The 55,575-nt window shown below is 69.8% G+C and carries 54 protein-coding genes and 1 tRNA gene (2 of these 55 only partly in view); 33 read left to right on the top strand and 22 right to left on the bottom strand.

Going from position 1 to position 55,575, the window contains the following annotated elements; translation table 11 throughout:
• The 4 genes from ABTX24_RS17850 to ABTX24_RS17835 form a co-directional block, all read right to left on the bottom strand.
• Positions 1-474 carry the 5' portion of a hypothetical protein gene (locus ABTX24_RS17850; protein ID WP_350841415.1) on the bottom strand. It extends 186 nt beyond the left edge of the window, so only the first 474 of its 660 coding nucleotides appear in the window; it begins with the start codon at positions 472-474; its stop codon lies beyond the left edge, outside the window.
• Positions 475-743: 269 nt separating this feature from the next.
• A complete protein-coding gene (locus tag ABTX24_RS17845; RefSeq protein WP_350841413.1) occupies positions 744-1,985 on the bottom strand; it encodes an HNH endonuclease signature motif containing protein in 1,242 nt (413 codons plus the stop codon).
• 573 nt (positions 1,986-2,558) lie between these two features.
• Positions 2,559-3,635 (bottom strand): acyl-CoA dehydrogenase family protein, encoded by a 1,077-nt coding sequence (locus tag ABTX24_RS17840; protein WP_350841411.1) that lies wholly within the window; start codon positions 3,633-3,635, stop codon positions 2,559-2,561.
• 89 nt (positions 3,636-3,724) lie between these two features.
• Positions 3,725-4,927 (bottom strand): acyl-CoA dehydrogenase family protein, encoded by a 1,203-nt coding sequence (locus ABTX24_RS17835; RefSeq protein ID WP_350841409.1) that lies wholly within the window; start codon positions 4,925-4,927, stop codon positions 3,725-3,727.
• Between the two features lie 84 nt (positions 4,928-5,011).
• Between ABTX24_RS17835 and ABTX24_RS17830 the strand changes: the two genes are divergently transcribed.
• From ABTX24_RS17830 to ABTX24_RS17800, 7 genes are all read left to right on the top strand, one after another.
• Positions 5,012-6,181 (top strand): 3-ketosteroid-9-alpha-monooxygenase, oxygenase component, encoded by a 1,170-nt coding sequence (locus ABTX24_RS17830; RefSeq protein WP_350841407.1) that lies wholly within the window; start codon positions 5,012-5,014, stop codon positions 6,179-6,181.
• Positions 6,181-6,486, top strand: coding sequence for a hypothetical protein (locus ABTX24_RS17825; RefSeq protein ID WP_160023359.1), 306 nt, complete (start codon positions 6,181-6,183; stop codon positions 6,484-6,486). Before ABTX24_RS17830 ends, ABTX24_RS17825 begins: the two co-directional genes overlap by 1 nt.
• Positions 6,476-7,525, top strand: coding sequence for a 2Fe-2S iron-sulfur cluster-binding protein (locus ABTX24_RS17820; RefSeq protein ID WP_350841405.1), 1,050 nt, complete (start codon positions 6,476-6,478; stop codon positions 7,523-7,525). The genes ABTX24_RS17825 and ABTX24_RS17820 overlap by 11 nt, the downstream gene beginning before the upstream one ends.
• Before the next feature lie 149 nt (positions 7,526-7,674).
• Positions 7,675-8,256, top strand: coding sequence for a hypothetical protein (locus ABTX24_RS17815; protein ID WP_160023363.1), 582 nt, complete (start codon positions 7,675-7,677; stop codon positions 8,254-8,256).
• A gap of 94 nt (positions 8,257-8,350) precedes the next feature.
• Complete coding sequence (gene pcaD, locus ABTX24_RS17810) at positions 8,351-9,133, top strand: 3-oxoadipate enol-lactonase (protein ID WP_350841403.1); 783 nt, start codon at positions 8,351-8,353, stop codon at positions 9,131-9,133.
• 61 nt (positions 9,134-9,194) lie between these two features.
• Positions 9,195-9,359: a hypothetical protein gene (locus ABTX24_RS17805; protein ID WP_350841401.1), complete on the top strand. Its 165-nt coding sequence runs from the start codon at positions 9,195-9,197 to the stop codon at positions 9,357-9,359.
• Positions 9,360-9,420: 61 nt separating this feature from the next.
• Positions 9,421-9,942, top strand: coding sequence for a hypothetical protein (locus tag ABTX24_RS17800; RefSeq protein ID WP_350841399.1), 522 nt, complete (start codon positions 9,421-9,423; stop codon positions 9,940-9,942).
• A gap of 121 nt (positions 9,943-10,063) precedes the next feature.
• On the opposite strand, the gene ABTX24_RS17795 is transcribed toward ABTX24_RS17800, so the two are convergent.
• Complete coding sequence (locus ABTX24_RS17795) at positions 10,064-10,807, bottom strand: SDR family NAD(P)-dependent oxidoreductase (protein WP_350841397.1); 744 nt, start codon at positions 10,805-10,807, stop codon at positions 10,064-10,066.
• A 63-nt stretch (positions 10,808-10,870) separates the two neighbouring features.
• On the opposite strand from ABTX24_RS17795, the gene ABTX24_RS17790 reads away from it, so the two are divergent.
• Complete coding sequence (locus ABTX24_RS17790; RefSeq protein ID WP_350841395.1) at positions 10,871-11,260, top strand: winged helix-turn-helix transcriptional regulator; 390 nt, start codon at positions 10,871-10,873, stop codon at positions 11,258-11,260.
• Positions 11,261-11,263: 3 nt separating this feature from the next.
• Here ABTX24_RS17790 and ABTX24_RS17785 read toward each other — a convergent pair whose 3' ends face one another.
• Both ABTX24_RS17785 and ABTX24_RS17780 read right to left on the bottom strand, forming a co-directional pair.
• Positions 11,264-11,719, bottom strand: a complete 456-nt coding sequence (locus ABTX24_RS17785) for a nuclear transport factor 2 family protein (protein ID WP_350841393.1) — start codon at positions 11,717-11,719, stop codon at positions 11,264-11,266.
• 14 nt (positions 11,720-11,733) lie between these two features.
• The gene (locus ABTX24_RS17780; RefSeq protein WP_350841391.1) at positions 11,734-12,219 is read right to left on the bottom strand and encodes a nitroreductase/quinone reductase family protein; all 486 of its coding nucleotides are present in this window, start codon (positions 12,217-12,219) and stop codon (positions 11,734-11,736) included.
• 46 nt (positions 12,220-12,265) lie between these two features.
• On the opposite strand from ABTX24_RS17780, the gene ABTX24_RS17775 reads away from it, so the two are divergent.
• From ABTX24_RS17775 to ABTX24_RS17720, 12 genes are all read left to right on the top strand, one after another.
• The gene (locus ABTX24_RS17775) at positions 12,266-13,150 is read left to right on the top strand and encodes a TIGR03619 family F420-dependent LLM class oxidoreductase (RefSeq protein WP_350841389.1); all 885 of its coding nucleotides are present in this window, start codon (positions 12,266-12,268) and stop codon (positions 13,148-13,150) included.
• Complete coding sequence (locus ABTX24_RS17770) at positions 13,147-14,313, top strand: hypothetical protein (protein WP_350841387.1); 1,167 nt, start codon at positions 13,147-13,149, stop codon at positions 14,311-14,313. The genes ABTX24_RS17775 and ABTX24_RS17770 overlap by 4 nt, the downstream gene beginning before the upstream one ends.
• A gap of 45 nt (positions 14,314-14,358) precedes the next feature.
• Positions 14,359-16,752, top strand: coding sequence for a serine/threonine protein kinase (locus ABTX24_RS17765; RefSeq protein WP_350841385.1), 2,394 nt, complete (start codon positions 14,359-14,361; stop codon positions 16,750-16,752).
• A 45-nt stretch (positions 16,753-16,797) separates the two neighbouring features.
• Entirely contained in the window at positions 16,798-17,592 is a 795-nt protein-coding gene (locus tag ABTX24_RS17760) for an SDR family oxidoreductase (protein ID WP_350841383.1), read from the top strand.
• Positions 17,585-18,751 (top strand): sulfotransferase family protein, encoded by a 1,167-nt coding sequence (locus ABTX24_RS17755; protein ID WP_350841381.1) that lies wholly within the window; start codon positions 17,585-17,587, stop codon positions 18,749-18,751. Before ABTX24_RS17760 ends, ABTX24_RS17755 begins: the two co-directional genes overlap by 8 nt.
• A 72-nt stretch (positions 18,752-18,823) precedes the next feature.
• Positions 18,824-20,455: a glycosyltransferase family protein gene (locus tag ABTX24_RS17750; protein ID WP_350841379.1), complete on the top strand. Its 1,632-nt coding sequence runs from the start codon at positions 18,824-18,826 to the stop codon at positions 20,453-20,455.
• A gap of 8 nt (positions 20,456-20,463) precedes the next feature.
• Positions 20,464-20,886: a hypothetical protein gene (locus ABTX24_RS17745; RefSeq protein ID WP_350841377.1), complete on the top strand. Its 423-nt coding sequence runs from the start codon at positions 20,464-20,466 to the stop codon at positions 20,884-20,886.
• Between the two features lie 64 nt (positions 20,887-20,950).
• Complete coding sequence (gene uvrB / locus ABTX24_RS17740) at positions 20,951-23,092, top strand: excinuclease ABC subunit UvrB (RefSeq protein ID WP_160023374.1); 2,142 nt, start codon at positions 20,951-20,953, stop codon at positions 23,090-23,092.
• Between the two features lie 355 nt (positions 23,093-23,447).
• Positions 23,448-25,094, top strand: coding sequence for an ArnT family glycosyltransferase (locus ABTX24_RS17735; protein ID WP_201451015.1), 1,647 nt, complete (start codon positions 23,448-23,450; stop codon positions 25,092-25,094).
• A gap of 9 nt (positions 25,095-25,103) precedes the next feature.
• On the top strand, positions 25,104-26,402 hold the full coding sequence (locus ABTX24_RS17730) for an MFS transporter (RefSeq protein WP_350841375.1): 1,299 nt from the start codon (positions 25,104-25,106) through the stop codon (positions 26,400-26,402).
• Between the two features lie 100 nt (positions 26,403-26,502).
• Entirely contained in the window at positions 26,503-28,062 is a 1,560-nt protein-coding gene (locus ABTX24_RS17725) for an ArnT family glycosyltransferase (RefSeq protein WP_350841373.1), read from the top strand.
• 44 nt (positions 28,063-28,106) lie between these two features.
• On the top strand, positions 28,107-30,092 hold the full coding sequence (locus tag ABTX24_RS17720; protein ID WP_350841371.1) for a phosphocholine-specific phospholipase C: 1,986 nt from the start codon (positions 28,107-28,109) through the stop codon (positions 30,090-30,092).
• Here the strand turns inward: ABTX24_RS17720 and ABTX24_RS17715 are convergent.
• Positions 30,089-30,706 (bottom strand): DUF1707 SHOCT-like domain-containing protein, encoded by a 618-nt coding sequence (locus tag ABTX24_RS17715; protein ID WP_350841369.1) that lies wholly within the window; start codon positions 30,704-30,706, stop codon positions 30,089-30,091. The genes ABTX24_RS17720 and ABTX24_RS17715 overlap by 4 nt on opposite strands.
• Before the next feature lie 129 nt (positions 30,707-30,835).
• Here ABTX24_RS17715 and ABTX24_RS17710 point away from each other — a divergent pair, with 129 nt between their 5' ends.
• From ABTX24_RS17710 to ABTX24_RS17700, 3 genes are read left to right on the top strand one after another with little or no spacing between them, the layout of a single operon-like run.
• Entirely contained in the window at positions 30,836-32,092 is a 1,257-nt protein-coding gene (locus ABTX24_RS17710; RefSeq protein WP_160023379.1) for a glycosyltransferase family 4 protein, read from the top strand.
• A gap of 3 nt (positions 32,093-32,095) precedes the next feature.
• On the top strand, positions 32,096-32,863 hold the full coding sequence (locus ABTX24_RS17705; RefSeq protein WP_350841367.1) for a class I SAM-dependent methyltransferase: 768 nt from the start codon (positions 32,096-32,098) through the stop codon (positions 32,861-32,863).
• Positions 32,864-32,870: 7 nt separating this feature from the next.
• Positions 32,871-33,977 carry a prenyltransferase gene (locus ABTX24_RS17700; RefSeq protein ID WP_350841365.1) on the top strand — a complete coding sequence of 369 codons (1,107 nt, stop codon included), beginning with the start codon at positions 32,871-32,873 and terminating at the stop codon, positions 33,975-33,977.
• 86 nt (positions 33,978-34,063) lie between these two features.
• Here the strand turns inward: ABTX24_RS17700 and ABTX24_RS17695 are convergent, their stop codons facing one another.
• On the bottom strand, positions 34,064-34,702 hold the full coding sequence (locus ABTX24_RS17695; protein WP_350841363.1) for a class I SAM-dependent methyltransferase: 639 nt from the start codon (positions 34,700-34,702) through the stop codon (positions 34,064-34,066).
• Between the two features lie 75 nt (positions 34,703-34,777).
• Between ABTX24_RS17695 and ABTX24_RS17690 the strand changes: the two genes are divergently transcribed.
• Complete coding sequence (locus tag ABTX24_RS17690; RefSeq protein ID WP_350841361.1) at positions 34,778-35,350, top strand: 2'-5' RNA ligase family protein; 573 nt, start codon at positions 34,778-34,780, stop codon at positions 35,348-35,350.
• Here the strand turns inward: ABTX24_RS17690 and ABTX24_RS17685 are convergent.
• From ABTX24_RS17685 to ABTX24_RS17675, 3 genes are all read right to left on the bottom strand, one after another.
• Positions 35,314-36,198 carry a DnaJ domain-containing protein gene (locus ABTX24_RS17685; protein ID WP_350841359.1) on the bottom strand — a complete coding sequence of 295 codons (885 nt, stop codon included), beginning with the start codon at positions 36,196-36,198 and terminating at the stop codon, positions 35,314-35,316. The genes ABTX24_RS17690 and ABTX24_RS17685 overlap by 37 nt on opposite strands.
• Before the next feature lie 168 nt (positions 36,199-36,366).
• Positions 36,367-36,442 (bottom strand) — tRNA-Gly (locus tag ABTX24_RS17680).
• Positions 36,443-36,499: 57 nt separating this feature from the next.
• A complete protein-coding gene (locus ABTX24_RS17675; RefSeq protein ID WP_350841357.1) occupies positions 36,500-37,594 on the bottom strand; it encodes a coiled-coil domain-containing protein in 1,095 nt (364 codons plus the stop codon).
• Between the two features lie 149 nt (positions 37,595-37,743).
• Here ABTX24_RS17675 and ABTX24_RS17670 point away from each other — a divergent pair, with 149 nt between their 5' ends.
• From ABTX24_RS17670 to ABTX24_RS17660, 3 genes are all read left to right on the top strand, one after another.
• Entirely contained in the window at positions 37,744-38,658 is a 915-nt protein-coding gene (locus ABTX24_RS17670; RefSeq protein ID WP_350841355.1) for a tyrosine-type recombinase/integrase, read from the top strand.
• Positions 38,659-38,733: 75 nt separating this feature from the next.
• Positions 38,734-40,317, top strand: coding sequence for a GMC family oxidoreductase (locus tag ABTX24_RS17665; RefSeq protein WP_160023387.1), 1,584 nt, complete (start codon positions 38,734-38,736; stop codon positions 40,315-40,317).
• A gap of 53 nt (positions 40,318-40,370) precedes the next feature.
• Positions 40,371-42,005, top strand: coding sequence for an AMP-binding protein (locus tag ABTX24_RS17660; RefSeq protein WP_160023388.1), 1,635 nt, complete (start codon positions 40,371-40,373; stop codon positions 42,003-42,005).
• 4 nt (positions 42,006-42,009) lie between these two features.
• Here the strand turns inward: ABTX24_RS17660 and ABTX24_RS17655 are convergent, their stop codons facing one another.
• Genes ABTX24_RS17655 through ABTX24_RS17645 form a run of 3 tightly spaced genes read right to left on the bottom strand, consistent with a single transcriptional unit; the run spans position 42,010 to position 43,985 of the window.
• A complete protein-coding gene (locus ABTX24_RS17655; RefSeq protein WP_350841353.1) occupies positions 42,010-42,783 on the bottom strand; it encodes an anti-sigma factor family protein in 774 nt (257 codons plus the stop codon).
• Entirely contained in the window at positions 42,780-43,283 is a 504-nt protein-coding gene (locus tag ABTX24_RS17650; protein ID WP_350841351.1) for a sigma-70 family RNA polymerase sigma factor, read from the bottom strand. Before ABTX24_RS17650 ends, ABTX24_RS17655 begins: the two co-directional genes overlap by 4 nt.
• A 39-nt stretch (positions 43,284-43,322) precedes the next feature.
• Positions 43,323-43,985 (bottom strand): YceI family protein, encoded by a 663-nt coding sequence (locus tag ABTX24_RS17645; RefSeq protein ID WP_350841349.1) that lies wholly within the window; start codon positions 43,983-43,985, stop codon positions 43,323-43,325.
• 138 nt (positions 43,986-44,123) lie between these two features.
• Here ABTX24_RS17645 and ABTX24_RS17640 point away from each other — a divergent pair, with 138 nt between their 5' ends.
• Together ABTX24_RS17640 and ABTX24_RS17635 are read left to right on the top strand one after the other, a co-directional pair.
• The gene (locus ABTX24_RS17640; RefSeq protein ID WP_350714176.1) at positions 44,124-45,308 is read left to right on the top strand and encodes an acyl-CoA dehydrogenase family protein; all 1,185 of its coding nucleotides are present in this window, start codon (positions 44,124-44,126) and stop codon (positions 45,306-45,308) included.
• 60 nt (positions 45,309-45,368) lie between these two features.
• Positions 45,369-45,947: a TetR/AcrR family transcriptional regulator gene (locus ABTX24_RS17635; RefSeq protein ID WP_350841347.1), complete on the top strand. Its 579-nt coding sequence runs from the start codon at positions 45,369-45,371 to the stop codon at positions 45,945-45,947.
• A 9-nt stretch (positions 45,948-45,956) separates the two neighbouring features.
• Here ABTX24_RS17635 and ABTX24_RS17630 read toward each other — a convergent pair whose 3' ends face one another.
• On the bottom strand, positions 45,957-46,844 hold the full coding sequence (locus ABTX24_RS17630) for an AurF N-oxygenase family protein (protein ID WP_350841345.1): 888 nt from the start codon (positions 46,842-46,844) through the stop codon (positions 45,957-45,959).
• A gap of 69 nt (positions 46,845-46,913) precedes the next feature.
• Between ABTX24_RS17630 and ABTX24_RS17625 the strand changes: the two genes are divergently transcribed.
• Positions 46,914-47,594: a TetR/AcrR family transcriptional regulator gene (locus ABTX24_RS17625; protein ID WP_350841343.1), complete on the top strand. Its 681-nt coding sequence runs from the start codon at positions 46,914-46,916 to the stop codon at positions 47,592-47,594.
• A 79-nt stretch (positions 47,595-47,673) separates the two neighbouring features.
• The gene (locus tag ABTX24_RS17620) at positions 47,674-47,949 is read left to right on the top strand and encodes a DUF4873 domain-containing protein (protein WP_350841342.1); all 276 of its coding nucleotides are present in this window, start codon (positions 47,674-47,676) and stop codon (positions 47,947-47,949) included.
• A gap of 12 nt (positions 47,950-47,961) precedes the next feature.
• Here the strand turns inward: ABTX24_RS17620 and ABTX24_RS17615 are convergent, their stop codons facing one another.
• Together ABTX24_RS17615 and ABTX24_RS17610 are read right to left on the bottom strand one after the other, a co-directional pair.
• Complete coding sequence (locus ABTX24_RS17615; RefSeq protein ID WP_350841341.1) at positions 47,962-48,723, bottom strand: sulfite exporter TauE/SafE family protein; 762 nt, start codon at positions 48,721-48,723, stop codon at positions 47,962-47,964.
• Positions 48,720-49,421: a FadR/GntR family transcriptional regulator gene (locus ABTX24_RS17610; RefSeq protein WP_160023409.1), complete on the bottom strand. Its 702-nt coding sequence runs from the start codon at positions 49,419-49,421 to the stop codon at positions 48,720-48,722. The genes ABTX24_RS17615 and ABTX24_RS17610 overlap by 4 nt, the downstream gene beginning before the upstream one ends.
• A gap of 110 nt (positions 49,422-49,531) precedes the next feature.
• On the opposite strand from ABTX24_RS17610, the gene ABTX24_RS17605 reads away from it, so the two are divergent.
• Together ABTX24_RS17605 and ABTX24_RS17600 are read left to right on the top strand one after the other, a co-directional pair.
• On the top strand, positions 49,532-50,860 hold the full coding sequence (locus ABTX24_RS17605; RefSeq protein WP_350841339.1) for an SLC13 family permease: 1,329 nt from the start codon (positions 49,532-49,534) through the stop codon (positions 50,858-50,860).
• Between the two features lie 5 nt (positions 50,861-50,865).
• Positions 50,866-52,047 carry a CaiB/BaiF CoA transferase family protein gene (locus ABTX24_RS17600; protein WP_350841337.1) on the top strand — a complete coding sequence of 394 codons (1,182 nt, stop codon included), beginning with the start codon at positions 50,866-50,868 and terminating at the stop codon, positions 52,045-52,047.
• Positions 52,048-52,057: 10 nt separating this feature from the next.
• On the opposite strand, the gene ABTX24_RS17595 is transcribed toward ABTX24_RS17600, so the two are convergent.
• From ABTX24_RS17595 to ABTX24_RS17580, 4 genes are all read right to left on the bottom strand, one after another.
• Positions 52,058-52,714 (bottom strand): response regulator transcription factor, encoded by a 657-nt coding sequence (locus tag ABTX24_RS17595; protein WP_350841335.1) that lies wholly within the window; start codon positions 52,712-52,714, stop codon positions 52,058-52,060.
• Positions 52,715-52,836: 122 nt separating this feature from the next.
• Positions 52,837-53,748, bottom strand: a complete 912-nt coding sequence (locus ABTX24_RS17590; RefSeq protein ID WP_350841333.1) for a type II secretion system F family protein — start codon at positions 53,746-53,748, stop codon at positions 52,837-52,839.
• Positions 53,745-55,376 carry a type II secretion system F family protein gene (locus ABTX24_RS17585; RefSeq protein WP_350841331.1) on the bottom strand — a complete coding sequence of 544 codons (1,632 nt, stop codon included), beginning with the start codon at positions 55,374-55,376 and terminating at the stop codon, positions 53,745-53,747. Before ABTX24_RS17585 ends, ABTX24_RS17590 begins: the two co-directional genes overlap by 4 nt.
• On the bottom strand, positions 55,373-55,575 hold the final stretch of the coding sequence (locus ABTX24_RS17580; RefSeq protein ID WP_350841329.1) for a TadA family conjugal transfer-associated ATPase. The gene runs 1,195 nt beyond the window's last position; only the last 203 of its 1,398 coding nucleotides appear in the window; its start codon lies off the right edge, out of view; it ends in the stop codon at positions 55,373-55,375. Before ABTX24_RS17580 ends, ABTX24_RS17585 begins: the two co-directional genes overlap by 4 nt.

Raw genomic sequence — 55,575 nt, 5'->3', positions numbered from 1 at the left:
CGCGACGAGCACGGCAGCGACGGCGACGAACACCAGTCCGATCAAGAAGATGGTCATCGCGGTCGGATCGAGGCGAAAGTCGTTGCCCACGTCGGTCAAGCTGGGGTCGCCGTCGGCCACTGCACGCTCGCCGATGGCCTTGAGCCCGTAGACCTCGGCGCCGTAGTAGGAGACGGTCAGTCCGGAGCCGATGGAGCCGATGACTGTGGCGAGGTGCGCGGTCCCCTCCTGCGGCGTCCCGTCGAGAAAGCCACGAATCGCGCCATAGCCGAGCGGGATGAGAATGAGGCCGACAATGGCACTGATGTGCGCGATGCTCCAGCCGGCGGAGGCCCACGCCGCCGCTCCGTCGAGCGTGCTCTCGTCGGCGCGTGGGGCAACGATCTCGTAGACGGCAAAGAGGACGCCGGCGATCGCGAACGCGATGGCGCCCATCCGGACGCGACGGTCAGGGTAGGTGTGGGGGACGGTCACTGTGGAACTCCTCGGTGGGTGTGCGAGAGCAGTGCTCTCAATTGTGAGCGATGATGACACGCATCGGCGCGCACCGCACGCGATTTGATCGGCATTCGTCCGAGACCGATCGGGTGGCCACCGGCAGTCGGCTGATAGGCCGTAGCGCTATCGCACACAATCGCGATTTGGCGCGATACAGCACAGACCGCCGCGATGACGGAGCGCGATCGCGTCCAGGCGCGTGTCCATGGGCAGGCGGGGATGCGGCAGTGCTGATCCTGGGATCTCTACGTGCGTCGAGTGAAGCGGATGGCGCCGTTGGGCAAGCGTTCGTGGAGGTAGGTGGCGTCGTGGGCGCGGTGGTGGTGATGGGAGCAGAGCAGGGCGGCGTTGTCGAGGTCGGTGGCACCGCCCTGGGCCCAGGCGATCCAGTGGTGGGCCTCGGCCCAGGTGCCGGGGATGTCGCAGCCTTCGGCCTCGCAGGTCGCTGACCTGAGCAGGAGGGCTCGGCGTTGGGCGGCGGTGAAGAAGCGTTCCTTGCGGCCCAGGTCGAGGACCTCGGAGGTGCCGCCGAGGACGGCGGGGATAATGTTCGCGGTGCAGGCCAGGCGCCGGGCTTCGGCGGCGGTGATCGGGCTGCCACCGAGGATCTGGGCGATGCCGGCTTCCTTGCGGAGCTGGTCGATGTCGATGGTCACGATCACCGTGGTCGCGTCGCCGCCGTGGATGGGCAGCCGCGATGGGTCAATCGTCTCGAGGAGCTGGCAGAACGCGCGTCCGAGGCGGCGGTCGTAGGGCAGGTAGTCGCCGGTCTCGGTGCGGGTGCCGTCATCGCGGCGGGGTGAGGCGAAGGCCTCCAGGTTGGTGGCCAGCCGGTCCGCGGCTGCATCCGGAACCACCGCCGAGATCCGGGTGGTGCCGTCTCCGAGGCGCCGCATCGCGAGTCGGGTCTTCTTGCGGGCGTGGGCTTCCTCGGCGGCGAGGCGTCGGGCTTCTTCGGCTTCGGCGATCTCGGGCGCGATGACGTCGAGGATCCGGCGGCCCAGGCGTCGGAGTTGGGTGGGGTCGAACCGGGTCGCGTAGGCGACCAGGGCTTCTTCGGCCTTGACGCGGATCTCGGGGTCGAGGTCGGTCGGCAGGTCGTCGAGGGCGTTGACGATGACGTGGGCTTGGGCCGGGTTGCAGGCACCACGGCGCATGGCTTCGGCGACCTGGTGATACGTGCGGTCCAGATCCTGGGCCAGCCGGAGGTCGGCGCGGAGGGTCTCGGGGCGTTGGTGGGTGTGGTGATGCAGCCACGCCGCGACATCCCGGGCCGCGGACTCGGCGGCCACGTCATCGGCGGTGGCGAGCACCCGCAGTTCGAGCTCGGCCAGCTGGGCCTTCGCTCGGGCGATCTCGAGCAGGGTGGTGGCCTTCTGGTCGGTGGCCATGAACGAGGGGTTCGCCTGAGCAACACCGTCCAGGGCGCCGGTGACCGCGACCACCGCCGCCAACACAGGGTGCTGAGGTTGCTGCAGTGTGGTCATCGAACCGGCCACCTCCCGACGTACGAACTCAAGGGTTTCTGCCTGTGCAGAATCCCGGTTGGTTCGCTGGTCTCGGAGGCCCGGAGTACGGGCTATTACTTACCCTCGCAGCTCAGCGTGCACGCCCCTGGTTCCCCTGGATTACCCCACACCCGTTGTGTCTCGGGCAGATGGGGCACGCCTCTTTCGAGGTGGTCGGCCTTCACGTTTACGCCTGCGCCGAGCCTACCACACAAGACAAAACCAAGCCACGGAAAAGCGGACAAACGCAATCAGGGACAGGTATCCCAAACCCAAATCCAGACCGCTGCTGGAAGCCCGCAAGACAGTTAAATGGCACCCAACCCAGACCCCTGCTTCTAAATCTCCCAACCCAATCCCGGTATTGGCCCCACCCGTGCTGGAACCCAAGCACGAGACCAAACAGGCACAGATCCAAATGAAGACCCGGACCAGTCAATAAGCCAAAGCGCTATCGCACACCAAAGTCGCTTGCCGCGACACAGCACAGACACCAGCCACAAAAGAGAGACCCCGGCAGCCGCCGGAGCCTCTCGAGACGTCGATGAAGAGTCAGGATGCAGCGATCGATCGTCCGATCCGCAGCGCCTGCTCGGATGCTCCGCCGAAGACGAACTCGAAGCGCTTGGCCGTCGTGAAGTAGCGATGCGCTTCGCCGTCGAGGTCGATGCCGACACCGCCGTGAACGTGGACGGTGGTGTGTGCGAGTCGGTGGGCGGCGTCGGCGGCCCAGAGCTTGGCGACGGCGACCTGGTCGGCGGCAGGTAGGCCGGAGGCGACCCGCCATACCGCTTGCCAGAGGGTGAGCCGCTGGGCGAGTACGTCGATGAACCCATCGGCGAGACGCTGGGAGACGGCCTGGAAGGTGCCGATGGCTCGGCCGAACTGCTCCCGGGTCTTGGCGTACGACGAGGTGAGCGAGAGGGCTCCTGCGGTGACGCCCAACAGTTCGGCGGCCGCCGCCACGGTCAACAGCGAGCCGAGCCGGGCAGCGGTCGAGGAGTCGCCGATCCGACGGGCGGGGGCCGAGGCGAACGAGACCAGGGCGGTGACGTCGCCGTCGCTGGTGTGCTGCGCACGGCGGTCGACGCCTTCGGCGGATGCCTCGACCAGGAAGACCCCGACGGTGCCGTCCGCGGATGCTGCGGTCACCAGGAACGCATCCGCGATCATCCCGGCCCTGACCAGCGTCTTCACGCCGGTGATCGTGTCCCCGGTGGCGACGACCATCGGGACGTCGGGCAGGTGGGAGTGCTCCTCGGCGACCGCGGCCGTCAGCACCCGCGATCCGTCGGCGATGCCGGTCAGAGCGTCCGCCGCGGTCTCGGCAAGCAGCAGGCCGCACGGCCCATGCACCGCGAGCGGCACCGGCGCGACCCGCCGCCCGGCCTCGACCAGCACCCGGCACAGCTCGATGAGCCCGAGCCCGGCGCCGTCGTACGTCTCGGGCAGATGCAGCCCGAGCAGGCCGGCCTCGCCGAGGGCGGACCAGAGGGAGGCGTCGAAGCGGCCGCGGTCGCCGGCGGCCGCCTCGACAGTACGCAGCCGCTCGACCGAGGTCGCGTCGCCGATGATCTTGGCCGCGAGCTCGGCGGCGTCGTCGGATTCGGTGGTGAAGGAGAAGTCCATGGTGTTCTCGCAATCGACTGTGTTGGTCTCGGCACGCTCGCTCGCCCGAAGGTCTGAACGAAGTGGCCTTCGACCGACGGGTGGTTGGTTCAGCGCTTGGCGGCGGGGAGGCCGAGGCCCACGTAGCCGATGATGTCTCGCTGGATCTCGTTGGTGCCGCCGCCGAAGGTCATGACCAGCGAGGAGCGGTGGAACCGCTCGAGGCGGCCGGCGAGCACGGCGCCGGGGGAGTCGGCGGTGATCCCCGCGTGCGGTCCGACGATCTCCATCAGCGTCCGGTAGACCTCGGTCGCGAGCTCGGAGCCGTAGACCTTGGTCGCCGACGCCTCGGCCGGCGAGAGCGCGACCCCGTGGTCGGCGTCCGAGGCGAGCTTCCAGTTGATCAGCGAGAGCGCCTCGATGCGTGCATGCGCTCGTCCGAGAGCCAGCTGGACCCACTCGGCGTCGACCACCCGGCTGCCGTCAGGGAGCACGGTGGTCAGCGCCCACTCCTTCACCAGCCCGAGCGAGTGGACCAGTGGTGCCGCCGAGGTCAGTGCGACCCGCTCGTGGTTGAGCTGGTTGGTCATCAATGCCCAGCCCCCGCCGCGCGAGGAGACGAGGTTCGACGCCGGCACGCGCACGTCGGAGTAGTAGGTAGCCGAGGTGCCGACCCCGGCGACGGTCTGGACGGGCGTATAGGAGAACCCCTCCGAAGATGTGGGCACCAGGATCATCGACAGCCCCTTGTGGCGCGACGCCTCCGGCTCTGTCCGGCAGGCGAGCCAGATCCAGTCCGCATACTGGATCAGCGACGTCCACATCTTCTGGCCGTTGATCACCCACTCGCCGGTGCCTTCGTCGAGCACCGCGCGAGTCTGCAGCGAGGCGAGGTCCGTCCCGGAGCCCGGCTCGGAGTAGCCGATCGAGAAGTGCAGCTCGCCGGCGAGGATCTTGGGCAGGAAGTACTCCTTCTGCTCCGAGGTCCCGAACCGCATGATCGTCGGGCCGACCGTGTTGAGCGTGAGATAGGGGATCGGCACCCCGGCCACGGCCGCGGCGTCGGTGAAGATCAGCTGCTCCACCATGGAGCGGTCCTGGCCGCCGTACTCCTTCGGCCAGCCGATGCCGAGCCAGCCGTCCGCGCCGATCTGCCGGATGGTCGAGAGGTAGACCTCTTTGTCGGCCTCGTCCCCGAATTCGCCCGATGCCCGCGCGAGCGCAGTACGACGCTCGGGCGTGACCAACTGGGCGAAATAGGAGTTGAGCTCTGAGCGAAGTTGCTCCTGGGCGGGTGTCAAGGCCACATGCATGTGATAAAACTAGAACAGGTTCTACCCATTTGAACAGGGTCTAGCGAATAGGGCCCAGCGAACAGACCAGCGGAAGGTACGACGATGGCCGACCCCACCACCCAGACCCGCACGCTCGACCACGGCTCCCAGCCGGAGCGCTTCGCGCGCGGTTGGCACTGCCTGGGCCTGGCCAGCCAGTTCAAGGACGGCAAGCCCCACGCCGTCGAGGCGTTCGGCGGCAAGCTGGTCGTCTGGGAGAACACCAAGGGCGAGCTGGGCGTGCTCGAGGGTTACTGCCGCCACATGGGCGGCGACCTGACCCAAGGCACCGTGAAGGGCGACGAGGTCGGCTGTCCGTTCCACGACTGGCGCTGGGGCGCCGACGGCCGCTGCAAGCAGATCCCCTACGCCCGCCGGGTTCCGCTGCGAGCAAGAACCAAGGCGTACGAGACCGTGATCCGCAACGACTCGTTGCTGATCTGGCACGACCCCGAGGGTTCGAAGCCCGACTACGACATCCTGCCGCCGGAGCTGCCCGACGTCAGCAACCGCGAGGTCTACACCGACTGGATCTGGAACACCGTCCCGATCAAGGGCAGCCACTGCCGCGAGCTGATCGACAACGTGGTCGACATGGCGCACTTCTACTACGTGCACTTCGCCTTCCCGACCGACTTCCGCAACGTCTTCGAGGACCACATGGCCACGCAGTACATGGCCTCTCGAGGACGTCCGGACGTCTCCGGCGGCTACGGTGACGCCGAGATGTTCCTCAAGTCCGAGGCGACCTACTACGGCCCGGCGTACATGATCAACTGGCTCGAGGTCGACTACAAGGGCTTCGTGACCGAGGTGATCCTGATCAACTGCCACATCCCGACGGGCCCGGACTCGTTCCTCCTGCAGTACGGCATCACCGTCAAGAAGCCCGAGGGCCTCGACGACAAGACCGCCAACTTCATCGGCAAGAAGTACGCCGACATGTTCGGCGACGGCTTCCTCCAGGACGTGGCGATCTGGGAGAACAAGGCGCCGGTGCAGAACCCGCTGCTGTGCGAGGAGGACGGCCCGGTCTACCAGCTGCGCCGCTGGTATGAGCAGTTCTACGTCGACGTCGCCGACATCGAGCCCGAGATGCGCGCTCGCTTCGAGTTCGAGGTCGACACCACCAAGGCCAACGAGTTCTGGCACGAGGAGGTCGCCGAGAACCTGCGCCGGATCGAGGCCGAGAAGGCTGAGAACCCGGAGTCGAGCGACGCAGGGGTCAGTTGATGGCCTCGTTCGTCCCGACGTCGCAGGACACCGTCGAGGACCAGCGGCTCTACACCCAGGCCCGCCTGGTCGAGGTGGAGTGCCTCGACTGCCTCGCCCGGGTTGGGGTGAAGAAGAACAGCGAGCACCAGACCTCCGTCCAGTGGACGGCCGAGGCGCAGGCGCAGTGTCCGGATCTCGTACGCCGCAAGTCCGCCGCCGACGGCGCGCGGCTCGTCCACGCCCGCTGCCCTCGCCTGGCCGCGTCCATCGAAGCAGCCGTCGCCGACGGCCGGATCCAGATCGGAGCCGAGGATGGCTACTGACTCTTTCCTGCTGCCCGTCAGCGACGTGGTCAAGGAGACCGACGACGCCCACTCGATCGTCTTCGAGCTGCCCGACGATGTGAGGCACGCGTTCCAGCCGAAGCCGGGGCAGTTCCTCACCGTCGCCGTGCCGAGCGACCGTGACGGACTGGCCGCACGGTGCTACTCGCTCTCGAGCGCCCCGGGCGACCCTCTCACGGTCACCGTCAAGCGCACCGTTGACGGCTATGCGTCCAACTGGATCTGCGACAACCTCCGGCCCGGCGACACGCTCCGCGTGCTGCCGCCGAGCGGGATCTTCACCCCTGCCGACATCGACGCCGACTTCCTGCTCTTCGCCGGCGGTTCGGGCGTGACGCCGATCATCTCGATCGCCCGTACGGCCCTGCGCGAGGGCACCGGACGGATCGTGGTCTTCTACGCCAACCGCGATGAGCGCTCGGTGATCTTCGCCGAGGAATGGGCGAGACTGGCCGCCGAGCACCCAGACCGTCTCCAGGTGGTCCACTGGCTCGAGTCGGTCCAGGGGCTGCCCACCGGTGAGCAGCTCAAGGCGTTCGCGGCCGACCGCCTGACGTACGACGCCTTCGTCTGCGGGCCGGCGCCGTTCATGAAGGCGACGATCGCGGCGCTCAAGGAGCTCGAGTTCCCGCGGGCGCGGCGGCACCAGGAGAAGTTCGCCTCGCTGGGCGGCAACCCGTTCGGCGAGGTCGCCCCGGTCAAGGAGGCGGAGACCGAGGTCGTCGACGACGGACCCAAGCAGCCTGCCACGCTCGAGATCGAGCTCGACGGCACCACCACGACGTACGACGACTGGGACCCGGGCACTCCGATGCTCGAGTTCCTCGAGGCGAAGGGTGTGAAGGCGCCCTACTCGTGTCGCGAGGGTGAGTGCTCGGCGTGCGCGTTCCGGCTGCTCGAGGGTGAGGTGAAGATGGTGCGCAACGACGTGCTCGAGCAGGAGGATCTCGACGACGGGATCCGGCTCGGCTGCCAGTCGCTGCCGACCACCGACACCGTCCGCGGCACCTACTCCTGAGGGACTCGCCCGAGACACAGATCACCAACCGGTTGCCAGGTCGAGGCGCGCGGCGCGATAGTGTCGCGCTGCCCGAACCACATCCCACCGAGTCACCCCGAGGAACGTCGTCGGCTGACCGGTAGGGCTCAAGCGAGGTTTCCCCCAACGTGTTCAATCGCAACTTCTACGCCGCCCAGGACGATCGGCGCTTCGTCGTCGGCTATGCCCTCGACCTCGGCTTCCGAGTCTTCGATGCCTACTCGGCACCTGGCCAGCCGTTGACCGAGATCACCACGACGGCATCGGCTTCGCTGCTCGCCGCGAGGCCCGCGTTCAAGCTGTACGCCCCCAACACCGGCCCCGAGCCGGTGATCACCAGGGTCGAGCTGGAGGAGTCGGAGTTCGGTCCCTCGGCCTTCGAGTACCGGTGCAACGGCTGGGGCCTGATCGGGCTCAACTTCGGCGGCGTCGTCGGTCTCGGCGGCCTCGGCTGGAGCACGCTCAACACGATGGCCGAGGCCCGCGCGGCTCGCTGGCACGCGGTGGAGCCGATCGGCGCCGCTCCCTCGGAGTGGAACTGGCCGGCCGTCGACGACGCGGCGATCAAGATGTTCGAGGCGATCGCCTCGATGGCCGGCTCCGCCGTGGGCGACAGCCCGATCCTGGCCGCCGCGGGCCAGCTCATCAAGGACAAGGGCCTGCTCTACGAGTCCGGTGGCGGGCTGCACGCGCGTCCGGGTCTCGGCTGACCAAGCCGGGTGCGGAGCTTGATACGCCAGGCGTATCAATCGGCCGCGAATCGATACTTCCCAACAACAGGTCGGCGATCCTAGATTCTCGGGCATGGACGCCACCTACGAGCCCATCCGAGTGCACCACGTCGTCTCGGGCCGGCCGGACGGTCCGGTGGTGGTGCTGTCCAACTCGCTGGGTGCGACCCATGCGATGTGGGACCAGAACCTGCCCGACCTCGAGCGGCACTTCCGCGTGGTGCGATACGACACCCGGGGGCACGGGCGCTCGCCGGTACGTCCCGGCCCCTACCTGATCGACGACCTGGTCGACGACGTCGTCGCACTCCTCGACCGCCTCGGCGTCGAGCGGGCTCACTTCGTGGGGCTCTCGCTCGGCGGCATGACCGGGATGCGCCTCGCCGCCCGCCACCCCGAGCGCGTCGACCGGCTCGTCCTGCTGTGCACCGGCGCTCAGCTGACGCCCTCCTCCGCCTGGCACGACCGGGCGGCCACGGTGCGAGCCGACGGCACTCGAGCCGTCGCCGAGGCGGTCGTGGCCCGCTGGTTCACGCCGGGATTCCTCGAGACGAACCCCGAGGTGAAGGCGACCTGTGAGGCCATGGTCGCCGCCACCCCGGACGAGGGCTACGCCGGATGCTGCGAGGTCATCGCCGCCATGGACCTCCGCGCCGACCTCCCCGCGATCAGCGCCCCGACCCTGGCCATCGCCGGTGCCGACGACCCGGCGACCCCGCCGCCCCATCTGGAGCAGATCGCCGATGCCGTGAAGGACGGCCAGCTGCTGGTCGTCCCCGACTCGGCCCATCTGGCCAACGCTCAGCAACCGGAGATCATCACGCCCGCGATCATCGACCACCTTCTGTCAGGGTGACGGGAGACCAGGTGCGAAGGGGCGCGTGCATAGGTGGCTCCGGCGATGCTGTGAGAACCAGATGCCGCGTCTCGCGGACCCGCGTCAGGCCGTGCACGACGTCTTCGACCATCACCGCTCCGACCTGGACGCCCACGTCGCGATCGCCCTGGAGGTCGGGGCTCGTCGCGTCATCGACCTCTGCCGCGGCACGGACTCGCTCGCCGTTGTCGCCCGGGACGCTTGAAGGCGAGGACTTGCCGCTGCGGTCCGCAGCTGGCCGTGTCTCTCCGGTTTAACGTTGCGAGGTGGAGAACACGAGCAAACCGGACAACCGCACCGAGCGCACCCTGGTGGAGTTGGACCAACGCCTTCGCACGACCCAGGCCGTCGGCGCGTTGATTCTGCTGGTCGTATCCCTGACCGCCCCCGTGCTGGTCAGCATCGACGACTCGACTGGGAACGACCGGCGCGAGGTCAAGGCGATCTGGTCGGCGCTGTCGTACGCGAAGGTCCTCGTCAGCAATCCGGATGCAGATTTCGGGAGCCACACGTCACATGTCGTCGTGTTCGCAGGGCTGATCGTCACGGTTGTGCTCTGTCTGTTGATGTTGCTGGGCGTGCTGTCGGTGCTGATCCCGCTTTCAGGGAAACCGCGGAGGTTCTGGTCGGTCGTGTCCATCGCGACCGCGGTCGTGCCGGTGGTGACGCTCGTCGGTCTCGGCCTTTCCTCGGGCGATTCCGAGCTGGGAGCGACCTGGACGACCTTGGCACCCACGGGCCTTGGCCTATGGGTCCTCGCCGCGACCACTTCGCACGCAGCCTCGTGAGTCAGCTGCTCGTACGTGCAGTGCGGCTAGCGTGCCCCGACCGACCCGGCAGACGAACAGAAGATCGGGCCGGACGCCCTCCACCTACGCAGGCTTCCTGAGCAGTTCCTCGTCGACCGGTTCACGCCGGCTCGTGGGTGAGCACGTCGAAGACCACCTCGTCCTCGAGCCCGGAGGCGAGCCGCCAGACCGCGTCCGCGATCTCGTCGGGGTCGAGCGTGGCGTACGGGGCGGGGGTGCCTGGCTCGGTGAGCATCTGGTGGATGTCGCCGCGCTCGATCAGGCCTCCGACTACGAGCGAGCCGATGCGTACGCCGTCATCGCCATCCTCGGCCAGAGCGGCAGCAAGGGTGCGGGCGTAGGTCCTGAGCGCGGCGGAGGCGGGCCCGTAGGGGCCGAGGAACGGCAGCGGGACGAGCGCGCTGAGCCCTGAGACGTAGACGATGGAGCCGCTGCCGCGCGACCGCATCGTGGGAAGCACCAGGGAGGCGACCTCGGCGGCTGGCTCGACGGTCTCGCCCACCGCGCGGTGGATGTCCGCCGGGCCGGTCTCCAAGATCCCGATGGTGGGTGCGGTCAGGTCATGGGCGCCGGGGCCGTGGTAGACGACGTCGATCGGGCCCAGCTCTGCGGTGATCTCGTCAAGTGCACGGGCGACGGCACCGGGCGCCCGCAGGTCAGCTGCGACCGCGATGGCGCGGACACCGCTCGACGCCAGCGACTCCAGATAGCCCGGGTGCCGGTCGGCGCTGCGTGAGACCAGCCCGACGGCGTACCCCTCCTTGGCGAACCTCCTCGCCACCGAGATGCCGAGGCCGGGGCCGGCGCCGAGGACCGCGATCGTGCTCATCTTCTTCTCCCTCATGGATAGGTTGCTGATGTCAGCAACCCTCGCCGCCCGGCGGCGTTCGCGGAAGAAGGCACTTCAATGTCAGATGGGAACACCGATGTGCCCCGGCACATCGTGAGCGCGGCGCTCGGGCGCGGACTGCCGCAGAAGGTTCCGGCGGGGGAGTACGAGACCTGCCCGGTGACGCAGGCGGTGCAGATGCTCGGTGACAAGTGGACGCTGCTGATCGTGATGATGCTGGCCGAGCGCCCGCATCGCTACAACGAGCTGCGGCGCCGGGTCGAGGGGATCAGCCAGCGCATGCTCACCCGGACGCTGCGCGTCCTGGAGCAGGAGGGGATCGTGACACGTACGGTCTTCCCGACGGTGCCCCCGGGGGTGGAGTACGGACTCAGCGCCCGCGGCCGGGAGCTGCTGGTGCCACTCAGCGAGCTCGCGGACTGGGTGATCCGGGGCCGCGCGGCCTGAGGCTCAGAAGCCGCGGGTCCAGAAGACCTCCTCGTGGAGGTGGCGCGAGCGCCAACCCTCCGGCGTACGCACGAAGCTGTGCCGGTAGCGACCGCCCACCTCGACGACGCGCTCGCCGCCGGACCCGTCGGAGATGACCATCGGGTTGTCGAAGTACGCCACGACCTCTGCCGAAGCGAAGCCCGAGGCATTCGGTGCCGCGCCATCGTCGGTGAACGTGATGCCGACCTGGCCGATGGTGTGCAGGCGCTTCTGGGAGAACGCGGGCAGCATCTCGGCGAGCCACTTCTTGACCTCGGCGAGCTCGCCGACCGTACCGCCGGACTCCGAGTAGTCGATCGTCGCGTCGGCGGCGAAGACCGTGTCGAGCGCGTCCCAGTCGCCGTCGTCGACGGCCAGGGTGTAGCGGGTGAGCGCGTCGGTGATCTCGGCGCGGTCGATCAGCTCTTGAACGTCCATGGCAAGGGTCTCCTTCAGCGGGGCGAGAGGACGATGACCGGGATCTCCCGGTCGGTCCAGGTCTGGTAGGTCTCGAAGTCGGCGTACGTCTCGAGCAGCCGCGGCCACAGCGCGACCCGCTCCTCGGAGTCGGCGATGCGTGCCCGGACGAGCCTCCGCCCGCGACGGGGGACGCGGACCGCGACGTCGGGCTGGGCGCGCAGGTTGGCGACCCACTGCGGGTCCTTCGGAAGCCCGCCCTGGGAGCCGACGACGACGAGATCGTCGCCCGAGCGCATGAACAGCAGGGGAGTGGTGAAGGTGCGGCCCGACTTGCGGCCGATGTGCTCGAGCAGCAGGACCGGAGCGGGTTTGCGCCAGCCGGCCATCACCCGCCAGGTGCCGCCGACCCGGCCGTTGGTCAGCTTGAACAGCGCCGTGTTGGTGCGGGCGCCGTACTTGATGATTCTCGCCGTCAGCGGCGAGTCGAGGCCTGCGGGACGTTCGAGAGGAGGCGACATGACGAACACTCTGGCAGAAACTTAGAACACGTTCTAGTGTTGGCACATGCGCTTCACCTATGCCGAGGCAATGACGCAGGCCGACTACTACGCACCGCTGGCCCAGGCGGCCGAGGCCGCCGGCTACACCAGCATGACGGTGGCCGACAGCCTGATCTATCCAGAAGAGTCCGACTCCACCTATCCCTACACCGACACCGGCGACCGGGAGTTCCTGCAGGGCAAGGAGTTCATCGAGGCGTTCATCCTGTGCGCCCACCTCTTCGCGGTGACCACGACGCTGCGCCTGACGCCGTTCGTGGTGAAGCTGCCGGTTCGCCCGCCGGTGCTGGCCGCCAAGCAGGCCTCGAGCCTCGCCTTCCTCTCCGGCAACCGGCTCGGACTCGGCGTCGGCCTGTCCCCGTGGCCCGAGGACTTCGCCGCCCTCGGCGTCGACTGGAAGCGCCGCGGCAAGCGGATGGACGAGTGCATGGACATCCTGCGCGGCCTGACCGATCCCTCCGGCGACTTCTTCGGCTATGAGGGCGAGTTCTACGAGTTCGCGCCGCTCCAGCAGCGTCCCGCGCCGACCGAGAAGATCCCGCTCCTCGTCGGTGGCCACGCCGACGCCGCCCTGCGCCGCGCGGTGCTCAAGGGTGACGGCTGGATGCACGCCGGCGGCGACGGTGAGGAGCTCGACCGCCTCCTGGTCCGCCTCGCCGAGATCAGGCGGGAGGAGGGCGACACCCGGGACGACTTCGAGGTCCACGTGATCAGCTACGACGCGTACGACCTCGACGGGATCAAGCGGCTCGAGGACAAGGGCGTCACCGACTGCATCGTCGGGTTCCGTGACCCATATGTGAAGGGCGCTGACCCCGAGCCGCTGGAGAAGAAGATCAAGCATCTGGAGTGGTACGGGGAGAACATCATCGCGAAGGCTGGGCAGTGACCGGGCAGAGCGCGGCGTACGGCCTGACCGAGCCGCTGCAGCGGGCGATCGCGGAGGCGGAGGAGCTGATCGCGAACGCGCCCTTCATCCGGACCGAAGCCGATCGGCTCGAGGGATATGAGTACCTCTCCGGACGGATCCGGATGGCGATGCAGACGGCGTTCGACTTCGACCTCGAGCAGCCGCTCTTCGTGAACCCGACCCACCAGTTCTCCAAGCAGGGCCTGGACAACCCCGACGCGATCTACTTCAACGCCTACCTGCGAGAAGGCGTCGAGTACGTCGTCCGCGGCCGTCGCGGGACCAGTGCCGACCTCTCCTTCCAGGTGATGGGCGGCGCCTACACCGCGGACTCCGCCGCGACCAGCCTGATGGCCTTCGACGACCGCAAGCTGCAGTTGGACGCCAACGGCGAATTCGAGTTCACCTACACCGCCGAGCCTGGCGCGAAGACCCTGATCGTGCGCGAGGTCTTCAACGACTGGGAGACCGAGACCCGCGGCACGATCACCATCGAGCGCCCCGACACCCTCGGCCGGCCGCGCCGCCCGCTCACCCAGGACCTGCTCCGGAAGAAGTACGAGGTCGCCGCCCGGTCGCTGACCGGCTCGATCCAGACCTGGTTCGCCTTCCCCCAGTTCTTCCAGTACAAGGAGCCGGTCAACACGCTCACCGTTCCGGCCCGGACCCCGGGCGGGCTGGAGTCGCAGTTCTCCTCGATCGGTCACTACGAGCTGGCCGAGGACGAGGCGCTCGTGGTGGAGGTGCCGCGCTGTGACGACTGCAGCTACCAGGGCATCCAGGTCGGCTCGGACTGGTACGCCTCGACCGACTACGAGACCCACCAGACCAGTCTCACCAAGGCCCAGGCCGTCACCGACCCCGACGGCGTGATGCGCTTCGTGATCTCCGAGCGCCCACCCCTGGACGGCAGGCCGATCGCGAACTGGCTCGAGACCACCGGTCACCGCACCGGCTCGCTGATGCTGCGCTGGCAGCGGCTCGAGCGCGACCTCACCGCCGCCGACGGACCGGTGGTGCACAAGGTGGGTCTGGCCGACGTACGAGACCTGCTGCCGCACACCGAGACCCTGAGCCCCGGGGGGTATGCGGAGCGGATCGCCGCACGTCAGCGGGCAGTTGCGCGCAGGATGCTCAGCTGAGAGTGGGCGCGACGCGAAGGCGTAGGACGCCTATGATTGCCGCCCATGGCCAGTCCCCACCACGAGCCACCGACGATCCCGGGCTTCCGTCACCGCCGGCTGATCGGCACAGGCGGCTCCTCCGAGGTCTTCCTCTACGAGTGGCCGCAGGAGAAGGTCGACGTCGTCGTCAAGGTCTGGAACGACCGGCTCAGCGGCGAGACCCAGGACGCGCTCGCCAAGGAGACCAAGGAGGTCGCCGAGCTCGCCGCCCACCCCCATGTGTTGCCGCTGCACGCTGTCGGCGTCAGTGACGACGACCGCTGCTTCGTGGTGATGGACCATCGCACCGGCGGCGACCTGCAGACCCGCTGGCAGCGCGAGCGTCTCTCCGTCGCGGAGGCGCTGAGCATCACGATCAAGGTGGCGGGCGCGCTCGACGTCGCCGCCCGGCACGGGATCCTGCACGGCGACGTCAAGCCCGCCAACATCCTGCTGACCAGTGCCGGTGAGCCGCAGCTGGTCGGCTTCGGCGGCCTCTCCTCGACCGGGCGCCCCGGCGGTGCCGATTCGACCTCGCTGCCGTGGATGGCTCCGGAGATGCTCTCCGATCCGCCCGAGCCGAGCGGCTGGGCGGACATCTGGAGCCTGGCCGCGACCTGCTACACGCTGCTGGCGGGACGTACGCCGTTCGAGGGGCCGGGCGGTGGCAACGCACCTGCGGCGCTGTCGGAGCGGATCCGGGAGTACGACCCGCTGCCCATCGAGCGCGACGACGTCCCTGCGTCGTTCGACGAGGCGCTGCGCAAGGCGATGTTCAAGCGCCGGGCCGGGCGGCACTGGAGCGCCGCCGACTTCGCCAAGGCCCTGCAGGCAGTCGAGGAGGAGCTCGGGCTGCCGGTCACGCCGCTCGCGGACATGCGCGAGCCTCGGGACCAGGTCGCCGAGGTCGCCGAGGTCCCCGAGGTCCCCGCGGTCGCGAAGGTGGCCGAGGCGCCCCCGATCGAGGTAGCTCCGGACCCGGTCCCGCCGTCGGCCGAGTCGCCGGGTGCGGGGGACACGGCAGAGGTGCCGGTCGTCACCGGCCCCGTGATCGAGCCGGTGGCGGAACCCGTGATCGCCGCCGCGCCGGTGCTCGAGCAGGCCGACGACGATGTCCTCGGCCACCGGGTCGACGTCGACCGGCTGGCCCGCCTGCTCGCCTCCGTACGCACCCAGCTCCCGATCTCGGTCGCCGTGCAGGGACTGCCCGGCAGCGGCCGGTCGACCTTCCTGCGGAAGGTCCAGGAGCGCATCGAGTGGCTCACCGAGAACGACGAGACCTACTCCGCCCGCACCACCCACGTACGCATCGACGCCCGCCAGTACGCCGAGGGAGACGTGGCGGGCGCCGTGCTCGAGAGCGTGCGGAGCGCTGGGAAGAGCGAGCCGCCGCCGCTGGTGGCGAGGCATCAGGCCGCACAGCGGCGGACCGCCGAGCTGCGGGCCGCGCTCGCGGGCGTGCCCGAGGACGACGGCCCCCGCGGCAAGCGCCGCGCGCAGCCGATGAGCACGACGATGGCGCTGGCGGCCATGGATCGAGAGGTCGCGGCCTACGAGGCGGCGCTGCGGGCAGCCCCGCCCGGACCACCGCCGCGCCCGCCGGCCGGCGCGCTGAGAGGACCACAGGCGAGCCGCACCATCGTCTACGTCGACGACCTGGACAGGTGCGACCCGGCCACCGCGGCTGGCGTGCTGCAGGCGATCGACGAGCTGGGCAGCCAGGAGAGTGTCGCGGTCGTGGCGGCGGTGGACGCCCAGACACTGCGGCGGGCGATCGCGGGCCGCGTGGCGGAGCCCGCGGCGTACCTCTCACGCGTCTTCGACGTGCCGTTCGGGCTGCGGGCGTTCGCGGGTGACCCCGCGGTGCGGTTCATGCGGTCGCTGATGCGTCAGGCGGTACCGTCGTGGCCGGCAGCGCTGGCCACCGGCAACGGCGACCGGACGGGTCGTACGAGCCAGGTCGAGAGCTTCGAGATGACCCCGGGCGAGGCGCTGTTCACGAGCGAGCTGGCCAGGTTCTGCCCGACGCCCGGAGCTGCCCGGAAGCTGCTCGCGGTCTATCGGCTGGCGCGCACGGCCCCGGTGGCGGGCAGGAACGCCGACCCGGCCGGCCAGCAGGCCCTCGGGATCCTGATGGCGATCCTGGTCGGGGCGCCGGCGCAGGCCGTCCAGGTGCTCGGAGCCGTGGTCGAGTCGCTGGCGGCGGGCGAGGACGGTGCGACCTTCAGGAAGCTGCTCGAGAAGGTCGCACGCGAGCACACCGCGGGCTGTGGGCGGGCCACCTGTGGCTCGTGCGCCGACTGGTCCCGGGTGCTCCGTGCCCACGCCGACCTCGTCCGGGCGCAGCAGGTGCCGCAGGACGTCGGCGCGTACGCCGCCTGGGTGGACGAGGTGGCCCGGTTCAGCTTCCCGACCTGACCTGCCCCCTTCCGCAAAAGTGAAACACGTTCTACTCTAGGCGCCATGACTGGACTCCTGGATGGCAAGGTCGTCGTGCTCTCGGGGGTCGGCCCCGGCCTCGGCCGCTCGCTGGGCGAGCAGGCCGCGCTGATGGGCGCCGACCTGGTGCTCGCCAGCCGCACCGAGAAGCGGCTGCAGAAGATGGCCGGCGTCATCGAGGAGCACGGACGACGTGCGCTGGTGGTGCCGACCGACATCACCGACGAGGACGCGCGCCGGCACCTGGTCGATGCCGCGCTGGAGGAGTTCGGCCGCGTCGACGTACTCCTCAACAACGCCTTCGGCATCCCGCCGATGGACCCGCTCACCCAGATCCCGCTCGACGCGCTCCGGCTGGCCCAGGAGTCCAACGTGTACGCCCCGCTACGGCTCTCGGCGCTCTTCGCCGACGCGCTCGCGGCCACCCCGGACAAGCCCGGCGGCGCGATCGTGATGATCAACTCCGCGGTGCTCTACCAGAGCCAGCCGGAGTTCGCGGGCTACAAGCTCTCCAAGGGCGCGCTCGCCCACCTGGCCTCCTCGCTGGCCACCGAGCTCGGCCCGCGCGGCATCCGGGTCAACTCCATAGCGCCGTCCTACATCTACGAGGACGTCAACAAGGCCTACTTCGACTGGATGGCGTCGGAGTCGGGGCGCACCCACGAGGAGGTGTACGCCGAGAAGGCCGCCCCCACCGACCTGAAGCGGCTCGCCACCCCCGAGGAGGTCGCCCGGGCGGCGCTGTTCCTGGGCAGCGACCTGGCCTCCGCGGTCACCGGGACGGTGCTCAACGTGGACTGCGGGGAGTTCCATGACTGACTCCGCGACAGAGACCGCACCGCGCGAACGGGCCGACGTCGGGACGTACGAGGACATCTGCGCAGCCGCCACCCGCACCACCGGGCTGAGCGCCTTCGGCGGGACCGACCACGAGGAAGGGCTGCGGCTGCTCGTCGAGGATCTGGCGAGCCCCGAGGCCGGGCTGACCCCGATCGGCAACTACTTCCACCGGGCCCAGGTGAAGTCGGCCCTCGTCGGCCGGCTGATGACGCAGGCCCGGCTCGCGGAGTTCCCCCAGCACCAGGACGTACGCATCGAGCGGCCGATCTTCGTCACCGGGCTCGTCCGCACCGGCACCACCGCCCTGCACCGCCTCCTGGCCGCCGACCCGGCGCACCAGGGTCTGGAGACCTGGCTGACCGAGTTCCCCCAGCCGCGGCCGCCGCGCGAGACCTGGGAGCACGACCCGGTCTTCAACGCGCTGCAGGGCGCCTACCGGCAGCACCATGTCGCCAACCCTGAGTTCATGGGGATCCACTACATGGACGCCACCAGCGTCGAGGAGTGCTGGCGGGTGCTGCGGCAGAGCGGCAAGTCGATCTCGTTCGAGTCGCTGGCCCACGTCCCGCGCTACTCGGCCTGGCTGGCGAAGCAGGACTGGCGCGATGCGTACGAGCTGCACCGCCGTACCCTCCAGCTCATCGGGCTCAACGACACCGACAAGCGCTGGGTCCTCAAGAACCCCTCGCACCTGGTCGCTCTCGAGGCGCTGATGGAGGTCTACCCGGACGCCCTCGTGGTGGTCACCCACCGCGACCCGGTCGTCTCGGTTGCCTCCGGCTGCTCGCTCTCCGCCGAGGCGACCGCGGGCATGTCGACCACGTTCGTCGGGGAGACCATCGGGAAGACCCAGCTGGAGATGCTCTCCCGCTCGTGGCGCTCGTTCGGTGAGACCCGGAAGAGGTACGACCCGGCGCAGTTCCTCGACATCGACTACCGCGGGTTCGTCAAGGACCCGGTGGGCACCGTCGAGAACATCTACGCCCACTTCGACATCCCCTGGAGCGACGCCGCCCGCGCCGAGGTCTCCCGCATCGACGCCGAGTCGCGTTCGGGCAGCGCCCGGCCCAAGCACGACTACAGCCTGGCCGACTACGGGCTGACCGAGGACGAGGTTCGCCAGGCGTTCACCTTCTGATTCCGTACGTCCTCCACCACTGCTCCATCGAGGTGCCCTACGGTTCCACGCGAGCTCACGGGTGTGCGGCTCATGACGCCGTCCGACCTCGGGAGCCATGTGATGAGCCATGCCGCTGCGGTGCTGAGCGCCGAGCCGACGGACGCGCCCGCGAGGCCGTCGGCCAGGCTGGTCACGGTGCTCGCCCTGCTGGCCGCCTTCGCGGCCGCGATGAGCCTCTACGTCGCCGCCACCCAGGCGCTGTCGTACCACGCGCGGGACGAGGGCCCGAACGCGTCGTACGCCATCGCGCTCCACGGCGGCGACCTGCCGACGATCGACACGCCGGTGGCGCAGGACCCGGAGCGCTTCCCGCAGATCACCCGGGGCGCGAACCGGGAGGAGTTCGATCGCCACCGGATGATCTGGACCGCCAACCATCCGCCGCTCTACTACCTCCTCGGCGTGCCCTGGGTCGCCCTGGCCGACGCGCTCGACAGCCCGCAGGTGCTGATCGCCGGAATGCGGGCGGTGAGCGCCCTGGCGTACGGGGCGCTGGTGTTCCTGGTCGGTCTGATCGCCTTCGAGGTCACCCCACGGCGCCCGGCCGCCGCGATGCTCGCCACCGCGATCACGGCCTCGCCGGCGGTGCTGGCGATCGCGGCGGGGTTCATCATGAACGACAGCCTGTCGGTGGCGGCCTCGTCGCTGACCGTGCTCGCGACGCTACGCATCCTCCGCCTCGGGGTGACCCGGAACCGGATGCTCGTGATGGCGGTCGCCGGCACCCTGGCGGCCGCGACGAAGGCGCCCGGCGTGATCACGGTGATCATGTGCGGCGCCGCGCTCGGGGTGACGCTGCTGCTTCGCGACCGCACCTGGAAGGGCTTCGTCCGGGCGACCTGGCTGACCGCGATCGCCACCGGAGTCCCGGGCCTGGCGATCGGCTGGTTCTACGTACGCAACATCGTGCTCTACGGCGACGCGACCGCGAGCTCGGCGCTGCTGTCGCGCTACCAGCGGGTGCAGGTCGACACCTGGTTCGAGGTGATGACCGCGCCCCGCTTCTGGCACGGCTGGTACGACCATCTGTGGGTGCCGCTCCAGCTGCGCGGCACGTCGCTGCACTGGGTGATCGACGCCATCACCTTCGTCGCGCTGCTCGGACTGGCCCTGGGGGTCGTCGCTCGTCTGCGGGACCACGGTCGCGAGCGGGGTCTCGTCGTCAGCGCTCCCCGGGTCCCCTCGGTGGCGACCGTCGGTCTGCTCGTGCTGATCGCGCACGCGTTCGTGATCGTCGTCAACCTCGCCCAGTTCCGCTCCGGCGGCGGCAACCCGCACGAGCGCTACCTGATGACGGTCATGCCGCTGATCGCGATCGTGCTCTCCGTGGGCCTGCTGGCGATCGTCGACGCGGTGCCGTGGGGCGAGATCCGCCGACGCGAGGAGATCGCAGCGGCCGTCGTCTCGGCGTTCCTGGTCGGGCTGGCGGCCGCGACCTTCGCCGTGTGGGTGCAGACCCAGATCAGGCTCGGTCGCGACCCGATGCTTCCGGAGATCCGGCCAGCGGCGTACGTCATCCTGCTCATCGGCGCTCTCTGCGCGCTCGCCGCGGTGGCACTGCCGCTCGTCTGGCGGCCGCGTGGTGATCCTTCGGGAGCCGGCATGCGCTCGTCCGAGACAGGTAGCGCAGTACTCGCTCTCCGGGGCGCCGGGCGCGGTTGAGTGTCGGCATGACCGCCAACGTCCTCCCTGACTCCGACCGCGCGGCATCGACGGTCTGGAGCAGGACCGCCGCACTGCTGTCCGGCCTGCTGGCCATCGGCTTCGGCATCCCGGCCGCGTACGGCACCTACTACTTCGCGACGCACGACGAGGTGTGGACCTTCATGGGCTTCCCGACGTACGGCCACGGTCCGTTCGTCGACGTCGGCATCCCGACGAGCGTCCTGCTGGCCGGGTTCACCGCGGTGTGCGCGGCTGAGGCAGTGGTCGGCTTCCTGCTGTGGACGCGCCCGCGTCTCGGCGGGTGGCTCTCGTTCGCGTTGCTCCCGTTCGAGCCCGCCTACTGGTGGGGCTTCGCGTTGCCAGTCGGGCCGATCGTCGGCCTGGTCCGGACGGCTGCGGTGGTCACGGGACTTCGTCGCCGCGAGTAGCCGCAGCATCGGCGTGGACGTTGGGGCGCCAAGACTGTCGGTGGTCCCGAGTAGCCTGGACCTCATGCGTCCAGTCACCGATCTCGAGCGTCGTGTCGCCCCGTTCAAGGTGGTCTCCGACTACCAGCCCTCGGGTGACCAACCGACCGCGATCGCGGAGATCACCAAGCGGATCCAGGGCGGCGTCAAGGACGTCGTCCTGCTCGGCGCGACCGGCACCGGAAAGACGGCGACCGTTGCCTGGACCGCCGAGCAGCTGCAGCGTCCGATGCTGGTGCTGCAGCCCAACAAGACCCTCGCCGCCCAGTTCGCCAACGAGCTGCGCCAGCTCTTCCCGGAGAACGCGGTCGAATACTTCGTCTCCTACTACGACTACTACCAGCCTGAGGCGTACGTCCCTCAGACCGACACCTACATCGAGAAGGACTCCTCGATCAACGAGGAGGTCGAGCGGCTGCGCCACTCGGCCACCAACTCGCTGCTGACCAGGCGCGACGTCATCGTGGTCTCGACCGTCTCCTGCATCTACGGTCTCGGCACCCCGCAGGAGTACGTCGACCGGATGATCCGGCTGCGGGTGGGGGAGGAGCACGACCGCGACTCGATCCTGCGGCGGCTGGTGGAGATCCAGTACACCCGCAACGACCTCTCCTTCACCCGAGGCACGTTCCGGGTGCGCGGCGACACCCTGGAGATCTTCCCGGTCTACGAGGAGCATGCGGTCCGGATCGAGTTCTTCGGTGACGAGATCGAGCGGCTGATGACGCTGCACGCGGTCACCGGCGAGGTCCTCACCGAGGACCAGGAGCTCTACGTCTTCCCCGCGACCCACTACGTCGCCGGCCCCGAGCGCATGGAGCGCGCGATCAACGGCATCGAGGCCGAGCTCGACCAGCAGCTGAACACCTTCGAGAAGCAGGGCAAGATGCTCGAGGCGCAGCGGCTGCGGATGCGTACGACCTACGACATCGAGATGATGCGCCAGGTCGGGTCCTGCTCCGGGATCGAGAACTACTCGATGCACATCGACGGCCGCGAGCGCGGCTCGGCGCCCAACTGTCTGCTCGACTACTTCCCGGAGGACTTCGTCCTCGTCGTCGACGAGTCCCACGTCGCGGTCCCGCAGGTCGGCGGGATGTACGAGGGCGACATGTCCCGCAAGCGCAACCTGGTCGAGCACGGCTTCCGGCTGCCCAGCGCCCAGGACAACCGGCCGCTGAAGTGGGAGGAGTTCCTGGAGCGGATCGGCCAGACGATCTACCTCTCCGCGACCCCGGGCAACTACGAGCTGGACCTGGTCAGCCGCGACGGCGGCGAACCCGATGTGGTCGAGCAGATCATCCGCCCGACCGGCCTGATCGACCCCGAGGTGATCATCAAGCAGACCAAGGGCCAGATCGACGACCTGATCGGCGAGATCAACGACCGGGTCGCCAAGAACGAGCGCGTCCTGGTCACCACGCTCACCAAGAAGATGTCCGAGGACCTCACCGACTATCTCCTCGACGCCGGGATCCGCACGCGTTATCTCCACTCCGAGGTCGACACGCTCAAGCGGATCGAGCTCCTTCGCGACCTGCGGCTGGGGGAGTACGACGTCCTGGTCGGCATCAACCTGCTCCGTGAGGGTCTCGACCTCCCCGAGGTGTCGCTGGTCTCGATCCTCGACGCCGACAAGGAGGGCTTCCTGCGCTCGGACAAGTCGCTGATCCAGACCATCGGCCGTGCGGCCCGAAACGTCTCCGGCCAGGTGCACATGTACGCCGACAAGATCACCCCCTCTATGGAGTCGGCGATCGAGGAGACCAATCGCCGCCGCGCGATCCAGATGGCCTACAACGAGGCCAACGGCATCGACCCGCAGCCGCTGCGCAAGAAGATCGCCGACATCACCGACATGCTCGCCCGCGAGGAGGAGAGCACCCAGGAACTGCTCAACACCTGGGCCGGCACCGAGGCCAAGGGCCGCGCGGGCAAGACCACGGCCAAGTCGCCGACCCCGATGCTCGGCGACGCCGCCCGCGAGGCCCGCGAGCGCGGCCTCGTCGGCCTCCCCTCCTCCGACCTGGCTCAGCTCATCGGCGACCTCACCGACCAGATGAAGGGTGCCGCCGCCGAGCTCCAGTTCGAGGTCGCCGCCCGTCTCCGCGACGAGATCTCCGACCTCAAGAAGGAGCTGCGGCAGATGATGGAAGCGACGAAGTGAGGAGGGAGCGGGCGTAAGCCCCCTTCGCGCCGAAGGCGCCTTCTAGGGTTTACGCCCGTTCCCGACGAACGAGGAGCTGCGCGCGAGCGAAGCGAGCGCGCTGGCGACGAAGTAGCCTGCGCCGCTGGTCGAGCCGCCGGAGCCGCTAGGCGGAGGCGTGTCGAGACCAACACGGTCCTATCGAGCGCCGCCGGGACTGTGTTGGTCTCGACACGGATTCGTTCGTCCCTCACGAATCCGGCTCGACCAGCGGGGAGTTGCGTCAACCGTCGGCTACCGGCCCGTCGCGCGCTGTTCACCGACCGTGAGCCCTGGCTCGTGTGTCTCGTCAGTTTCGCCCGTTAACGTCGTGAATGTGACTGTTCCACGGGTCTCGATGTCCCAATCCACGATCTGCGTCCTGCTGCTGGGTGTGCTCGGCTTCGCGATGAGCGCCCAGGTGGCGATCGCGATGCCAGCCCTGTTCAAGGCCGACGAGCGGGCGCACGCGGCGTACGCGGTGGCGCTGTCCCAGGGGACGTTGCCGACGATCGACACCGACATCCCCGACGACCCGGCGCGCTACCCGCAGCTGGCCGAGAGCCTCTTCGGGGCCGATGAGGCCCACCGCGACATCTGGGTCGCCAACCACCCGCCGCTCTTCTATGCGATGAGCCTGCCGCTCGTCTGGCTCGGCGACGCGGTCGGCTCGCCAGGGCTGACGCTCCTCGGCATGCGTCTGCTGAACGCTCTCGGGTTCGCCCTGACCACGATCATGGTCGGCCTGCTGGCGCGCGAGCTGGTGCCGCGACGCCCGGCGGTGCCGGTGATCGCCTCGGCGATGTGCATCGGCTGCGGCGCGATGACTTTCGTGGGCGGCGGGATCTACAACGACGGCTGGTCCTCTGCGGCGGCGTTCATGACGCTCTACCTCGGGTTCCGGATGATCCGCCAGGGCGTGACCCGTGAGCGCCTGATCGCCGCGGCCGCGGTCGGCGTCGCGGCCGCCGGGTTCCGCTCGACCGGCCTGGTCGCGGTCCTCTTCCTCGGCGCCTGCGTGCTGGTGGCCATGTGGCTGCGAGAGCCGTCGCTGCGTACGTTCCTGCGCGGTACGTTCTGGCGAGCCGTCGGGATCGCGGCGTGCATCGGCATGGCGCCGGTGGTCGTGTTCGGATGGTTCTACGTGCGCAACATCCAGCTCTACGGTGACCCGACCGCGTCGGGCTCGCTCTTCGAGAAGTTCGGGCGCGAGCCCAACGGCACCACACTGTTCCAGCTGGTCAACCCCGAGTTCTACGGCCACCTGCTCGGCAGCCTGTGGACCGACGGCAACATCGCCAACACCTGGAGCCAGGCAGCCGTCATCGTGCTCACGCTCACCCTGGTCGGGCTCGTGCTTGACGCCGCCGCGAAGGCCAACCCGCGTCGTACGGGAGTCCTGCGGCGCATCCGCCTCGCCCCGCAGAGCACGATGCAGCACCGCCAGGACCTGGCCATCTGGGCGCTGCTGGGAGGCTACTGCCTGCTGATCCTGATCAACGTCGCCGGGTTCATCGCCGGCGGTGGCTGGATCCACGCTCGCTACGCGGTCCCGTTCCTGCCCTTCCTCGCCGCCGGTGCCGGGATCGCCGCACTCCGGCTGGGGCGGCTCCTGCCGCTGCGGGTCCCGACCGGCTCGCGAACCGGCGTGACCGCGCTCGACGAGGCACGCGACCTGCGCATCGGCCTGGGCGTCTCGCTGGCCTTCATGGTGGTCGGCCTGGTCTGCCACCTCGACACCGAGCAGTACGTCGACGGGCCGGTCAGCAGCACGTTCGCGCTCGTCGCCCTGGTGGCCGCCGACCTGGTGATGTTCGCGGTCGCGGCGTACGTCGCCACGGAGCTGCGCCGGCGGATGCGCCCCGGCACCTTCGACACTCCGCGCACCCTCGCCGCGCACGTGGCGAGCGGGCCTGTGACCGAGGTCGCCTCCGGCCGTCCACGAGAGACCACCGGCATCTCGACGAGCTCGAAGGCGCCGTAACCTCTCTCTGTGAGCCACGAAGACCCCCAGTCGTCCGCACGCTCATGGCTCGTGTGGGGTATCGCCCTCGCGGTCTACGGCCTGGCGGTCTTCCACCGCAGCAGCCTCGCGGTCGCCGGTCTGGTCGCCACCGAGCGCTTCGGGATCGGCGCCAGCCAGCTGGCGACCTTCGTCATGCTGCAGCTGCTCGTCTATGCCCTCATGCAGGTGCCGGTCGGGCTGCTGGTCGACCGGTTCGGCTCGCGTACGGTCCTCTCCGCGGGCGCACTGATCCTGGCGCTCGCTCAGGCGGGGTTCGCGTTCGCGGACTCCTACCCGCTGGCGCTGCTCGCGCGCACGTTCGTGGGGATGGGCGACGCGATGACGTTCATCTGCGTGCTGCGGCTGGTGCCGTCGTGGTTCCCGGCCCGCAAGGTGCCGCTGGTCAGCCAGCTCACCGGCACCGTCGGACAGCTGGGCGCGATCGCGGCAGCGGTCCCGATGACGTGGGCGCTCGGCCAGCTCGGCTGGACCAGGGCCTACCTCACGGCCGCGCTGATCGGCCCGGTGCTTCTCGTGCTGCTGCGCCTCTTCGTCCACGACGGACCCGGTGACCGACACCGCCGAGGCACCTCCCTCAAACCGCGTGAGCTCGGCCGGAGCCTGAAGGCGTCCTGGTACCAGCCGGGCACGCGCCTGGGCTTCTGGATCCACTTCTCCACCCCGTTCAGCTCTCACCTGATGGGGCTGCTGTGGGGATTCCCGTTCCTGGTGACCGCAGAAGGGCTCTCCGACACCCTCGCCGGCACCCTGCTCTCGGTCACCGTCGTCGCCGCCCTGGCCGCGGGCCCGGTGATGGGCGTGCTCGCCGGACGTCACCCGTGGCACCGCTCGACGGTGGCGCTGACGATGATCGCCGCCCTGGTGTCGGTGTGGACGCTCGTGCTCGCCTGGCCGGGTGAGGCGCCGCTGCCCGTGCTGCTGCTCCTGATGGCCGTGGTCGGCTTCGGCGGACCGGCCTCGATGATCGGCTTCGACGTCGGCCGCACCAGCAACCCGCCGGCGCGGATGGCGAGCGCCAGCGGGATCATCAACCAGGGCGGCTTCGTCGCCGCGCTGCTGGTGATCGTGCTGGTCGGCTGGATCCTCGACTGGCGTACACCGGGGGACTCGACCGCCTACACGCCGGAGGCGTTCCGCTGGGCGATGTCGGTGCAGTACCTGTTCTGGGGCCTCGGAGTGGTGCAGATCTGGCGTCACCGGCGCGACGTGCGGCGGCGTACGACCCGGGAGCAGGTCGCGGCCGGGTCCTCGATGGTCGTCGACTGAGCGGGGCCGCCGCAGGCACCACGCACAGTTCGCCGACTCGTCACCTGACCGCAAACCGCGGTGGCGGCTGAACAACATCCCGGCCCACTAGCTTGTCGAGGTGCTCACGCCTACGCGCTCGCTGTCCCAGGTGACCGTATGCCTGCTCCTGCTCGGGGTGCTCGGCTTCGCGCTGAGTGCGCAGTACGCGATCGGGATGCCGCCGCTGCTGAAGGCCGACGAGAAGCAGCACGCGGCCTACGCAATCGTCCTGTCCCAGGGCGTCCTGCCCACGATCGACACCAACACCCCGGCCGACCCGGTGCGCTATCCGCAGTTCGCCGAGGCACTCTTCGGCCTCGACGAGCCACGCCGCGACATCTGGGTCGCCAACCACCCGCCGCTGTTCTACGTGATGAGCCTGCCGCTGGTCTGGCTCGGCGACGCCGTCGGCGGTTCGGCAGGGGTCGGGGTGACGCTGCTCGGGATGCGGCTGCTCAACGCGCTCGGCTACGCGCTGAGCATCATCCTGGTCGGGCTGCTGGCGCGCGAGCTGGTGCCCAGGCGCCGGGTGGTCCCGGTGCTCGCCGCGGCGATGGTGCTCGGCTGTGGCGCGGTGACCTACGACGGCGGCGCTATCTACAACGACGGCTGGGGCACGGTCGCCGCCTCGCTGACCCTGCTCCTCGGCTTCCGGATGGTTCGCGACGGCGTGACCCGCGACCGGCTGATCTGGGCGACGGTCGCCGGCGTCGCGGCGGCCAGCTTCCGCTCGACCGGCCTGGTGGCGGTGCTCGTGCTGGGTGCCTGCGTGCTGGCCGCGCTGTGGCTGCGCGACCCGACGCTGCGTACGTTCCGTCGTGGTGTGGGCCTGGCGATCCGGATCGGGCTGGCCCCGGTGGTCGTGATCGGCTGGTTCTACGTACGCAACATCGTCCTCTACGGCGACCCGACCGCCTCCGCGGCGCTCTTCGAGAAGTTCTCCCGCCAGACCCACGGCGACACGCTCTTCCAGCTGGTCAACCCCGAGCTCTACCTGCACCTCTACGGCTCGCTGTGGGCAGACGACGTCATCCCGAAGATCTGGATCCTCGCTGCCGCGGCCACTCTGGTGCTCACGGTCACCGGCATGGTGCTCGACGTCAACGCGAAGGCCCGGCCGAGACCGGACGGGGTGATGCGCCGCGTCCTGATCCCCGGGCCGGAGCCGACCGTCCTGGAGCGTCGCCTGGAGGTGGCCGTTCGGGCGCTGATGGGGATCTACTGCGTGATCATCATCGTCAACCTGGCCTCGTTCCACGCCGGCGGAGGCTGGATCCACGCCCGCTACGCGGTGCCGTTCCTGCCGGTGATCGCGGCGCTCACCTCGCTCGCGATCCTGCGGGTCGGCCGCCACTGGGTGCGCGGCGTCGACGAGGAGCGGGTGGATCTGCGCATCACTCTCTATGCCGGCGTCGGGTTCATCGTCTCGGCGATGGTCGCCCACCTCCACATCCAGCAGCGGATCGACGGACCGGCCGACGCGTCCTGGCTGTTCGCGCTGATCGCGGCCGACCTGATCATGTTCGTCGTCGCCGCGTACGTCACCGCGCAGCTGCGCCGCCGGCTGCGGCCGGACGGGGAACTCTTCGCCAGCCGGTCATCTGAGGACCAGTCACCTGTTGCCGCGGTGAACATCTGAGCCGCGATGGTGGTGGCCCTCCACCCCCACGTCAAGGAGCTCCTGTGGTTGACATCGATCGTCGTCGGTTCCTAGGTCTCGCCGGCGGCGCAGCCGCGCTGACCATGCTCGACCAGAGCATCGCTCGAGCCGCCTCCATCCCCGCCGCCCGCCGGACCGGCACGATCCGCGACATCGAGCACGTGGTCGTGCTGATGCAGGAGAACCGCAGCTTCGAGCACTACCTGGGCACCCTGCGCGGTGTACGCGGCTTCGGCGACCCGCATCCGGCGATCCTGCCGTCGGGCAAGTCGGTGTGGCACCAGCCGAACGGTGACGGCGAGCTGCTCCCGTTCCATCCCGAGGTCGACGATCTCGGAGCTGCCTTCCTCGAGGGCCTCCCGCACAGCTGGCCCGACGGTCAGCAGGCGATCAACGGTGGTCGCTACGACCGATGGGTGCCGGCCAAGGGCACCACCACGATGGCGTACCTCCAGCGGCAGGATGCTGCCTTCCACTTCGCGCTGGCCGACGCGTTCACGGTGTGCGACGCCTACTACTGCTCCTTCATCGGCAACACCGACCCCAACCGCTACTACATGCTCTCGGGCTGGACCGGCAACGACGGCAAGGGCGGCGGGCCGGTGCTCTACAACGACGAGGCCGGCTACGACTGGACCACCTACGCCGAGCGGCTCGAGAAGGCCGGGGTCAGCTGGAAGGTCTACCAGGACGAGGGCACCGGCCTCAACGCCGAGGGCGACAACTGGTGGGGCTGGACCAAGGACGCCTACATCGGCAACTACGGCGACAACTCGCTGCTCTACTTCAACAGGTTCCAGGACGCCCAGCCCGGGGACCCGCTCTTCGAGAAGGCCCGCACCGGCACTCGCGCGATCGACGGACAGGACTACTTCGAGATCCTGCGCGCCGACGTCGAGGCCGACAACCTGCCCTCGATCAGCTGGATCGCGGCACCGGAGGCGTTCTCCGAGCACTCGAACTGGCCGACCAACTACGGCGCCTGGTACATCGCCAAGGTCCTCGACGCGCTCACCTCGAACCCCGAGGTGTGGGCCAAGACCGCGCTCTTCATCACCTACGACGAGAACGACGGCTTCTTCGACCACCTGGTTCCGCCGCACATCAACAGCCCGCTGGTGCCGGGGGAGTCGACCGTCTCGACGGAGAACGAGCTCTACACCGGTTCCCACGGCGACGGCCACTACGGTCTCGGGCCGCGGGTGCCGATGTTCGTCGTCTCCCCGTGGAGCGTCGGCGGCTGGGTCTCCTCGGAGACCTTCGACCACACCTCGATCCTGCGGTTCATGGAGGAGCGCTTCGGTGTCGCCGAGCCCAACATCACGCCCTGGCGCCGCGCCGTGTGCGGTGACCTGATCTCGGCGTTCGACTTCTCCCGCACCTCCGAGCCGCCCACGCTGCCCGACACGAGCGGGTGGGAGCCCGCCGACCGCGAGCGCCACTCGGACTACGTACCGGAGGCCCCGGCGAACGGGACCATGCCGACGCAGGAGCGCGGCACCCGCCCGGCTCGGCCGACCCCCTACCGGCTCGATGTGGTCGAGACCGCCGCCGTCGGCGAGATCGCCGTCGAGATCCACAACACCGGCAGCGTCGGCGCCCACTTCCAGGCCCGGCTGCTCGCCCCGGACGGCGCGCCGCACAGCTACACCGTCGGCGCCGGCGACACCCTCTCCGTGCGCTGGCCGGTCAGCGGCGACTACGAGATCCACCTGCACGGGCCCAACGGGTTCTTCCGCTCCTACGCCGGCACCGCCGGCACCGACCCCGCGCCCGCCAACCTGCGGCGGGAGGGCCGCTCGCAGCGGCTCACCGTGACCGCGCCTCGTAAGGCCGAGATCACCAGTGCGTACGCCGGCGAGATCCGCTCCCGCCACCTGGACACCCGCGCCACCGGGGGCTGGTACGACCTGACCCTCACGCTCCCGGGCACCACCTGGGCACGTGGGTTCGCCGGCCACCTGGAGAACGGACGTCCCTCCGTGAGCGACCCGCAGCTGGGCTCCTAGGAGGGATCGTCGGGCCGGTCCTTCTCGGACTGGGCCGGCGGGTCGAGGATCGGGGCAGCTGTCTCGGGGGCTGCCTCGACCTCGGCCTTGGCCGCCTTCTTCGCTGCCTTCTTGGCGGCCTTCTTCTCGAGGCGGTGCACCTCGCGCTGGACGATCGCCTCACGGCGTACGCCGGTGCCGACCAGGTTGACCACCAGGAAGAGCATCGGATAGATCGGCCACGGATGTCCGTCGGGGGCCGAGGTGAACAGCCAGATGCCCCAGGTGATGAGGCTGACCATCAAGAAGGTGGCGAGCGCCTCCTGGAGCTCCTTGCGGTAGGCAGCCGCGCCCTGCTCGCGGAAGCCGAGCGTCTCGGGCAGGTACGCCCCGGGCTCGCCGGGCGCGGGCTCGGCGACCACGAGATCGTCCACGAGAGCGGGCAGCTCCCCGAGCGTACGAGCCTCCAAGAGGGTGTCGACCCTCTCCTCGTGCTCCTCGCGGGTCAGCCGGCCGTCGGCGAAGGCATCGGTGAGGACGGCGCGGACAACCTCCCGATCAGCATCGGAGGCGCGCATACGTGCGTTGTCGGCCTGCCTCGGGTCGAGGCGGAACCGGGTCCAGAAACCCTCCACACCACCAGCCTAGACGCCAAGCCCGACACCGTCTGGTGAAGCGCCTGCATTAGAGTGACTCGCGCTGGCTACCTGCTAGTATAGAACACGTTCTAGTTTTGCTCTGCCTAGGTTTGAGGGAGGTGGCGGATGCGGATCGCTCTGCTGTCGTATCGCAGCAAGCCGCACGTCGGCGGTCAAGGCGTCTATATCCGCCATCTGAGTCGGGAGCTCGCCAAGCTCGGGCACACGGTCGAGGTCTTCTCCGGTCAGCCCTATCCCGAGCTCGACCTCCTGGGGGAGGGCGTGACGCTCACCAAGGTGCCGAGCCTGGGCCTCTACGAGGAGCCCAACCCGTTCGGCAACCCGAAGCTCTCCGAGCTGCGCGACCTGGTCGACGTCGAGGAGTGGGCCCGGATGCGCACCGGCGCCTTCCCCGAGCCGCTGACCTTCGCCAAGCGCGTCCTCAAGGTGCTGAAGGAGCGGAAGGGCGACTTCGACATCGTCCACGACAACCAGACCCTGGCCACCCCGCTGCTGAGCATCGAGCCCGAGGTCGGCCTACCGCTGGTGACCACCATCCACCACCCGATCTCCTTCGACCGGCGCATCGAGCTGGACAGTGCCCAGGGCTGGAAGAAGAAGTTCGGCGTCTGGCGCTGGTACTCGTTCGTGAAGATGCAGGCGAAGGTCGCCTCGCAGCTGCGGCACGTGATCACGCCCTCGGACAACTCCAAGCGCGACATCCTGACCGACTTCGGCGTCCCCTCCGAGCGGGTGCAGACCGTGCATCTCGGCGTACCGGAGGAGTTCGTCCCGCCGACCGGGCCGCGCACCCCGGGCCGCATCCTGGCCATGGCCAGTGCCGACGCCCCACTGAAGGGCATCGCCTTCCTGCTCGAGGCCTTCGCCAAGCTGCGTACCGAACGTGATCTCGAGCTGGTCCTGGTCTCCAAGCCCAAGAAGGGCGGTCCGACCGAGCAGCTCATCGAGAAGCTCGCGATCAAGGACCACGTACGTTTCGTCAACGGCATCTCCGACGCCGAGCTCGTCGAGCTGATGGGCTCCGCGGAGATCGCCTGCGTGCCCTCGCTCTACGAGGGGTTCTCGCTGCCCACCGCCGAGCTGATGGCGTGTGGCACCCCGCTCGTCGTCTCCCGCGCCGGCGCGATCCCCGAGGTCGTCGGCCCCGACGACCTGTGCGCGAAGCAGGTCACCCCGGGCGAGACCGAGGAGCTCGAACAGGCCATCGCGGCGCTGCTCGACGACCCCGAGCGCCGGGCCCGCTACTCGGCCGCCGGGCGCGCCCGGGTCGAGGAGCACTTCTCCTGGCACGCCGTCGCCGAGCGGATGACGGCCCTGTATCAGCAGTCCATCGACGAGTTCACCACAGACGAGAGGAAGTGAGCCGTGCTCACCGTTGACTTCGACCGCCTTGGCCTTCAGCCCGGAGAGCGCGTGCTCGACATGGGCGCCGGCGGCGGCCGGCATGCCTTCGAGATGTACCGCCGCGGCGCCGACGTGATCGCGTTCGACCAGGACGCCGAGGAGCTGGCCAAGGTCAGCGACTGGTTCTTCGCGATGCGTGACGAGGTCCCCGAGGGCGCGAACGCGGAGGTCAAGGAGGGTGACGCGCTGTCGCTGCCCTTCGCCGACGGCGAGTTCGACCGGATCGTGGCCGCCGAGGTGCTCGAGCACATCCACCGCGACGTCGACGCGATCAAGGAGCTCGTCCGGGTGCTGCGTCCCGGTGGCACTCTTGCCATCTCGGTGCCGCGCTGGCTGCCCGAGGTCGTCAACTGGAAGCTCTCCGAGGACTACCACAACACCACCGGCGGGCACATCCGCATCTACACCGACCACGAGCTCATCGACAAGGTCACCAAGGCCGGCCGGCCCAACGACGGCACCCCTGGTGAGGCGATGATCTTCGAGGGCAAGTCCTACGCCCACGGCCTGCACGCGCCCTACTGGTGGCTGAAGTCGGCCGTCGGCGTCGACAACGACAAGCACGTCCTGGTGAAGGCTTACCACCAGATCCTGGTCTGGGAGATCATGAAGAACCCGCTGCCGCTGCGCCTCGCCGGAAAGGTCCTCGACCCGATGATCGGCAAGAGCATGGTGCTCTACTTCCGCAAGCCGGGCCCCATCGCCACCGACCCCACCCCGGCTGCCTGATTCGCGGATGAGAGTCGAGATCCCGTACGTCGACGGGGTGCTGACCCCTGCCCAGATCGTCGCCACGGCCGGGTCGATCGCCCGCGCCCAGGAGGCGTCGGGCGCGATCCCGTGGGTCCCCGGTCAGCACACCGACATCTGGAACCACGTCGAGGCGGCCATGGGCCTGCTCGTCGGTGGCCTGGTGGAGGAGGCCGAGGCTGCGTACGACTGGATCCCGTCGCTGCAGAACGGCGACGGGTCCTGGCCGATGAAGATCGTCTCCGGCTCGGCGGTGGAGACGATCGGCGAGTCCAACATGTCGGCCTACTTCGCCGTCGGACTCTGGCACCACTGGCTGATCCGCCGGGACCGGGCGTTCGTGGAGCGGCTGTGGCCCTCGGTGCGCGCGGGACTCGACTTCGTGGTCGGCCTGCAGCTGCCCTTCGGCGGGATCGCCTGGACCCCGCGCGACCCGTTCGCGCTGCTGACCGGCTCGTCCTCGATCTACCAGTCGCTGCGCGCCGGCGTCGCTCTGGCCGACCTGATGGACGACCCGCAGCCGGAGTGGGAGATCGTCGGCGGACGGCTCGGTCACGCCCTGCGCCACCACCGCGACTCGTTCGAGGACAAGTCGCACCACTCGATGGACTGGTACTACCCGGTCCTCGGCGGCGCCGTCGTCGGTGCCGACGGGCACGACCTGATCGCCTCGCGCTGGGACCATTTCGTACGCCCCGGCCTCGGCGCCCTCTGCGTCGACACCAACCCGTGGGTCACCGGCGCGGAGACCTGCGAGCTTGCGATGGCCCTCGACAACATCGGCGACCACCGCCGCGCGCTCCGGCTGCTGACCGAGATGCAGCACATGCGCGCCGACGACGGCGGCTACTGGACCGGATGGGTCTACGAGTCGCCCGACTACCCCAACCCCAACCCCAACGCCTACTGGCCCGAGGAGCACTCCACCTTCACCGCCGCCGCCGTCATCCTGGCCGCGGACGCGCTGGGGGAGCGCTACGGTGGGTCCACCCCGGGCTCCGCCATCATGCGCGGCACCTCCCTCGCCGCTCCGTTCGAGGAGCTGGCGCTGGAGTGTGGGTGCGAGACGAGTTCGGCAGGAATACCCGGTTAACCGGGGATTCCTGCACTTCTCTGGCAATGCAACACCAGAGAAGTGCAGGAAATGCCTGATCGATGTGACTCCTGTGGCGCCTGGGATCAGGTGAGCCGACGCAGCACGCGTAGCGACCCGACGGCGTCGATCTCCTCGAACTGCTTCGAGGCGAGCGCGGGGAGGTAGATCTCCTCGTACGGCGGCCGGCCGCCGTCGGCCGGGTCTGGGAAGACGTCGTGGACCAGCAGCAGCCCGCCGGGCATCACCTTCGGGGCCCACCCGCGGTAGTCCAGCTGCGCGGGCTCGACGCCGTGGCCGCCGTCGATGAAGAGCAGCGAGACCGGCGTGGTCCACCACCGGCTCACGGTCGTCGAGGCACCGATCACTGCGACCACCTCGTCCTCGAGGCCGGCCTGCTCGATGGTCCGCCGGAACGTCGGCAGCGTGTCCAGCCGCCCGGTGCGCTCGTCGACGAGGGTCGTGTCGTGGTGCTCCCAGCCCGCCTGGTTCTCCTCGCTGCCGTGGTGGTGGTCGACGGTGAACACCGTGCCTCCGGTGAGCTTCGCCGCGGCGCCGAGATAGACCGACGACTTCCCGCAGTAGGTGCCGATCTCGACGGCCGGTCCGTGCGGCAGTCGCTCCACGGCGTACTCGAACAGTGCCGTGCCCTCCTCGGGAGGCATGAACCCCGTCGCGTCGAGGGCGTGCTTGAGCAGTTCGGCGGGCATCTCAGGCGTAGACACCCGGGCACCTTAGCCGAGTGGCGAGCGGTCCGCGCCGAGTGGTCTTCGACCTGGCGTGCCCGCGAGAATCCCGCCATGAGCAGATCCTCCGCCGGGCACTCGGTCCTCGTCGTCCCGGTGCCCGAGCTGGAGGCGTACGTCCTGGAGCGGACGCGCCATTATGACGACTCTTTCGTCTCCGCGGACCCCACGTTCGTGCACGCGCACATCACGTTGCTCGCCCCGTTCCTGGCCGCACCCACGACGGACGATCTGGAGCGGGTCGGGAAGATCGCGGCCGCGGCTGCGGCGTTCGACTTCGTGCTGGACGACGTACGTCTTTTCGCCGGGGGCACGATCTATCTGCACCCTGAGCCTGCAGAGCCCTTCGTGGCGCTGACCGCCGAGCTGAGTGCGGCATTCCCGCAGTGCCCGCCCTATGACGGACTCTTCGAACCGGTGCCGCACCTGACCGTCGACCACATCGCCGGGGGAGCGGACCTCGACTCAACACGTACGTCCCTGGCGCCGTTCCTCGCTGCGCGATGTCACGCGGACCGGGTCAGCCTGCAGTGGTACGCGAACCACGGCTGCCGGACCATCGCCGAGTGGCCTCTGGGCGGATCACCGCGTCACGGCGAAGGTGCGGACATCGCCTGCATCACGTAGCCGACGGCGACGAGCATCGTCAGGCTGCTGATGGCGATGCCGGCGACCGCGGCCCAGCGGCCGCGACGCTTGTCGTCGGCGGTGCGGGCCAGGCCGATGATGCCGAGGATGAAGCCGAGCGGGCCGCACATAAGCACGCTGGCGAGCAGCGACGCGACCGAGACCGCGTCGAGCGGCACTGCGTAGAGCGACCAGGCGTTGGCCGGCTTGTCCGGCGACGGTGCGGTCTGCTGCTGCGGAGCGGCAGGTTGCGGCGCCACCGGCTGAGGGTTCGGGGGCTGCGGCGCGCTGGGCTGGGCCGCCATCGTCGGCTGGCCTGCGGGCGGAGCAGGAGGCGGCTCGGCGACCGTGGGAGGAGGCTTCGGCGCCGCGGTTCGCTGGCGCGAGGACAGCGCGGCGTTGGCCGCTCGAGCCTGGCGCGTGGCCTGCCGCAGCCGGCTGGCCGAGGGGCGCACCCGAGCCGGTGGCGGGACCGGGGCCGGGGAGCTGCCTCCGGGTGCCGGGGCGGGCCGCGGGGTCGTGGCACCCCACTCGGCTCGCCAGCGCCGGTCGCGGCTGAGCGGCGGGGTAGGAGAAGCAGACGCGGTCGGCTTCCCTGCGGCCGCCGCGGCAGCGGCCTTACGGCGGCGCCGGGCGAGCTCCTCGTCGAGGGTGGCTCTGGCGACCGGGTCGAGCAGCACGTCGCGCGCCCGGTTGATGCGCATCATCAGCTCGCCGTCGGCGGCACGGCCGCCACGGTCGGGATGAAACTGCTTGGCGAGCTCACGATGGCGAGCTCGGACGGCCGCGTCGTCCGCGTCCGGACCGATCTCGAGCACGGCATAGGCGTCGATGAACTTCCCGCTCACTCAACGCCCCCCACGCACGGTCCTTCGGTTGTCGGCTTCGCCTCCGGGCTGATCCACACCCGGTGCACAAGATTCCCAGAACAGTGAAATCCTAGAGCAGTTGCGGCGAGATGCTGGTTTCGCCACGGGAAATTGACCGAGGGCCGCCCGATCGGGCGGCCCTCGCAGTGGAGCGGACGACGAGGCTCGAACTCGCGACCTCAACCTTGGCAAGGTTGCGCTCTACCAACTGAGCTACGTCCGCTTGCGAGAAGAACAGTAGCGGATGTGGTCCGTTGAGCTCCAACTGGGGTCCCGCGTGTCACGCACCCTCGTCCGGCAGATCGGGTGATGCCGTACGCCGCTCGATCTGCTCCACCAGCTGCGCGACCTGGGCCTGGTGTGCCGCCCGCAGGTCCTCGAGCCGTTCGCTCGCGTGGGCGCGCTCGCGTTCCAGCTCGGCGCGGGTGGCATCGCGATCCGCCTTCGCCGCCGCCTCGCTCCCGCGAAGGTCGGCAACCTGGTCGCGCAGCGCGTCGACCTGCTCGCGGGCGGCGTCGCGCTGCGTACGCAGCCCGGAGATCGTCGCCTCCGCACTCGCCGCCGCCTTCTCGGCGGCCTTCTTCTCCGCGATCAGCTGCTCCTGGAGCCGTGCCGTTGCCTTCTCAGCGTGGTCGGCACGCGCGGTCTCGCTCCGCCGGCGCTGCACGGCCGAGGCGTGCTCGGCCTGGAGCTTCTCGAGCTTCTCGGCCAGGGCGTCGCGCGCCGTGGCCGTCTCCTCGAGACGCTTCTCGAGGGAGGCGATCGTCGCGGAGGCGGTCTTCGCCGCGGCCGCCGCGTCGGACTCTGCTCGCTCCCGCGCCGCCTCTGCGGCCTGATGGGACTCCTCCGCCGCGGCCGTGGCGGACAGCGCCTCCCGCAGAATCTCGGCCGAGCGCTCCGACTCCTCCAACGCCTCCGCTGCAGCGGCATCTGCCTCGTCGCGCTCCGCCTCGGCCGTACGCTGCGCCTGCTCGGCGCGCACGGCGCGAGCGCTCGCGGCGGCGATCTGCTCCTGTGCCTCGCTCTGCACGGTCGCGATCTGGGCCTCGGCAGCGGTCAGGTCGCCGAGCGTACGCAGCTCCTCCAGTGCCTTCGGGAGCTGGTCGAGGAATCTGTCGGCGAGCTGGGTCAGCTGGGTGGTGATCTCCGCGGCCCGCTGCTGGGCGGCCTGCACCGGTCGCGCGGTCTCCTCGGGATCCCGTGTCTCCACGAGCCGTTGCAGGCGCTTCCGCTCCCGCCAGGCCGCGGCTCGGTTGTGGGCGGGGTCGTCGCAGTACTCCGGCGGCCGGCCGCTTCCGCTCTCCGACGCCGCCGCGGGCAGCGGACAGCCAGGGAATCGGCAGAGCTTCTCGTCGACAGCAATCGTTTCCGTCATTACGTCAGCATAGCGTGACGAAAGACGTAACGAATACTCAACCCCGCTCAAATGAGATCCCGGCGAGACACACAACATAACCGGCATTATGATGTGCGCTTGTGAGCGCGATCGAGCACCGTCCGCAGACCCCCCCAACAGACCTCTCCGTGACGGAATCCGTCAGAGAGCTGTTCCTCGAAGACCTGAGGGAGCTGCCCGAGGAGAAGAGGGCCGAAGCGCTCGCCAGAAGGTTCCTGCTCTCCTATGCAGGACACACCCGCGCTGCGTACGGACGCGACCTCGCCGACTGGTTCGGCTGGTGCGCCGCGCTGGAGATCGACCCGCTCGCCGCCAACCGGGCGATGGTCGACGGCTACGCCCGGCATCTGGAGACGAGGCGCAGCCCCGCGACGATCGCGCGGCGACTCTCGGCGATCGCCGGATTCTACCGCTACGGCGTGGCGGAGGACGTGCTGAGCGCCTCGCCGGCCGAGCACATCAAGCGCCCCAAGACCAGCAACGACTCCCAGACACTCGGCATGGACAGGGGAGAGGCGCGCGCCTTCCTCGCCGCTGCGCGGGAGCACTCCAGCCGCGCCGCCGCACTGGTGACCCTCCTGCTCCACGACGGCCTGCGCATCTCCGAGGCCCTGGGCGCCGACGTGAGCGACCTCAGCCACGCCCGCGGCCACCGCATCCTCTCGATCACCCGCAAGGGCGGCGCCCGGCGCGACGTCGTCCTCAACCCGGCGGCCTCACAGGCGCTCGACGCCTACCTCGACGCCCGCGCCGACGGCCCGGTCTTCATCACCGCCACCGGCAACCGCTGGCACCGCTCCGAGGCCTTCCGACTCATCCGCAGGCTCGGCACCGCGGCCGGCATCGAGCACGGCGACAAGCTCTCCCCGCACAGCCTCCGCCACACCTTCGTCACCCTGGCCCGTGAGGCCGGCGTACCTCTCGAGGACGTTCAGGACGCCGCCGGCCACGCCGATCCCCGCACCACCCGCCGCTACGACCGCGGCCGCCACAACCTCGACCGCCACCCCGCCTACGCCCTGGGCGCCTTCCTGGCCGACTGACTCATCCCTCCCCAACCCAGCCTCCGCGGCGGTAACCTTCCGAAAGCCCGTCATCGTTGACGAAGGAGATCCGGTATGAGCCAGGAACTGACCAGCGACTACGTGGTGGTGGGGGCCGGATCGTCAGGGGCCGTGCTCGCGGCGCGTCTCAGCGAGGACCCGAGCGTCCAGGTGACCCTGCTCGAAGCCGGGCCGCGCGACAAGAGCATGAACATCCACATCCCGGCGGCGTTCTCGAAGCTCTTCCGGTCCGAGCACGACTGGGACTACTCCACCGAGCCACAGCCGGCGCTCGGCGGCAGGCGGATCTACTGGCCCCGCGGCCGGATGCTCGGCGGCTCGTCCTCGATGAACGCGATGATGTGGGTCAAGGGCCTCCAGGCCGACTACGAGGAGTGGGGCGCGGCGGCAGGACCCGAGTGGGGCTGGGACGTCGTCAAGAAGACGTACGCGAAGCTCGAGGACGTCGAGGACGCGACCGCACTGGATGGCACCGGTGGCCCGGTCCGCGTCGAGCGGCAGCGGAGCCCCCGTCCCTACACCGAGTCCTTCCTCCAGGCCGCCGAGCAGGCCGGCTACCGGCGCGGACGGGCCAACGGCCCCAACCCCGAGGCGTACGTGGAGACCATGGTGACCCAGCGCCGCGGCGCCCGGTGGAGCACGGCCGCGGCCTACCTCAAGCCCGCCGCCAGGCGCGCCAACCTGAACGTGGTGACCGGCGCCCTGGTGTCGCGGGTGACCTTCGACGGCACCCGCGCCACCGGCGTCGAGGCCGTCGTCGACGGACAGCAGACGACCATCACCGCCCGGCGCGAGGTGATCCTCTCCGGCGGCGCGATCAACACCCCGCAGCTGCTGATGCTCTCCGGGATCGGTCCGGCGGCCCACCTGAAGGACCTCGGCATCGAGGTCGTACGTGATGCGAAACAGGTGGGGGAGAACCTCACCGACCACCTCGTCGCCGGCATCGGCTGGGAGGTCGAGCAGGGCTCGCTCGCGACCGCGGAGTCGGCACGTCACCTGCTCAACTACCTGCTGCGCAGGCGCGGGATGCTCACCTCCAACGTCGGCGAGGCGTACGGCTTCATCCGCTCGCGCCCCGACCTGGAGGCGCCCGACATCGAGATGATCTTCGCCCCGGTCGGCTTCTTCGACGAGGGTCTGATCCCGTTCGTGGGTGAGGCGGTCGTGGCCGGTCCGATTCTCGTCGACCCGGCCAGCCGCGGCAGCGTCACGCTCACCTCCAAGGACCCGGCCGCCAAGCCGATCATCGACCCCCGCTACCTCTCCGACCCCGAGGGCAGGGACCGCGCTGCCATCGTCGAAGGGGTCCGGGTGACGCTGGAGATCGCCTCGCAGCCCGCGCTCAAGCCGTTCCTCGGCAAGTTCCTGCGCCCCGACGTACCGGTGGGCTCGTCCGCGGAGGAGGTCGCCGACGCGCTCCTGGCACGTCACGCCCACACCCTCTACCACCCGACCGGCACCTGCCGGATGGGCACGGACGAGGCCAGCGTGGTCGACCCCCGGCTGCGCGTACGCGGCGTCGAGGGCCTCCGCGTCGCCGACGCCTCGGTCATGCCCAGGATCGTGCGCGGCCACACCAACGCGCCCGCGATCCTGATCGGCGAGCGGGCCGCGGAGCTCATCACCGGCGACTGACACCCCCCAGCAGACCCTTGGAACCCACCCGTGACTCAGGTCACACTGGGCCCATGACGGATTCCTACGCTGCCGGAGAGACGACCACGCCGCTGCTGGAGGAGACGATCGGCGCGAGCTTCGACCGCACCGTCGCCAGATTCGGTGACCGGGAAGCCCTGGTCGATTGCGGCCGAAGCGGAGCCCGAGGCGATCAGCAGAGCAGACGCTGGACGTACGCCGAGATGAGCCGCGACGTCGATGCGCTGGCCGTCGGCCTGCGCAAGGCCGGGATCGGGAAGGGCGACCGGGTCGGCATCTGGGCACCCAACTGCGCGGAGTGGACGCTGACCCAGGTGGCGACCGCGAAGATCGGCGCGATCCTGGTCAATATCAACCCGGCCTACCGCACCCACGAGCTGGCGTACGCCCTGACCCAGTCGGGCATCAGGCTGCTCGTCTCCGCCCCCGCGTTCAAGACCTCCGACTATCGCTCGATGGTGGCCGACGTCCGCGGCGACTGCCCCGACCTCGAGCAGACCGTCTTCATCGGCGACCCGGAGTGGGCCGCCCTCCTCGAAACCGGAGCCGGCGAGCGGCTGGCGGACCACGTCAGCTACGAGCTGAGCCCCGAGGACCCGATCAACATCCAGTACACCTCCGGTACCACCGGCTATCCCAAGGGCGCGACCCTGAGCCACCGCAACATCCTGAACAACGGCTACTTCACCACCGAGACGATCGGCTTCACCGAGAACGACCGGCTGGCGATCCCGGTGCCCTTCTACCACTGCTTCGGGATGGTGATGGGCAACCTGGGCTGCATCACCCACGGAGCCACGATAGTGATCCCGGGCCCCGCCTTCGACCCGGCGGCCACCTTGGCGGCCGTCCAGGACGAGCGGTGCACGGCCGTCTACGGCGTACCCACCATGTTCATCGCGATGCAGAACCATCCCGACTTCGGCACCTTCGACCTCAGCACGCTGCGCACCGGGATCATGGCGGGCAGCCCGTGCCCGGTCGAGGTGATGAAGCGGTGCGTCAACGAGATGCACATGAGCGAGGTCTCCATCGCCTACGGGATGACCGAGACCTCGCCGGTCTCGACCCAGACCCGGATGGACGACGACCTCGAGCACCGCACCGCCACCGTCGGCCGGGTGCACCCGCACGTCGAGGTGCGCGTCGTCGACCCCACCTCCGGCGCGGTGCTGCCCCGGGGTGAGGCGGGCGAGTTCCAGACCCGCGGCTACTCGGTGATGCTCGGCTACTGGGCCGACGAGGAGAAGACCCGGGCGGCGATCGACGAGGACGGCTGGATGCACACCGGCGACCTCGCCGTCATGAACGCCGACGGCTACTGCAACATCGTCGGCCGGATCAAGGACATGGTCATCCGTGGCGGCGAGAACATCTACCCCCGCGAGATCGAGGAGTTCCTCTACACCCACCCCGACATCGAGGACGTCCAGGTCATCGGCGTGCCCGACGAGACCTACGGCGAGGAGCTCTGCGCCTGGGTCCGCCTGCGCCCCGGCGCCGAGCGGATGACGGCCGAGACCCTGAGGGCGTACGCCACCGGCAAGCTCGCCCACTACAAGATCCCGCGCTACGTCCTGATCGTCGAGGAGTTCCCGATGACCGTGACGGGCAAGGTCCGCAAGGTCGAGATGCGGGAGAAGACCGTCTCCGAGCTCGGACTCTAGGGCCCTAGGTCAGCGAGGCTGCCGCGACCGCGGTGTCCTCGCCGACGAGGGTGATCTCGACCCGCTCGACGTCGGCGATCGGCACCGCGGAGGAGGCGTCCAGCCCGAGCGTCTCCCCACCCGACCAGGTCCACGATCCGGCGACGGTGCGCGCGCCGTCGCGGCCGACCAGCACCAGGTCGTACGTCACCGGCTCGACCGGATAGTCGGACGGCCCCGGCGAGCTCTTGCCTGGCTTGGGTGGGTAGTGACAGCTCCAGTTGAGCTTGGTGCCCCAAGACGTCGGGGTGACGACCAGCTGGGCCCACATGTCGACGCTGCCCACGGGGCGCAGGTCGACGGTGCGTACGTTCGCGGCCGTCGAGCTGGCCGGGGTGACCGGGGCCGAGGGGCCGGCGACCGGCGACCGGCTGCCGTCGCGACCGATGGCCAGGCCACCGATCGCGGTCCCGCCCGCGAGCAGGACGGCCGCGGCCGCGACCGCGAAGGCCCGGCGACGCAGCCGGGACCGGCGTACGGCCCCGGCTAGCTCCGCCAGCGGCGGCGTCGCGACCTCGACGGCCGGCTCCTCGAGCAGTTCCTCGGCCTCCGCGCGCGAGAGCGCGCCGAGCAGCCCGGGCATGCCGGCGAGCTCGGCGACGGCGTCGTGGCAGACGCTGCAGCCGGCCAGGTGCCGCTCGTAGGCACGGCGGTCGCTCGGGCTCAGTGCCCCGAGCACGTAGGACGCGTCCCAGTCGGCGTACGTCTCATGTGCGGAGGCGTCCAGGTCGTCGTTCATGAGGTGACCCCCTTCTCTTGCAGGGCGAGACGCAGGGCTCGCAGACCGTAGTGCAGCCGGGACTTGACCGTGCCGGGCGGGATGTCGAGCTCGTGGGCGAGCTCGGTGACCGACCGGCTGCCGTAGTAGGCGCCGACCACCACCGCACGGTGCTCGGGGGAGAGCGCGAGCAGCGCATCGGCGACGACCCAGGAGTCGAGCACCGCCTGGGTCTCGTCCGCCCGGGTCGCCTCGGGCGGCGACTCGGCGGCGTACTCCCGCTTTCGGCGCGCGCTGCGCAGGTTGTCGATGACGAGGTTGCGGGCGGTGGTGAACAGCCAGGCGCGTACGCCCTCGTCGGGCCGCTGCAGCACCTCCGGGTGGCGCCAGGCGCGCAGCAGCGTCTCCTGCACCACGTCGCGCGCCTCCTCGGCGTCACCAGTACGGCGTACGACGTAGCGGTAGAGCGCCTCCGAGTGGGCGTCGTGCACCGCTACGAGCAGCTCGTCCTCCGCACCCATGTCACCTCCCGCACGCACCCAGGATCCCAGAGTCCCGGATCAGCTCTTGGCCAGGTCGAGCGAGAACTCGACGCTGCCGGTGTCCTCGACGCTCACGAAGCCCAGGTTCGGCGCCTCGACACCGAAGTCCGCGAAGGTGATCGGGACGCTGCCGACGACCTGGAGCGCATTGGTCCCGTCGCCGCCGACCTCGGCGTCGACGGTCACCGACTTCGTCTCGCCGTGCACGGTGAGGTCACCGACCAGCTCGACCTCGGTCGCGCCCTCCTCGAGTGTGGCGGGCTCGGTCAGCTCGAAGGTGGCGGTGGGGAACTGATCGGCCTCGATCGCGTTCTCGCGGAAGTAGCCGTCACGGTTGTCGGAATCGGTGGCGATCGTCGCGACCTTGACCTCGACGTTCGCCTCGGTGACCTGGCCATCGGCGATGGTGACCTCGCCGGTGACGTCCTCGGTCCGGCCGGTGACGGTGACGTCCTCGCCCCGCAGCACCTCGTCGACGCGGTAGCCGGCGAAGGAGCCGTCCGAGACGGTCCAGGTCCCGCTGCTGTCCGCGGGGGCTGCCGACGCGCTGAGGCTGGGCTTGTCGGCGGCCGCGTCCTCGGCCCGGTCCGCGTACCAACCGGGTCCGAAGATCACCGCAGCACCTCCGACCACGACCACTGCCGCACCGATCCCGACTGCTGCTTTCGTACGTGTCCGCACGCCGTTTCCTCTCGCCTGGAGGCTGACCCGATGCCGGCCTTCACCCGTACTACGGAGCTCGGTGGCGAACGGTTCAAACGACTTCGAGTGACGGGTGACACAATCGGCAGCGCCCTCTCTCGACCCCAAGGAGACCCCATGCCCCAGACCCCGCTCGAGCTCTTCGGCACCGAGGCACTCATCGGCGATGAGGACCGCGCGATCCGCGACACGGTGAGATCCTTCGCGGAGAAGGAGATCAAGCCGCACCTCGCGGGCTGGTTCGAGGCCGGCGAGGTCCCGGTCCGCGAGCTCGCTCCCGAGCTCGGCAAGCTGGGCGTTCTCGGGATGCATCTGGAGGGCTACGGCTGCGCGGGCACCAGCGCCACGGCGTACGGCCTGGCCTGCATGGAGCTCGAGGCGGCCGACTCCGGGATCCGGTCGTTGGTCTCCGTGCAGGGTTCGTTGGCGATGTTCGCCATCTGGAAGTGGGGGAGCGAGGAGCAGAAGCAGGAGTGGCTGCCGCGGATGGCCGCCGGAGAGGCGATCGGGTGCTTCGGTCTCACCGAGCCCGACTTCGGCTCCAACCCGGCCGGCATGCGTACGCGAGCGCGCCGAGATGCCTCGGGCGACTGGATCCTGTCCGGCACGAAGATGTGGATCACCAACGCCCCGGTCGCCGACGTCGCCGTCGTCTGGGCCCAGACCGACGAGGGACCCGACGGCAAGGGGATCCGCGGCTTCGTGGTCCCCACCGACACCCCGGGCTTCTCGGCGCCGGTGATCAAGCAGAAGCTGTCCCTGCGCGCCTCGGTCACCGGTGAGATCGTCCTCGACGGCGTACGCCTCCCGGAGTCCGCCGCGTTCCCCGAGGTCAGGGGCTTGAAGGGTCCGCTGTCCTGCCTGAACGAGGCCCGCTTCGGCATCGTCTTCGGCGCCGTCGGCGCGGCCCGCGACTGCCTCGAGTCCGCCATCGCGTACGCCGCCTCCCGCGAGATCTACGACAAGCCGCTCGCCGGATTCCAGATCACCCAGACCAAGCTCGCCGACATGACTCTCGAGCTCGGCAAGGCGATGCTCCTCGCCCTCCACCTGGGCCGCCTGAAGGACGAGGGCACCCTCCGCTCCGAGCAGATCTCCCTCGGCAAGCTCAACAACGTCCGCGAGGCCATCGCCATCGCCCGGGAGTGCCGCACCATCCTCGCCGCCGCCGGCGTCACCCTCGAGTACCCCATCCTGCGCCACGCCAACAACCTCGAGTCGGTCCTGACGTACGAGGGCACCAGCGAGGTCCACCAGCTCATCATCGGCCAGGCGCTCACGGGGGAGTCCGCCTTCCGCTGACCGAGGAGTCGGCGCGGTCAGTGCTGCCGCTCGAATGCCTAGCGCTGCTAGGATCAAGCCATGTCGGTACAGGAGCGCAAGCAGCGTGAGCGGGCGGACCGCGAGCGGCTCATCGTGGCGACCGCCCGCGAGCTAGCCGAGCAGCAGGGGTGGGACGCGGTGACGACGCGCCGCCTCGCCGAACGCATCGAATACAGCCAGCCGGTCCTCTACAGCCACTTCCGCGGCAAGCGCGAGATCATCGGTGCCGTCGCCCTCGAGGGCGCCTCGGAGATGGCCGTGGCGATGCGGTCGGCGACTGCGGCCGCGAGCGCTCCGCGCGAGCGAGTCGCCGCCCTCGCCCGCGCGTATCTCGACTTCGCCGATCGCAACCCGGCGGTCTACGACGCGCTGTTCCAGCTCGACGGAGGCCTGACGTACGCCCAGGAGGACACCCCCGAGCAGCTGAAGGACGCCTTCGCGGCGCTGATGGAGACCCTGGGCGAGGTCGCCGGCGACGGCGTCGAGCCGGAGCTGTTCACCGAGGTGTTCTGGGCGTCCCTGCACGGAGTGGCGACCCTGACCCGGTCCGGGCGCCTCCTGCCGGAGGACGCCGAGCGCCGGATCGAGCTGCTGGTCGACCGCCTCGCCGTCATCTGACGCGCCGCCTCAGTCGCGCGGCACCAGGAAGGACGCGCGCCAGAGCTTGCGGTCCTTCGCTGAGACCATCCCGTGCTCGGTGAGGTACGGCATCATCTTCTCGCCCATCCAGGCCAACGTCGCGCGGTAGTGCTCGTTGCCGAGCACCTCGCGGCGGGCCGCCATCGGGTCGAGCCCGACGGCCGCGTAGCAGTCCGGGTGGACCAGCGAGCGCGCCATCACGTAGGCCGCGCGGGCGGTGAGGTTCTGGTGCATCCGGAGCTGCGTACGCCCCATCTTCTGCGACATCGCCGCGGCGAGCTCCTCGCGCGCGAAGGTGACGTGGCGGGCCTCCTCGGTGACGTGGATGCGGGAGGCCATCCGGGTCAGCGGCTGGCAGCGCTCGTCCTTCATCAGCTCGCGCTGCCACCGGTCGAGCGGCTCCTCACCGACGAGGGTGGCGGAGAAGACGCTGGGCCCGTGCAGCAGCGGAGCGAGCTTTCCGATGCGCAGGACGGCGGGCCGGGGGCCGTACGCCGGTGCGCCCATCGCCGCGATCGCGCGGCCGAACATCACCGAGTGGCGGGTCTCGTCCCCGATCTCGGTCAGCGCGTACTGGGTGCGCGCCGTGCGTGGGTCAGCGCCGTAGACCTCGCGGAGCAACAGCTGCATCAGCAGCACCTCGAACCACAGTCCGACGCTCATGATGCTGGCCACCTCGTGCCGCGAGAGCTCGATCTGCTGCTCCTGGCTGAGCCGGTCCCAGGTTGGGGTGCCGTAGAGGGAAACGCGCTCGGGCTGCATCCACCACAGTCCCTCGACGGGCGCGGCGTCCCAGTCGAGGTCGACCTCCGGGTCGTAGGACTGACGTGCGGTGGAGCGCAGGAGCCGGTCGGAGGTCGGGTCGGCGATGGTCATTCTTCTCCCTCACGGAGCGACGGAACTAGGTGTTACCCAGAGTTACGGGTAGTTGCTAGAGTGCAGGACATGACACGGAAGGTCAAGGACGACGGCCGCTCCTCACGCTGGGATGCGCACCGCGAGACCAGGCGGGCAGAGCTGGTGGCGGCAGCCGTACGCGCCGTCGACTCGGCCGGGACTGAGGTCTCGATCGCCGACATCGCCGCGGAGGCCGGGGTCAGCAAGCCGGTGCTCTACCGCTACTTCGCCGACAAGGCCGAGCTGCACGCAGCGGTGGGGATGTGGGCGGCCCAGCAGATCCTCGACGCGGTCGTCGAGGCCGTGCTCGCTCCCGCTTCGACCCGCCAGCGCGTCGAGGCCGGGGTCGCTGCGTACGTCGAGACCATCGCCGAGCACCCCAACGTCTACCTGCTCGTGGTGCGCCAGCACACCGGCGGCACCGACCCGCTGGCGGACGGCAAGCAGCTCATCGCGGCGACCTTCGCGCGGCTGCTCGGCGACACCTTCGGCCGCCTCGGCGTCGACGCCGCCGGCGCCGAGCCGTGGGCCCACAGCCTGGTCGGGATCGGTGAGTCCGCGGGCCAGTGGTGGCTCGAGCGGCGCACCATGTCCCGCGCCGCGTTCACCCGCTATCTGAGCGAGTTCGTCTGGCATGCACTGGAGGGCACCACCGCCGAGTACGGCGTCGACCTGAGTGCCCTGGATCGCCCCGAGATCGTCACCCCACTGCGAAAGAGCCCCCGATGAGCGAGCGTCAGCGAGCGACCATAGGATCTTTCATCGGGCCGCGTCCGTATTCTGGCGCTTGCGCTACGGAGGTGGCCCGATGAGCGAGCACGAGCCCCAGCACCTCTACGACGGTCCCGCGCGCCTCGAGTCCGAGCACGGCACCTGGGAGGTCGATGTCGCGCTGCGCGGCGTCTTCCAGCCGATCGATGGTCACTTCCACTGGTACGGCCGCGTCGGCACGACCCTCGACGGCGTACGCAACGGTCAGAGCGTCACCGTCCGCACCGACCATGGCGAGGCCGAGGGGCGGCTCTCCGACATCGACCCCTGGGGGCGGTTCCGGCTCTCCGGGACGGGAAGGCCGCCGTTCTGACGCCGCGGAACCTCAGCGCACGAGCATGAGCGTCGCGGCGCCGATCCCGACGACGACGATCAGTGACCGCAGGACCGTGGCCGGCAGCCGGCGGCCGATGTGCGCCCCCACGTACCCGCCCACGACCGACCCTGCGGCCAGCAGGGCCACGGCCCGCCAGTCGAGCTCGGCGATGGCCAGGAAGATCACCGTCGCGACCACGTTCGAGGCCATCACCGCAAGGGTCTTGAGCGCGTTGACCGTACGGAACTCCAGGTCGGTGCCGAGCCCGAGCACGGCCATCATCATCACCCCGGACCCGGCGCCGAAGTAGCCGCCGTAGGCGCCGGTCAGCGTCGCGAAGACCGTGGTGAACCCGGAGATCCGCACCCGCGGCTCGGCATCGGTGGCGTGCTGGCGCAGGAAGCGGCTCAGCCGCGGCTGCACCCCCACGAGTACGCAGGTGCCCAGGATCAGCCACGGCACGACCGCCTCGAAGACCGATCCCGGCAACCACAGCAGCAGCAACGCCCCGGCGATGCTGCCGCCACCCGCGGTGAGCAGCACGGCGGCGGTCACGCCCGGATGCTCGGCCAGCTCTCGCCGGTAGCCGAAGGAGCCGCTGAGGCCGGCCGGCGTCATCCCGACCGTGTTGGAGGTGTTGGCCACGACCGGCGGGAGGCCGACCGCGACCAGGACCGGAAAGCTGAGCAGCGACGCGACGCCGACGGTGGAGGTGAGGATGCCCGCACCCAGGCCCGCGGCGAGCACGACGAGCTGGTCGACCGGCGTCATGCGTCGCGGAGCAGCGCCACGTCGCTGACCAGCATGACGTGGCCGTGCATCGCCGCCGCCGCAGCTGCAGCATCGCCGGCGGCGATCGCGTCGGCGATCTTCTGGTGGCCGGCGAGCGAGGTCTTGGGCCGGTCGGGCTGGGAGAGCGACTCGATGCGGGTCTCGCGGATCAGCTCGCTGATCTCGGACATCATCTGCTCGAGCAGAGGGGAGTGGGCGGCCTGCGTCACCGCCCGGTGGAACAGCTCGTCGCCGTGGACGCCGCGCCCGCCGCCCGTGATGTCGTCGTCCATCGTCCTCAGCGCCGCGTCGATGCGGTCCAGGTCCTCCTGCGTACGCCGCTGTGCCGCCAGCGCGGCGAGCTTCGTCTCGAGCGCGTCGCGCGCCTCGATGACGTCAGGGATCCGCTCCGCGTGCGCCCGGATCGCATCGGTGATGCGCTCGACCCGGGGCTTGTCGATCAGCACCGTGCCGTCGCCGTGGCGTACCGCGACGACGCCGATGACCTCGAGCGCGACCAGGGCCTGGCTGAGGGTCGCTCGGCTCACGCCGAGGCTGGTGGCGAGCTGTCTCTCCGGCGGCAGCCGGTCTCCGGACTTCAGGTCGTTCTCCGAGATCCAGGCCGTGATCTGCTCTGCGACCTGCTCATACAGGCGGGTTCGCTGCAGTGGACGGGGAAAGCGCGCGGACTCACTCATGGCTACAGGGTATTGACGTTCGGCCGATTGTCCTATTGGCTAGGCCACTGAGCCGATGGTGATGCGAGTCACACCGGTGCCAGACGGGGGCCAAACAGAAGGGAAGTCCGATGGGACCGGAATGGGTGGCGATCATCGCGCTGGTCGCCTTGTTCGTGGCAGGCACGTTGCTGCCGATCAACATGGGAGCGCTCGCGTACGTCGCAGCGTGGCTCGTCGGGATGTTCGCGCTGAACCTCGACGAGAAGGAGATCCTGGCCGGAGTCAGTGCCGACCTGATCCTGACGCTGATAGGCGTGACCTATCTGTTCGCGATCGCGAGGAACAACGGCACGGTCGACCTGATCGTCAGCAGTGCCGTACGCGCGGTGGGCGGCAGGGTCGCGCTGATCCCATGGGTGATGTTCGGCGTGACCGCGCTGCTGACCGCCATGGGTGCCGCCAGCCCGGCGGCCTGCGCGATCATCGGGCCGGTAGCGCTCGGGTTCGCCGGCCGCTACAAGATCAACCCGCTGATGATGGGCATGTTCGTCGTGCACGGCGCTCAGGGCGGTGGCTTCTCGCCGATCAGCATCTACGGCACGATCACCAACTCGGTCATGGTCGACAACGGCCTGCCCGCCAGCGAGATGACGATCTTCGTCGCCAGCCTGGTGGTCAACCTGATCATGGCGACCATCCTGTTCTTCTCCCTCGGCGGTCGATCGCTGATGAGCATGCGGCTCGACCCCGATGAGGCGGCCGGCGCCGCCGCCGGCGTACCGGGCGAGCTGCACGAGGGCGGCGTGACCGTCCCGGCCCGCGGCTACGGCACCGTCGCCCCGACCGGGACCAAGCCCGGCATCCGCACCGAGCAGATCCTCACCCTGGCCGCCTTCGTGATCGTCGCCGCCGTCGCCCTGTTCTTCGACAAGAACATCGGCTTCGCCTCCATCACCGCCGCGACCGTCCTGGCCGCGCTCTCGCCGAGCCAGCACAAGGACGCCATCCGCCAGATCGCCTGGCCGACGGTGCTCCTGGTCGCCGGCGTCTCGACGTACGCCACGATCCTCAACACCGCCGGATCGCCGGAGTTCGTGGGCGGCTGGGCGGCGAGCCTGGGCGTCGCGGCCGTCGGCGCGCTCATCCTCTGCTACGTCGGCGCCGTCGTCTCCGCGTTCGCCTCCTCGACGGCGCTGCTGCCCATCATCATCCCGATCTCGGTGCCCTTGATCGCCGAGGGCGGAATCTCCGCCGCCATGTTCGTGGCCGCGCTGGCGATCTCCTCGACCATCGTCGACGTGAGCCCGTTCTCCACCAACGGAGCGCTGATGCTCGCCAACCGGCCCGACACCATCACCGAGGAGCGCTACTACAAGCAGATCCTCGGCTACAGCGTCATCGTGGTGCTCGTCGGTCCTCTCCTGGTCTGGGCCACCATGGTCCTCCCGGGCTGGTGACGCGCATGCGTGGACCACTCGACGACGTCGTCGTCCTCGACCTCTCCCGCGCTCTGGCCGGGCCGCACGCCGCGATGATGATGGGCGACCTCGGCGCCCGCGTGATCAAGGTGGAGGCGCCCGGACACGGCGACGACACCCGGGGCTGGGGCCCGCCGTTCGTGGGGGAGAAGGGGCAGCGGGAGGCGACGTACTTCCTCTCCGCCAACCGCAACAAGGAGTCGATCACCCTCGATCTCAAGGACACCGACGACAAGGACGTGCTGCTGCGCCTGGTGGACCGGGCCGACGTGCTCATCGAGAACTTCCGCACCGGAGTCCTGGACCGGCTCGGGCTCGGAATCGACGAGCTCCAGGCCCGTAACCCGCGCCTCGTCGTGCTCTCGATCACCGGGTTCGGCCACGACGGTCCCGAGGGCGGCCGGTCCGGCTACGACCAGATCGCGCAGGGCGAGGCCGGTCTGATGTCGCTCACCGGATCCGGTCCCGACGACCCCCAACGGGTCGGCACCCCGATCGCCGATCTGCTCGCCGGGATGTACGGCGCCTACGGTCTGCTCGCCGCACTCCACGAGCGCGACCGCACCGGCCGCGGCACGGTCGTACGCACCTCGCTGCTCTCCGCCGTCGTCGGCGTCCACGGTTTCCAGGGCACCCGATGGACCGTGGCAGGCGAGGTCGGGCGAGCCCAGGGCAACCATCACCCGAGCATCTCGCCGTACGGCCTGTTCCGCTGTGCCGACGGGACCGTGCAGATCGCCGTGGGCAGCGAGGGGCTGTGGCGGAGGTTCTGCACCGCCTTCGACATCTCACCGGACCTCGAGGGCATGACCACCAACCCCGAGCGGGCGGCCAACCGGGAGAAGGTCGTCGAGCTCGTCGAGACGCTCTTCGCGCCCTGGCCGGCCGAGGAGCTGCTCGTCAAGCTCGCCGAGGCCGGTGTCCCGGCCGGCAAGGTCCGCTCCCTGGACGAGGTCTACGCCTGGGAGCAGACCGCCAGCCAGGGTCTGCTGATCGACGTCGACCACTCCACCCTCGGCCATCTGACCCTCCCCGGGCCGCCGCTGCGGTTCTTCGCCGACGGGGCGGAGGTGACCCCCACCGACCACGCCGCGCCGCCCACCCTCGACCAGCACGGTCCCGGGCTGCGTACGTGGGTGGGTGAGGGTTCCGACGAACCCGGGTAGCCGCAGGCCCTCACCAGCCGTCCGCGCCGGCGAGCGCGGGCGGCCGGAGCAGACCGCGTTCCATGGCCGCCATCAGCGCCTGGGAGCGGCTGTTGGCGCCGAGCTTGTCGTAGAGCCGGGCCACGTAGGTCTTCGCGGTCGAGTTGCTCACGTGGAGGGTGCGCGCCAGCAGCGGGATGGTCAGTCCACGGTGCAGCAGGCGTAGGACCTCCGCCTCGCGAGCGCTCAGCGGAGAGGAGTCCCGGGCGTCGCGCAGCCGGACGAGCGCGGCGGCGAGGCCGGGTGCGGTGAACGACCGTGCCGCGACCCCGGCATGCCGGATGGCGCAGACGATCTCCGTTGCCGACGCGGTCTTGGGCACGAATGCGGACACGCCGGTCTCCATGGCCCGGAACAGGACGTCGTCCTCGCCGAAGGAAGTCAGCACCACGATCCCCAGCTCGGGGAAGCGATCCCGCAGCTCGCGCGCGAGCGCGAGCCCGTTGCGGTCGGGCAGGCTGACGTCCACGGTGACGACGTCGGGCATCAGCTCCCCGACCAGCGCGACCGCCTCGGCCGCGCTGCTCGCCTCACCGATGATCTCGATGTCCTGTTGTTGGTGCATCAGCTGTGACAGTCCGAATCGGTGCAGCGTGTGCCCGTCGACCGTCACGAGTCGAATCGTCATGAGGCCCTCCCCGTCCTACGTGATCGCGACAAGAACAAGGAAGCCATGCCAAGGGTGCGAATCCGAGTGCAAACCGGTTGCAGGACGGTTGCAGAGACCCGACCGGTCGCCGTCACACGGGACTATCCGCTGAACATCTTCAGGATCGACAGGACCGCGGGTCCGAGGACGACGATGAACAGCGCCGGGAAGATGCAGAACATCATCGGGAACAGGATCTTGACGGGGAGCTTCTGGGCCTTCTCCTCGGCGAGCTGACGGTGCTTGGTCCGCATCTCCTTCGACTGCTCGTGCAGGACCTGGCCGGTCGGGACGCCGAGATCGGATGCCTGGACCATCGCGGAGACGAACGCCCGCAGCTCGACCACGGTCGTCCGGTCCGCGAGCGCCCGGAGGGCCTCGACCCGCGACTTGCCGAGCTGCATCTCCTGCAGCATCCGCACGCACTCCGCTGCCATCGGGCCTTGCGTGTTCCGCGCGACCTGGGCCAGCGCGGCGTCGAACCCGAGCCCCGCCTCGACGCACACGGTCAGCATGTCCAGTGTGTTCGGCAGCTGCTTGCGCATCACGGCCTGGCGCTTGGAGCCGGCGTTGTAGAGGAGGAGATCGGGGAGGAAGAACCCGACGGGCGCTCCGAGCAGACCGAAGCCGACCACCGCGACCCCCGACCGAGACCCGAGCAGCGCTCCGAGCGCTGCTCCGGCGATCAGCCCCAGCCCCTTGTAGGCGAGCACCTTCTCCACCGGCCACCCACGCGGGCTGCCCGCGAGGCTGAGCCGGCGGCTGATCGACGCCGGCACTCCGGCCGGCGACAGCTTCGCGGCGAGCTGTCCCAGCCGGACCAGCAGTGTCGGTAGCCCGACTCCGTCGCCACCGGGCACATTGCCCGGCTGCCCGCTTCCGTAGTAGAGCTCGATCGACTCGAGCCCGTTGGTCACCCGCCGGTTCGCGGGCCCCCACGTCATCGACAGACCGATGGCGCCGAGTGCGATCGCGACAGCCAGGGCCGCGACACCGAGTGTCAGCACGCTCATTCCTCCACCTTGATCAGCTGGTTCATCCAGAACCAGCCCACGGACAGGCTCCCCACACCGATGACGATCAGCACCCAGCCGAGCGGCGTGGTGTAGAGCGGTGCGATGTACTCGCGGCTGCTGAGCAGCATCCAGCCGGCGAGCAGGATCGGGAGCGCGATCAGGACGTACGCCGACATCCGGCCCTCGGCCGAGAGCGCCTTGACCTGTCGGCGCAGATTCGCCCGCTCTCGCATGGTCCCGGCCGTCGTCTCGAGGAGCCCGGCCAGGTTGCCGCCGACCTCACGCTGGATCCGGATCGCCATCACGACCCAGGCGAAGTCGGCGGACCTCATCCGCCCGGCCGCCTTGTCCAGCGCGTCCTCCACCGACATGCCGAGCCGCGTCCTGGCGAGGGCGCGGGCGAGCTCGTCGGCGATCGGTGCGGTGCCGTCGCGCACCACCCCGTCGAGCGCCTGCGGCAGCGAGAAGCCGGTGCGGAGGGCGGAGACCAGGAGGTTCAGCGTGTCCGGGAGCTGCTCCGCGAACGCTCCGCGCCGACGGGAGATGCGGAACCTCAGGTAGGACCGGGTGGCGAACCAGACGAGCACGGCCACGGGCACGGCCACGTACCAGGCCGCCCCGATGATCATGCTGACCACACCCAGGGCGATGCTCAGACCGGCGCGGACGACCAGCCACTCCGAGGGCTTCAACGACATTCCCGCGAGGTCGAGGTCGGTGGCGATCTGCTCGCGCCGGCCCCGCGAGCTGAGGATGAGCTCGCTGAAGGTGAGCGCGTGCCGCAGCGGCGAGGTCCAGACGTCCTCGCCCGGGGGAGCCGCTCCGGCCCCTGCCACGCGATAGCGCGCCAAGATGGCGAGCCCTCGCTCCCGTCGACGGTCCCGGCGCAACGGACCGAGCATCGCGAACGCCCCGCCGGCCAGCCCCGCGAAGAGCGCGACGATGCCCACCGACAGCAGCCACCCGGGTGGCACCGCGGCCGGAGCTGCCGCCCGCGGTGCGGGCACCAGCTCCGCGGCCCGGTCCTGCGTCTCCTCCGCCGTCAGCAGCCGCCCACCTGTGCTGTCGACCAGCTGTGCGCGCGCGTCTGAGGCCGGGACCGCGTCGAGGGCCCCCACGTCGAGCGTGATCCCGTACTTCCGCAGAAGTGCCTGGGCCTCCTGGAGCGTCCGCTTGCTGTCGGTGTCCTCGCCGTCGGTCAGCAGCAGCATCTTGCGAGTTCCGGGTGACTTGGCGAGCGTCTGCGCGCCCAGAGTGATGGCGTCGTAGAGATAGGTGCTGCCCTGAGCCTGCGCAGCCCGCACCTCGGCGTCGACGCGATCCCGGTCGACGGTGGGTGAGACCGCCAGCCGAGGTGGCCCCGAGAAGGTCACCAGTCCTGCGGGGATGTCGTCGGGCAGGGCGTCGAGATAGCGCTCGGCCGCCGTCTGCGCCGACGTCAACCGCTCGCCCTGCATGGATCCGCTCGCGTCGAGCAGGATGACGACCGAGGCTCCGCCCGGCTGTGCGTCGACCGCGGCCGCGGCAGCGGGCGTCGTGAGGGACACCAGCAGCGCGAGCGCAGCGCCGAGCATCGCCCGTCGGCCCGGCCGTACCACCGCTCGGGCGGCCCTGTCCGGATTCACCGCTGGCCCTCGAACTCGCCGAGCCGCTCGGGCATGACGATGCCGAAGTGCTCGAGCCGGTCGGAGAAGCTCGGCCGCAGTCCGGTCGAACGCAGCGCCCCTCGGAACCGGCCGTGCTCGTCGACCCCGGCACCGAAGTCGAACGTGAACAGGTCCTGCAGGGTCAGCACATCGCCCTCCATCCCGGTCACCTCGGTGA

It is taken from the genome of Nocardioides sp. NPDC127514 (genome assembly GCF_040302125.1).
GTDB lineage: Bacteria > Actinomycetota > Actinomycetes > Propionibacteriales > Nocardioidaceae > Nocardioides.
Note: the sequence above shows the minus strand (reverse complement) of the source record. Positions and strands in the feature narration are given on the sequence as shown.

Bases quoted from the DNA above. Each gene is read 5' to 3' on its own strand.
- ABTX24_RS17600 (WP_350841337.1), top strand. From the start codon at position 50,866: ATGCGTGGACCACTCGACGACGTCGTCGTCCTCGACCTCTCCCGCGCT.
- ABTX24_RS17790 (WP_350841395.1), top strand. From the start codon at position 10,871: ATGTCAGATGGGAACACCGATGTGCCCCGGCACATCGTGAGCGCGGCG.
- ABTX24_RS17780 (WP_350841391.1), bottom strand. From the start codon at position 12,219: ATGTCGCCTCCTCTCGAACGTCCCGCAGGCCTCGACTCGCCGCTGACG.
- ABTX24_RS17755 (WP_350841381.1), top strand. From the start codon at position 17,585: ATGACTGACTCCGCGACAGAGACCGCACCGCGCGAACGGGCCGACGTC.
- uvrB (WP_160023374.1), top strand. From the start codon at position 20,951: ATGCGTCCAGTCACCGATCTCGAGCGTCGTGTCGCCCCGTTCAAGGTG.
- ABTX24_RS17635 (WP_350841347.1), top strand. From the start codon at position 45,369: ATGTCGGTACAGGAGCGCAAGCAGCGTGAGCGGGCGGACCGCGAGCGG.
- ABTX24_RS17795 (WP_350841397.1), bottom strand. From the start codon at position 10,807: ATGAGGGAGAAGAAGATGAGCACGATCGCGGTCCTCGGCGCCGGCCCC.
- ABTX24_RS17745 (WP_350841377.1), top strand. From the start codon at position 20,464: ATGACCGCCAACGTCCTCCCTGACTCCGACCGCGCGGCATCGACGGTC.
- ABTX24_RS17655 (WP_350841353.1), bottom strand. From the start codon at position 42,783: ATGAACGACGACCTGGACGCCTCCGCACATGAGACGTACGCCGACTGG.
- ABTX24_RS17625 (WP_350841343.1), top strand. From the start codon at position 46,914: ATGACACGGAAGGTCAAGGACGACGGCCGCTCCTCACGCTGGGATGCG.
- ABTX24_RS17660 (WP_160023388.1), top strand. From the start codon at position 40,371: ATGACGGATTCCTACGCTGCCGGAGAGACGACCACGCCGCTGCTGGAG.
- ABTX24_RS17675 (WP_350841357.1), bottom strand. From the start codon at position 37,594: ATGACGGAAACGATTGCTGTCGACGAGAAGCTCTGCCGATTCCCTGGC.
- ABTX24_RS17765 (WP_350841385.1), top strand. From the start codon at position 14,359: ATGGCCAGTCCCCACCACGAGCCACCGACGATCCCGGGCTTCCGTCAC.
- ABTX24_RS17750 (WP_350841379.1), top strand. From the start codon at position 18,824: ATGACGCCGTCCGACCTCGGGAGCCATGTGATGAGCCATGCCGCTGCG.
- ABTX24_RS17610 (WP_160023409.1), bottom strand. From the start codon at position 49,421: ATGAGTGAGTCCGCGCGCTTTCCCCGTCCACTGCAGCGAACCCGCCTG.
- ABTX24_RS17775 (WP_350841389.1), top strand. From the start codon at position 12,266: ATGCGCTTCACCTATGCCGAGGCAATGACGCAGGCCGACTACTACGCA.
- ABTX24_RS17640 (WP_350714176.1), top strand. From the start codon at position 44,124: ATGCCCCAGACCCCGCTCGAGCTCTTCGGCACCGAGGCACTCATCGGC.
- ABTX24_RS17830 (WP_350841407.1), top strand. From the start codon at position 5,012: ATGGCCGACCCCACCACCCAGACCCGCACGCTCGACCACGGCTCCCAG.
- ABTX24_RS17840 (WP_350841411.1), bottom strand. From the start codon at position 3,635: ATGGACTTCTCCTTCACCACCGAATCCGACGACGCCGCCGAGCTCGCG.
- ABTX24_RS17620 (WP_350841342.1), top strand. From the start codon at position 47,674: ATGAGCGAGCACGAGCCCCAGCACCTCTACGACGGTCCCGCGCGCCTC.
- ABTX24_RS17805 (WP_350841401.1), top strand. From the start codon at position 9,195: ATGCCGCGTCTCGCGGACCCGCGTCAGGCCGTGCACGACGTCTTCGAC.
- ABTX24_RS17665 (WP_160023387.1), top strand. From the start codon at position 38,734: ATGAGCCAGGAACTGACCAGCGACTACGTGGTGGTGGGGGCCGGATCG.
- ABTX24_RS17690 (WP_350841361.1), top strand. From the start codon at position 34,778: ATGAGCAGATCCTCCGCCGGGCACTCGGTCCTCGTCGTCCCGGTGCCC.
- pcaD (WP_350841403.1), top strand. From the start codon at position 8,351: ATGGACGCCACCTACGAGCCCATCCGAGTGCACCACGTCGTCTCGGGC.
- ABTX24_RS17615 (WP_350841341.1), bottom strand. From the start codon at position 48,723: ATGACGCCGGTCGACCAGCTCGTCGTGCTCGCCGCGGGCCTGGGTGCG.
- ABTX24_RS17710 (WP_160023379.1), top strand. From the start codon at position 30,836: ATGCGGATCGCTCTGCTGTCGTATCGCAGCAAGCCGCACGTCGGCGGT.
- ABTX24_RS17630 (WP_350841345.1), bottom strand. From the start codon at position 46,844: ATGACCATCGCCGACCCGACCTCCGACCGGCTCCTGCGCTCCACCGCA.
- ABTX24_RS17650 (WP_350841351.1), bottom strand. From the start codon at position 43,283: ATGGGTGCGGAGGACGAGCTGCTCGTAGCGGTGCACGACGCCCACTCG.
- ABTX24_RS17595 (WP_350841335.1), bottom strand. From the start codon at position 52,714: ATGACGATTCGACTCGTGACGGTCGACGGGCACACGCTGCACCGATTC.
- ABTX24_RS17835 (WP_350841409.1), bottom strand. From the start codon at position 4,927: ATGCATGTGGCCTTGACACCCGCCCAGGAGCAACTTCGCTCAGAGCTC.
- ABTX24_RS17700 (WP_350841365.1), top strand. From the start codon at position 32,871: ATGAGAGTCGAGATCCCGTACGTCGACGGGGTGCTGACCCCTGCCCAG.
- ABTX24_RS17605 (WP_350841339.1), top strand. From the start codon at position 49,532: ATGGGACCGGAATGGGTGGCGATCATCGCGCTGGTCGCCTTGTTCGTG.
- ABTX24_RS17590 (WP_350841333.1), bottom strand. From the start codon at position 53,748: ATGAGCGTGCTGACACTCGGTGTCGCGGCCCTGGCTGTCGCGATCGCA.
- ABTX24_RS17785 (WP_350841393.1), bottom strand. From the start codon at position 11,719: ATGGACGTTCAAGAGCTGATCGACCGCGCCGAGATCACCGACGCGCTC.
- ABTX24_RS17845 (WP_350841413.1), bottom strand. From the start codon at position 1,985: ATGACCACACTGCAGCAACCTCAGCACCCTGTGTTGGCGGCGGTGGTC.
- ABTX24_RS17825 (WP_160023359.1), top strand. From the start codon at position 6,181: ATGGCCTCGTTCGTCCCGACGTCGCAGGACACCGTCGAGGACCAGCGG.
- ABTX24_RS17820 (WP_350841405.1), top strand. From the start codon at position 6,476: ATGGCTACTGACTCTTTCCTGCTGCCCGTCAGCGACGTGGTCAAGGAG.
- ABTX24_RS17760 (WP_350841383.1), top strand. From the start codon at position 16,798: ATGACTGGACTCCTGGATGGCAAGGTCGTCGTGCTCTCGGGGGTCGGC.